The organism is Cycloclasticus sp., assembly GCA_040743155.1.
GTDB lineage: Bacteria > Pseudomonadota > Gammaproteobacteria > Methylococcales > Cycloclasticaceae > Cycloclasticus.
Genome location: JBFLJU010000001.1, coordinates 2,189,610 through 2,246,931, shown reverse-complemented (window position 1 = coordinate 2,246,931; position 57,322 = coordinate 2,189,610). Strand labels below are relative to the sequence as shown.

The window sequence follows — 57,322 nt, the reverse complement described above, 5'->3', positions numbered from 1 at the left end:
TACTAAATGCACGCGACCGGCTAGGCTTAGGTCGCGATCGGTAAAAGTGGCGATAATGGCCCCGCCATATACTTCAACGCCAATACGATTAATGCTCTGTTGTTGGTTGTCAGGCTTTGGTTTTACTCTTAGGCCAGGTGAGTCAGTGTGTGCGCCAATAAGCCGAAAGCCGTTTTCTGCTAAGTTGCAGGAACCGACAGTGAAGGCAATGATGGATGAATCATCTCGTTGAACGAAGTAGCGGCCATTAGCTTTCAATGACCACGCTTGTCCTTCTAACAGCTGCTTAAACCCGCTGCTGTTTAGAGCTTTAGCAGTTGTTTGTACGGCGTGCCATGGGCTTGGGCTAGCATCGATATAATCAAGCAGTGCCTGAGCGTGTTGTTGAGCGGGCAACACGTTATGCCTTGGGCTCAAGGCTTAAGGATGCAGAGTTTATGCAGTAACGTAAGCCGGTCGGTTGTGGGCCGTCTTCAAATACGTGACCTAAGTGACAATTGCATTTAGCGCAAACCACTTCAACCCGAGTCATACCATGACTGGTGTCCCGATTTTCTTTAATATTGCTGGGGCTGATCGCTTGCCAGAAACTTGGCCAACCACTGCCCGAGTCGTATTTGCTGTCAGATTCAAATAATGCTGATTGGCAACATTTACAGCGGTATACCCCGGCTGTCTTGCAGTCGGTATAAACGCCTGAAAAAGCGGGTTCTGTGCCTTGTTGGCGGCAAATTCTGAATTCCTCAGGCGTTAATAACGTTTGCCAGTCTTGCTCGGATTTCTCAATCATACGGCGTCGTTTACTTTGGAAGACTGTGGTAAATGATTTTAATCCAGTTTGCTTCGTTAACAAAGCCGCCGCCCCATGCAGTCCATTCACTCGGTAGGCCGCCCAATTGGATGTCTTCTAACGATTCGCCAGTTGCAGCCTTGCTTTGTACAAATGAAGTGGTGGCTTCTAGCATATTGTAGTAAGCCTTAAGCCCTTGTAAATCAGATAAGGCGCCATGGCCAGGAATGACAAGGGCATCGTCTGGCAAGGTCTCAATAATGGCTTTGACGTTGCGGGTTAAACTGAAGGCGTTGCCGCCGGTATCTAAATCAACAAAAGGGAAGATACCGTTAAAAAAGTGGTCGCCTAAATGAGCTACCTTGCTTTTAGGGAAGTAAATAACGCCATCACCGTCGGTGTGACCATTTGGGTAATGTATAAATTGGATATCTTCATCATTAAAATGGATGTTGATAGCGTCTTCAAATGTAATCAGCGGCCATGCTTCTTTGGGGCTGGCAGGCGATTTGCCGAAAAAGTTTTCTTGATCGCTCATTAAACGTTTTCTAACATTGCTGTGTGAAATGATAGTGGCATGCTTGGAAAAGTGAGCGTTGCTGCCGGTGTGATCTCCATGCCAGTGGGTGTTTAGAATAAACCGCAGTTTGCCGGGATTAATTTTTGCTAAGGCCGCGTTGATTTTCTCAGGCATGGGACTAAGCTGGTCATCAATCATCAGAACACCATCTGGACCGGCTGAAACACCGATATTGCCGCCAGAGAAACCACCCACACCTTCGAGCATATAAATATTGCCACGTACATGAGTCGTTTTTAATGAGATTTTAGAAAAGTCTTGGTCTAAAAAACCTGCAAAGCTTTGCGTGCTAAATAAGGCTGTCAAAAGAAATGCGAAAAATTTAGTGTGTAACCGCATGTTTATTCTCCATTAATAAATCCATTTTCAAAGATGTTTTTTCGGGCTGCTGCCCAAGCAGGATAGCACAGCTCAAGCGGCTGTAACCATGTATGTGAATAAAACTATGGTCAGCGGTATGGATTTAAATAAAGGCAGACTTTGTTAAAAAGTTGGCGCTGTGCCAGCTCTATTTTAGAGCTTGAGCAACTAAGCTGTTAAGACGTGACGGTAGCGTCAATTGCAGCGCAGCCTCATGCCCTTGAGGCGACATTTTTCCCCACGTTTTTTGTACGATATCGATTACTTTCTCATCGGGGTATTTGTCGGCGAACGGCTCGAAATAATAGCCTAAGAAGACGAGGCATGAAACATCTTCAAGCGTTTGTGACTCGGCGTTGGTTTTTAGTTTTTTCTTTTGAATAATGCGACTAGCCTGCTCGATTTTTTCGTCGCTATAACCAGACTCACGCATTGCATCGGCCAGTATCTTCGCGTGTAGTTTGGCTAGGTCTGTGCGCCATGTTAAATAGCCTTTTAACCCTTCAGGATAGTCTTTACGAGATAATTTCCAGCGACAAACGTGTTGTGCGTAACAGGCCAGTGTCAGGGAGTCGGAAGCGCCTTTATCAAATGATCGAAGCGTTTCAAGCATGCGTTTGGAGTATAAGGCTTCCCTGTCATCGTGTGGGTCGGCCGCATTTGCTTGGTCGATGAGTTGTATGGTTTTTTCTAATGGGCTGTTCATATTATTCAATGAGTAGTCTTAAAATTTATAGGCGTTACCAAATGAACTTTGTGTTTATACTTATGTCCACGATGTTGGGCATTATGCCTTAGCGATAAGAAAATAAAAAATTATTAATTAAAATAGGGAGAGTTTATGCGAGCGTTGGTGATGTTGTACGGGGTGGTCAGTTATTTTATATTTCTTGCTGTTTTTGTTTATTTTATGGCCTTTGTTGGCGATATATTTGTGCCCATAACCATCTCAAGCGCGGTGGCCGAATATGCGGATAATGCGTTGATGATTAATATCGGCTTGATGCTAATGTGGGGCATCCAGCATAGTGTTATGGCGCGCGGTTGGTTTAAAGAAATGATAGCGTCTGTGGTGCCGCATCAGGTTGAGCGTAGTACCTATGTGTTAGCGTCAGCGATCGTGCTAGCGGCGTTAATGTATTACTGGCAACCGATGGAAGGTATTATTTGGCAAGTGGAAAACCCAATGGCGATTAATGTGCTGTGGGCCTTGTTTGGTTTTGGTTGGGTGCTGATCTTTGCCTCTACCTTTTTAACCGACCATTTTGATCTGTTCGGTTTGCGCCAAACATGGTTGTACTTCGTTAAGAAAACGTACACAGATGTTACGTTTGCTGAAAATTTAGTTTATCGCTGGATTCGTCATCCGATGATGTTGGGCTTGTTGATTGCCTTTTGGGCTCTTCCAACGATGACAGTCGGACATTTAGTGTTCTCAATTGGCATGTCTTTGTACGTATTGATTGGTATTCACTTTGAAGAGAAAGGCTTGGCCAAAGCATTGGGTCAAACATATGTGGATTATCAAAAACGCACCGAGAAGGTTATTCCAAAGGTTTATTAAGTTAAGAACCTAACGGCAAATCAAATTGAAGCCCTTTTTTAAGGGCTTTTTTTTGCGCAAAATTACTGGCTGTTATACCAATAAGTCGAATACCTTGCTTGCCCGCTTTTGTACGTGATAAAAGCTCAGGAACGAGCGCCTGTATTTGTGATAGCTCGGTTATATTGCTTGGGCTGCTATGCGCGCGCGTGGCGGTTTGAAAATCTGAGTACTTTACCTTTAGCGTAATAGTTTTAGCGATAAGGTTGTTTGTTTGTAAATTGCTGAAAACAGTTTCCGCCAGCACGTTAAGCTGGTCAATAAGTTCGTCTATTCCTATAACATCCTGTTTAAAGGTCGTTTCTTTTCCGAGTGATTTGCGAACACGGGTGCTGTGTACAGGGCGATGGTCTACGCCGCGAGCAATGTGGTAGTAGTAATCGCCAGATTTACCAAAATGAGTAGCTAAATCAAGCAAACTTTTTTGCCGTAAGTCAGCACCTACTTTAATACCTAGCTGATGCATCTTTTTTTCAGTAACGGGGCCTACGCCATAGAATTTTCCAATGGGTAAGGAGGCAACAAAACCAGCACCTTGTTCAGGCGTAATCACATAAAGCCCATCGGGTTTGTCCATATCAGAAGCAACCTTGGCCAAAAATTTATTGTATGAAACGCCTGCCGATGCAACCAGGTTCGTTTCAGTTTGAATATCCCGTTTAATGGCTTGGGCAATACGTGTCGCAGAGCCTTCAAACTGCGTGTTTTGGCTGACATCTAAATAAGCCTCATCTAGTGATAAAGGCTCTACATCGGATGCGTAGCGCCAAAAAATCTCACGAATTTTTTTTGAGACCTCTTTATATGCCTCGAAACGCGGTTTCACAAAAATGGCTTGTGGGCAAAGTCGGTAGGCGCGTGAGCATGGCATGGCGGAGTGAATGCCAAATTGGCGAGCTTCATAACTACACGCGGCAACAACGCCTCGGCTATTGGGTTGGCCTCCTACAACGACAGGCTTGCCCTGTAGTTCTGGCTGGTCACGTTGCTCCACTGATGCAAAAAAAGCATCCATGTCGACATGAATTATTTTTCGTTGCTGAGTTGGCATTCTGTTTGTAAATTAACGTCTTGGCTCTATCGGGGGTGGGGCGTTGCAAGTACTCATATTAACACGCTTCCACAGCAGTTGATGGGGCGTTCAAGGCATAAAACTAAAGGCGGCGCTGCAGGTGTAAAAAGTAAAGGAATATTTGATTTACGGCTGTGTTCAATATATTTTATAGTAAATATATTGGTTAAAAACAAGGGGCGCGGGCAGTAGGTTTGTGTTCATAAAATTAAAGGGTAGCGGCCCATTAACATTAAATGGGCAGTAGGATGGGCTCATTTTTTTAAAACAATAGCAAAGGAACGATATGACGAGTTTTAAACCACCTAAAGTCTGGAGCTGGGATATCGACAATGGAGGAAAGTTTGCTAGCATCAATCGACCGATTGCTGGCCCGACGCATGAAAAAGAACTTCCACAGGGGATACACCCGATACAGCTGTATTCATTAGCGACACCTAATGGCATAAAAGTAACCATTCTTTTGGAAGAGTTGCTGGCGCTGGGTTATAGCGAAGCGGAATATGATGCCCACCTAATCACCATTATGGACGGTGAGCAGTTTAGCAGTGGTTTTGTGGGGCTTAACCCAAATTCGAAAATTCCTGCCCTGCTTGATCAAAGTACGTCACCAACAACCCGCGTATTTGAATCTGGTGCAATATTGTTGTATCTGGCTGAAAAGTTCAAGGTATTGGTGCCGCAAGAAGCATCGGCGCGCGCGGAATGCATGTCGTGGTTATTTTGGCAGATGGGGAGCTCGCCCTACCTAGGCGGTGGCTTTGGTCATTTTTATGCTTATGCTCCTGAAAAAATAGAATATTGCATTAATCGTTTTACGATGGAAGTGAAGCGTCAGCTCGATGTATTGGACCGTAACCTTGCTGAGCGTCGTTATTTGTGTGGCGAAGACTACAACATTGCAGATATTGCGGTTTATGCTTGGTATGGCAGTCTAGTGCTGAAGGATTTATACGAGGCAGCAGAGTTTCTTGATGTAAGCAGCTATAAGCACGTCGTTCGTTGGGCAAAAGAAATTCAGGCGCGGCCCGCGGTACAGCGCGGCGAGCGGGTTAATAAAACATGGGGGACAGAGGAAAAACAGTTGCCAGAGCGCCATGATGCTAGTGATTTCTTGTAACTCGATAACAGTTTAGTTGTAGAGGGGTGCCTAAGGGGGCCTCTTGATTTTTTTGCGGCTATGAAATAGAATTCGTCGACTTGGATAAGGAACGTTGCGGCAGGGTTTCCCTGTTAGGCTTATTCAAGATTCATGGTCACAGACCATTTGGCTGAATTGAGGTGACGAATTTATCTCAACGTAGCTAAAGTTTTAACGACGTTCATTATTAACAGGAAACTGAAGTAATGGGCGTTGAGCAAAGAGTGATATCATCACTTTTTACCGTTTTCCGGTAACTCTCTATCCCATGCTCAGTTTCTATTTTTACAAATGGAGCGAATGCCATATGAGCAATAATTTTATTTTTACATCTGAATCGGTGTCCGAGGGGCACCCAGATAAAGTTGCGGATCAAATCTCTGATGCGATGCTAGACGCGTTGTTAACGCAAGACCCCACATCTCGGGTGGCGGTAGAAACCATGGTTAAAACAGGCATGGTTATTTTGGCTGGTGAAGTTACCACCGATGCTTGGGTCGATACCGAAGAACTAGTGCGTAATGTGGTTAAAGAGATTGGCTACGACAAGCCCGAAATTGGTTTTGATTGGCAAAGTTGTGCGGTGCTAAATGCTATTGGTAAACAGTCGCATGATATTGCAATCGGTGTGGACGACAGCGACGACCACGAGCAAGGTGCGGGAGATCAAGGGCTGATGTTTGGTTATGCCTGTGATGAAACGGACGTGCTGATGCCCGCCCCTATTACCTATTCACACCGTTTAGTTGAGCGACAAGCATTGTTGCGTAAAAACGGCACTCTACCTTGGTTACGGCCCGATGCTAAAAGCCAATTAACGCTGCGCTATGAAAATGATAAGCCGGTGGCGGTTGAAGCAGTGGTTTTATCAACCCAGCATTCGCCTGATATCAGTGAAGCAAACCTGAGAGAAGCTGTGATTGAAGAAATCATAAAGCCTGTATTGCCGACCGAATGGTTTGATAGTTGTTTAGCCGAAAATATTCATATTAACCCAACCGGACAATTCATTATCGGCGGCCCTGTGGGTGATTGTGGCTTAACCGGTCGTAAAATTATTGTAGATACTTACGGTGGCATGGCGCGTCATGGTGGCGGCGCTTTTTCAGGCAAAGACCCCAGCAAAGTGGATCGATCTGCGGCGTATATGAGTCGATATGTTGCTAAAAACATCATTGCGGCGGGTTTGGCGAAACGCTGTGAAATACAAGTTTCATACGCAATTGGGGTAGCAAAGCCCACCTCTATCAGTGTTGAAACCTTTGGTACAGGCGCGATAGATAATGACTTAATCGCTAAGTTAGTCGATGAGCACTTTGACTTACGCCCTAAAGCCTTGATCGCAGAACTTGATTTAAAACGCCCCATTTATCAACAAACAGCAGCATACGGGCATTTTGGCCGTGAACTAGCTGATTTCACATGGGAAAAAACAGATAAAGCCGAGCTGCTACGTGATGCAGCCGGTATTTAATTTAAGGAGAGTAGACAGATGAGTTTTACAGATTATAAAGTGGCCGATTTATCGTTGGCCGAATGGGGTCATAAAGAAATAGCCATTGCCGAGGTGGAAATGCCTGGCCTTATGGCCTTGCAAGATGAGTTTGCAGCCAGCAAGCCATTAAAGGGCGCACGTGTGGCCGGTAGCTTACACATGACCATTCAAACGGCGGTACTCATTAAAACCCTAGTGGCTCTGGGTGCAGAAGTGCGCTGGTGTTCTTGTAATATCTACTCAACGCAAGATCATGCCGCCGCTGCGATTGCCGATTTAGGTGTTCCGGTGTTTGCTTGGAAAGGCGAAACCATTGAAGAGTACTGGTGGTGTACCGAAAAAATGATGACATGGCCAGAAGGCCAGCAAGCCAATATGATCCTTGATGATGGCGGTGATGCAACGTTATTGCTTCACAAAGGTGTTGAATTTGAAAAAGCAGGCGCAGTGCCCGATGCACAAGAAGGCGACAACGAAGAATGGGTAGCTATCCTTGAAGTATTGAGCCGTAACTTACCTATTGCGCCAACTAGATGGCAGGATATGGCGGCTAGCGTAAAAGGTGTGACAGAAGAAACAACAACAGGCGTACACCGTTTATACCAAATGCAAGAAGCGGGTGAATTACTGTTCCCAGCAATGAACGTGAATGATTCGGTTACAAAAAGCAAATTCGATAACTTATACGGTTGCCGTGAGTCTTTATTAGACGGTATTAAACGCGCAACTGATGTGATGATCGCTGGCAAGATTGCCATCGTTATTGGTTATGGCGATGTGGGCAAAGGTTGTGCGCAAGCGTTCAAAGGCATGGGTGCAACGGTTTGGGTGACAGAAATTGATCCAATTTGTGCATTGCAGGCGGCGATGGAAGGCTATCGCGTGGTGCGTATGGATGAAGTCGCAAATCAAGGCGATATCTTTGTTACAACAACCGGTAACTTAGGCGTGATTAACCACGACCATATGGCGGCGATGAAAAATGAAGCGATTGTTTGTAATATTGGGCATTTTGACTCAGAAATTGATATTGCATCATTGGAGCAATACGAATGGGAAGAAGTGAAGCCGCAAGTGGATCACATTATTTTCCCTGATGGAAAACGCATCACGTTATTGGCTAAAGGCCGCTTAGTGAACTTAGGTTGTGCAACGGGACATCCAAGTTTTGTGATGTCAGCATCTTTTACCAACCAAGTGATGGCGCAAATGGAATTCTTCAGCAATGGCGATACCTACAAAAATGAAGTGTATGTGTTACCAAAAACCTTGGACGAAAAAGTCGCGCGTTTACATTTAGAGAAAATAGGCGTTAATTTGACTGAGCTTTCACAAGAGCAGGCAGACTACATTAATGTGCCAGTTGACGGCCCTTATAAACCAAACCACTACCGTTATTAAAAGATGGCATTAGAATCACATCAACCGATAAGCTTTGAGTTCTTCCCGCCTAAAACAGAAGAAGGCAGAGAAAAACTATTAAAGGTTAGTCAGACGCTGGGACAGCTTGCCCCAGCGTACTTTTCCGTTACCTTTGGCGCTGGCGGTAGCACCCAGCAAGGCACGATAAACACTGTTTTAGATTTAAAAAAACAGGGTTTTTCAGCGGCGCCGCATTTGTCTTGCGTCGGCTCTACCAAAGAAAATATTCGTGACATATTGGCGAACTACAAGCAACAGGGCATAGGCCGTATTGTCGCCTTACGTGGAGATATTCCTTCAGGTACGTTGGATGTAGGCGAGTTCCGTTATGCCAATGAGTTAGTGCGCTTTATCCGTGAAGAAACGGGCGATCATTTTCATATAGAAGTGGCGGCGTATCCAGAAATTCATCCGCAAGCAGGCAGTGCGCAAATTGATCTGGCCAACTTTAAACAAAAAGTAGAGGCCGGTGCTAATGGCGCTATTACGCAATATTTTTTCAACTTTGAAGCATACATACGTTTTGTGGAAGATTGCGATAAAATGGGCGTAAATGTTCCAATCGTGCCGGGAATTATGCCGATAACGAACTATTCGCAGTTGGCAAGGTTCTCCGATATGTGTGGTGCGGAAATCCCGCGCTGGATTCGTAAACGTTTGGAAGGTTTTGCAGATGACCGTGAATCCATCAAAGCGTTTGGTGCGGATGTGGTGAGCGAGCTATGCCAGTCATTGCTTGATTATGGTTGTCCTGGGCTACACTTTTACAGTATGAATCAGGCTGAAGCGAGTTTGCTTATTTGTCGTAATTTAGGAATTGAAAACGCATGAGTGAGAAACAAGAAATAGCCTGCGCTATTTACAAAACTAAAAAGCGTGACGGTTTATATTTGTACGTGAAAGAGCAAGATGAGTTTTCAGATGTGCCGGATGAAGTTATGCAGCAATTCCCAGCGCCTGAGCATGTGTTCGATTTGGAGTTGTCGGCCAGCAGACCGTTGGCGCGTGAAGATGTTTTGCTGGTGATTAAAAATTTGCAAACACAAGGTTTCCATTTGCAAATGCCGCCTAAAACTGAGGATCCGATTGACACCATTACGTTACCGGATAGCCTTCACGGCTAAACATGCGCATTTCACGCCTATTTGTTGAGCAAACGTTGGCTGAACATGCATCCATTACTTTAGAGTCGGATGCGGCGCATTATTTACGCAATGTGTTGCGCTTGAAAAAAGGCTTTCAGCTAACCATATTTAATGGCGAAGGCGGCGAATATTCGGCGACAATCAATGAAGTTAGCCGAAAACTAGTGAGTTTGACGATAGGTGAGTGGGGTGAGGTGAATTTAGAATCGCCATTAGCCATTGAGCTAGGTTTAAGTGTATCGCGTGGTGAGCGTATGGATGTGGCGATTCAGAAAGCCACTGAACTTGGGGTGGCTGTTATTACCCCCGTTATAACGCAGCATTGCGTCGTTAAATTAACGGAGGAACGGCGGCTACAGCGTCATCAACATTGGCAGAATATTGTCTATAGAGCCTGTGAACAATGTGGCCGTAATGTCCCTCCAACATTGAATATAACCGCCGATTTAGCGCAATGGCTAGACAGTGACTTACCGTCCAGTCGCATTATCTTCGAGCCGGGAAAAACCGACACCTTGAAAAACTATGCAAAGCCGGATGGAAACGTCGTTGTGTTGATTGGCCCAGAAGGTGGATTTTCAGAGCAAGAAGTTGTTGAGGCGCAAGATACCGGCTTTAGTGCGCTAGGCTTTGGGCCAAGAGTGGTGCGTAATGAAACCGCTGCTATTGCCTCAATAGCGGCAATGCAAGTACTTTGGGGTGATATGGGGTAAACATTCAGTGTTAATATAAACGCTAATAGATCGTTGCCTAAGGACAGCTCTTTTGTCAAAGGCCTTAATTATATTTAACTCTGGAGTAGCAGATGCGCTTAGGCGTCGTAATGGATCCGATCGGATCGATCAATATTAAAAAAGACACTACATTTTCCATGCTGTTAGAGGCTCAAAGCCGTGGCTGGGAATTGTTTTACATGGAGCCACAAGACCTCTACCTGCTCGACGGGCAAGCAAAAGCGCTGTGTAAACCGTTGACGCTTCAGCGTAATGAGCATAGCTGGTTTGATTTGGCCGATGCTGTCGACCAGCCTTTGAGTGAGCTGGATGCGATTCTTATGCGCGTCGATCCACCGTTCGATATGGATTATATCTACACGACGTATGTGTTGGAGCGGGCCGAGACAGCGGGCGTATTGGTGGTGAACAAGCCGCAATCGTTACGAGATGCGAATGAAAAGTTGTTTACTGCATGGTTTCCTCAGTGTTGCTCGCCAACCTTGGTCACTTCGCAAACGCAGCGGATTAAGGGTTTTTTATCTGAGCACGGCGACATTATTGTTAAGCCGCTAGATGGCATGGGTGGTGCGTCTATTTTCCGTTTAAAGAAACAAGATCATAATTTGGGTGTGGTGTTAGAAACCATGACGGATCACGGTCGTAAATTAACGATGGCGCAGCGCTACTTGCCAGAAATTAAGCAGGGCGATAAACGTATTCTGATTATTAATGGTAAGCCGGTGCCTTATGGTCTGGCTCGTATTCCTGCCGAAGGTGAAACGCGTGGTAATCTCGCCGCAGGTGGAACGGGTGAGGGGCGTGAGCTAACAGAGAGGGAATATTGGCTTTGTGAGCAAATTGGTCCCACACTGGTTGAAAAAGGCTTGATGTTTGTCGGCTTAGATGTGATTGGCGACTACATAACCGAAATTAACGTGACCAGCCCAACCTGCGTACAAGAATTAGATAATTTATATGGCTTAAATATCAGTGGCTTACTAATGGATAGTATTGAGGAAAAAATAGCACAACGGTGACTTCGTCGACCATTTCTACTGGGGATCGATTGGGTTTAACGCTTTTTATGGCGGGCATTGTGCACGCCCTGATTATTTTAGGCGTCAGTTTCGATATTGATATGTCGCGCTCGGTGAGTAAGGCGCTGGAAATTGTGTTGGTAAAAACAGCCGATAAAGAGCGGCCCGATGAGGCGGATTTTTTAGCCCAAGAAGATCAAGTGGGAAGCGGGGAGGCCGAAGAAAAGGCAATCAATCAGCAGCAAGCGGCACCTCAGCCCAGAAAACGTTCGGCCATCTCGGAATCGGATAAAGAGCAAGAAGCAAAGGCCCAAGCGCAGAAGGTATTGCTGCAAGCGGAAGCGGAAGTAGCGATTGATGCGAGTAATAAAAAAGTGCCTAAGGAAAGCGAGGCGTTAACAACCGCCGATCTGTTACGGCAAAGCGAAGAAATTGCCAAGCTTCAGGCAGAAATTAATGAAGCAATCACTAGTTATTCACGGCGGCCACGGAAATTACACATTAACTCGATTAATGCGCATAAATATAAAGCGGCCAGTTATGAAGCGGCTTGGCAGCGAAAAATTGAGCGGGTGGGTAATTTGAATTACCCCGGCGAGGTGCGACGGAAAAGGTTGTCTGGTACATTGGTGATGAGCGTTGAGTTGTATGCAGATGGAAATTTAAAGAAAATCATTATTAATCGCCGTTCAGGGCATAAAATTATTGATGATGCTGCGATCAATATTGTTAAACTGTCAGCACCATTTGCCCCGCTTCCGGTTGATTTACAGAAAGATATCGATATTTTAGTGATCACGCGAACATGGCAATTTTTAAACGAAGGCTCCTTACGAACTCGATAAGAGCAAAAAGTATATGCGATGAATAAAAAAAGCTATTTAAGTAACAACTTCTTGATTGCGATGCCCGGCATGCAAGGCGATGATTTCTCGAAATCAGTCACTTACTTGTGTCAGCATGATGGAGAGGGCGCGTTAGGAATTGTGATTAACAAGCCTCATACCATGACAATGAGCGTTATTTTTAATCAGCTATCGATTACGGCGATTAGACCCGAAGTGGCTGAAATTCCTTTGTTTATGGGCGGCCCTGTACAGCCAGAGCGAGGCTTTGTTTTACATACGCCTGTTGGTAACTGGGATTCTACATTACTGGTGAATGATGAATTTGCGCTTACCAGCTCAAAAGATATTTTAGAAGCGATAGCCGAAGACAAGGGGCCTGAAAAATGGCTTGTAGCGCTGGGCTATGCAGGTTGGGGTGCAGGGCAGCTGGAGCAAGAAATTCAACACAATTCATGGCTTCACGGTCAGGCCGAGCAACATATTATTTTTGACGAGCCAGTAGCGCAACGCTGGGAACTGGCGGCGCATAGAATTGGCGTTGATATTGCTTTGATGAGTTCAGACTCTGGGCATTGTTAATGGCGGTTTGTTTAGGCTTTGATTATGGCGTAAAAAAGATAGGTGTGGCCGTTGGTGATACGGAGACAAATATAGCTAACGCCTTAACAACAGTTCGAGCGGTTAATCAAAAAACAGGCTGGAGCGAGATAACGAAAATTATTGATACGTGGCAACCAGTAAAAATGATCGTCGGTATTTCACGCCAAGAAGACGGCAGCGACAATGAGGTGACGCCCAAAATGACACGTTTTGCGCGTCAGTTAGAGGGGCGATATCGCTGTTCGGTCGAACTATTTGATGAGGCATTAACGACCTTTGAAGCCAAGCAAATATTGTTTGATGAAGTTCAAGTCAGCGCAAATAAGTTGTGGGAAGTGCAAGACCAAGTAGCCGCTCAGCTTATTTTACAAAGTTGGCTAAATACACAACAACATAGTAATTAAACATGGATAAAGAATTAACCGCGATAGATATTGATGCGGTCATCGAAACAATGGCCGACGATTTGGCTCGCTATATTAAGCGAAACAATATGGTCGACCCTCTAATGATAGGTGTTCACACCGGTGGGCTTTGGGTGGCAGAAAAGCTGCACCAACAGCTTGGGCTCGCTAAGCCGTTGGGTGAGATTGACATCTCATTCTATCGCGATGACTTCACCCGTATCGGCTTGAACCCGCAGGTGAAACCCAGTCATATTCCCGGTGACGTTGAAAGTGAGCATATTATTTTGGTTGATGATGTGCTGTTTACAGGCCGAACTATTCGCGCAGCACTGAATGAGATTTTTGATTATGGTCGGCCCGATAGCGTTACGTTGGCCGTTTTAGTAGATCGTGGTTCGCGAGAACTACCACTTCATGCCGATATAGTGGGCTTGAAACTGGATTTATCACCCGAAAAGCAGGTAAAATTGACCGGACCGGCGCCTTTAGCGCTAGAAACTAACCGGAATTGACTGATATGAGCTCTAGCAAGCAACCTGCTAGTACGTCCTTCAAAGCACCCGATAGTTCCCGTTTACAGCTTGATGAACAGGGACGGCTCCGCCATTTTTTAACGACCGAAAGCCTATCCAAAGAAATCTTAACTGAGATCATGGATGTGGCTGAATCTTTTTCGAGCGTTGGCAATCAGGCGGTTAAAAAGGTTCCTGTGTTACGTGGGAAAACGATTGTTAACTTGTTTTTCGAGAACAGTACACGGACACGAACGACCTTTGACTTAGCGGCGAAACGGCTATCGGCGGACGTTATTAATTTAAATATTGCGACATCTGCAGCATCAAAAGGCGAAAGTGTTTTAGACACGATTCGTACACTAGAGGCGATGCATGCGGATATGTTTGTGGTGCGCCATTCAGACAGTGGTGCTGCTCACTTTATTGCAGGTAATGTTGCGCCACACGTAAGTGTTATCAACGCCGGTGATGGAAGCCATGCACACCCAACTCAAGCGATGCTCGATATGTTTACTATTCGGCGAGTAAAGAAAGACTTTGCGGATTTAAAAGTGGCTATTATTGGCGATATTTTGCATTCACGAGTTGCCCGTTCCCAAATTCATGCGCTAAATACCTTGGGGACGAAAGAAGTTCGAGTGATCGCGCCAAAAACATTATTACCGAGTGATACCGATTCTCTAGGTGTTCACGTGTATGGTGATCTGCGCACAGGGCTAAAGGATGTGGATGTGATTATCATGTTGCGCTTGCAACGTGAAAGAATGGGCGGGGCTTTGTTGCCGAGTGAGCACGAATATTTTGAATGCTTTGGCTTAACTGAAGAAAAGTTGGAATACGCCAAACCGGATGTCATGGTGATGCACCCAGGCCCGATTAATCGAGGTGTGGAGATGGAGGCGGCGGTAGCGGATGGTCCACATTCGGTTATTTTGCAGCAGGTGACGAACGGGATTGCCGTTCGGATGGCGGTGATGACGCTTACTCTAGGTCAAAATAGGGCCGCTAGCTAAGATGAATATACTCATTAAGAATGGCCGAATTATTGATCCGGCAAACGCGCAGGATACTCGTCAGAACGTCTATATTGCTGACGGTAAAATTCAGCAAATTGGTGAACCACCAGAAGGCTTCTCAGCAGAGCTGACGATAGATGCGAGCAATAAACTGGTTATGCCCGGTTTCGTGGATTTAAACGCGAGTTTAAGGGAGCCCGGTTACGAACATAAAGCGACGATTGATAGTGAAACAAAAGCTGCGGCAGCAGCGGGGTATACGGCAGTTTGTTGTTTGCCTAATACCCAACCCGTTTTAGATACGCCATCGGTTGCGCAATTGATTTTAGATAAAGCAGAGTCGGCAGGTTATGCGAAGGTGTTACCGTTGGCTGCCTTAACGGTTGGTTTGGAAGGGAAAACGCTCAGTGAGCTGTATGCCCTAAAACAGGTGGGTTGTGTTGCAGCTTGCCAAGCGCCGAATAGTAATATCAGCAATCAGGTGCTGAGGCGCGCGCTGCAATATGCCAGCACCTACGACATTTTAGTCATGCTCAAGCCGGAAGATTTAGCGATAAAAGATGATGGCTGCATCCATGATGGTGCGATTAGTTCGAAATTGGGGCTGCCCGGTATACCCACATCAGCTGAAACAGTTGCGATTGCGCAGATTCTTGAATTAGCAGAAGAAACAGATGCTCGCGTTCATCTAACCGGCGTGTCGTCGGCTAGGTCTGTGACCATGATTGCTCGGGCGCAATTCAATAACAAAAGAATTAGCGCAGATGTTCACGCGCATCAGCTGTATTTAACGGAATTAGATGTTGGGACCTTTGATGCGAATTACCACACCTCTCCCCCTTTACGCGCGGCTGAAGATAGAGATGCGCTCATTGCGGGTGTAGCAAAAGGCGTTTTTAGTGTCAGCTCTGGTCACCGGCCACATGAGGATGAAGCAAAACAGGCACCTTTTCCATCAACGCAGTCGGGCATTTCAAGTTTAGAAACGGTGTTGCCTATTATGCTTAGCTTAGTTGATGATGGCTTGCTTGATTTGTCACAACTGGTTAGCCGTTTATCTTGTGCGCCGGCTAAGGCGTTGGGATTAGATACGGCTGGTTTATCCAGTCAGTCAGCAGCAAATATTTGCATAGTTGACCCGAATGAAACATGGCTTGTTAATGAAGATAATTGGCACAGCCGTGGCATGAACACGCCCTTTTTAGGGCATCAAATGAAAGGCAAAGTAACGCATACATTGGTTAATGGCCGCTTAGTTTTCGAGAAATAATGCAAGAAAATAGTAGAAACACCATCTTTATAGAAGAGGCAGAAATTTTAGCGCAGCACGCGTTTGAAGAGCGCCAATTTGTTTTAAGGTTGCGCGCGCCAAAGTGTGCGGCAACGGCGGAGCCGGGACAATTTGCGCATATTCAATGCGACCCCCAGCGATTAATGCGACGGCCGTTATCCATTATGCGAGTGTCGGCCGCGGAAGGCTGGGTAGACTTTTTATACAAAGCAGTGGGTGAAGGCACGGCGCTGTTGGCTAAACGACAAGTGGGTGAGCGCGTTAGCGTAATGGGGCCCATTGGACGTCCATTTGAGCTGGATAAAAGCCGACCAAAAGCCTTGTTATTGGGTGGCGGTGTGGGGATTCCACCGATGATTTGTTTGTCAGAATTGATTAAAAACGGGCATAAGAACATTAACCCAGTGGTCTTTATGGGTTCAGAAGTGCCGTTCCCGTTTGAGCGCGAAAAGTCTAAGTTATTGATTAATGGTATTGCCGACACGGTGAGTGATGGTCTGCCGTTACTTGAAGAGTGGAATATCCCCAGTAGGTTAGCGAGCCTGCAAAATTATAGCGGCGTGTATCAGGGTTACATTACCGATCTTGCGCGTGATTGGTTAAATGCGTTAAGTGATGCAGAGCGTTCGCAAGTAGTAATATACTCTTGCGGCCCTACGCCTATGTTGAAGGCAGTTGCAGCTTTAGCGAAAGAATTTAATCTTCCGTGTCAGGTGTCGCTTGAAGAATACATGGCGTGTGCGGTGGGCGGCTGCGCAGGCTGTGTAGTTAAAGTCACTACGGAAGCTGGCGAAGTAATGAGGCGTGTTTGCGTAGACGGCCCTGTTTTTGATGCGGAAACGGTATTTGCTTGAGGTTTGTCTGGCTCGCTCTACTGGTAGCCTATAGCGCGTTTATATTTTATTTATCAGGTCAGCCGTCATTACCTGTGCCGGCGTTATTTCCCCACCAAGATAAGTTACTGCATGCAGCAGCCTATGGCTTATTGGCTTTCTTAGCGATCAATTGTTTTAAGTGTCAACGTCTTACATTTAATGCTGCTTTAGTTTTGTCATTTTTATTTTGTGCGCTGTATGGCATGAGTGATGAATGGCACCAGTCATTTATAGATGGTCGTCAGGCAGATATTTTAGATTGGTTGGCGGACTGTATGGGGGCGCTATTGCTCTTGATAAGCCTCAAAGTGCTTCAAAAAAATGATTTTATATTGAAGGCGAAGGCTGGAAAGGTGTTTTGAATACTCTGAAAATAAAACGCCCCTACTATATGAAAACTAATAATACCTACTAGACTTAGCTTACTACGGAAATTTTTCGGGAAGGGGAGTTAGTTATGAAAGGTACGCTGGCAAGCAGGTTTAATTTATTAACGGTGGTGGCCTTTGTTGTTGTGCTGTTGGTGCTCTTTGGAGTGCGTTTAATGGGCAAGGTAACGGACTTTGCATATTACGAGCGCTTACACGTTGTGTCTGTCACCTTGCTAGTTAATGAACTGGAAAAGCCAATGGCGAGCCGTCAAGCACTTCGGCAAAATCTTAAGATGGCGGCCGAACAGCCCGTTAATGTTCGCGAGGCAATTGTTGAGATAGAGAAAGTTCTTTTTAGACTCTTAGGGCAAGGATACTTATTAGATATTGCTGAAGAAGACGGAAAAGACCTAGGGAAGGTGGCGGAATATCTAAATGGCTCTTCAGCGGAACATTTATCTGCCTCAGAGATATTGGGGATGGGGGAGTTGATGGAGCCTGTGCGCAAAAATACAGAACTTTTTGGTTCTGGACTTCGAAATGCAGCTGCTTTTGTCAAAGTAGTTGTCAATCTACTGGTGATGCTCAGTATAGGTTTTTTAATATGGATGGTCTTCAGTATTAGGCAAGCTACTTTGCCGCCGCTAGTGCAAATTTCAAGCTCATTAAAGAAAATCTCTGTAGGTGATTTAACGACTAAAATCGATGATAGCGGTATGGGTGAAATTCGAGACATGCAGCACTCGGTTGTTGATATGCTCAAAGGCTTACGTCATCTAATAGAAGGGATTTCATCGGTTGAAGTTGAGTTGACAACAGCGATTGCAGCATCGACAGATAGTGGTGAGCAAATGAAGCTGGGTGTGATTAGCCAGAAACAAGAAGCAGTTAATTTGGCGGACTCGATTAGTGACATAGATAGTACTACTGCAGAAGTTGCTGAAGCCTCATCAGCGGCCGAGTCTTCGGCGAATGACGGCGTGGCATCTGGCCACAGTGCGCAGGCTGTTGTAGAAGATGCTGGTCAGTCAATTAATGCTCTAGCCAATGATGTTCAAGAATCTGTTGATGCGATTCATAAGATAGAAAAAGACAGTGAGGATATTGTGGAGGTGACCCATATGATTCAAGGGATTACCGAGCAAACAAATTTATTGGCATTAAATGCAGCTATAGAAGCGGCTCGTGCTGGCGAGCATGGGCGCGGTTTTGCGGTGGTAGCGGATGAGGTAAGAACATTAGCGCAAAGGACTCAGACGTCTACTCAAGATATACAAAGCATGATCGAAAAACTACAAAAGAACACTAAGCTAGCTGTTACTGTTATGGAGCGAAGCCATCACCGGGCAGAGGACAGTGTGGACAAGGCGAGTCAAGTAGGCGTTGAAATATCGAAAATAGTGACTTCAGTTGGTAGCGTTAAAAACTTAAATCAGAAAATATCCGAGGCAGCAGCGAAGCAGGTGCTAGCGATTAGTAACATTAGTAGCAATGGTGAAAGAATAAGCCATGTAGCTCAAAATTCTGACCTTGGGAGTAAGCGAATAGCTGAATCAAATGGGACGGTACGGCTTTTATCGCAGAAACTAGAAAAGATGGTGAGAGCCTTTAAATTGTAATGACCTATACAGGTACATTATTTGTCCGCCTTTTGCCCCCAGACGCTTTTTTGTGTAGCAATATATAACGCTTCAACTTTTTTCCGTGCCCAAGGAGTTTTTCGTAAAAATTTCAGACTAGATTTAACAGAAGGCTCGCTGGTAAAACAACGAATATTAATTTGTTGGCCTAAGCGTTCCCAGCCGTAATGTTCGACAAGGTTTAACACTATTTTTTCCAAGGTAATGCCGTGTAAAGGGTCTTTGTTCGTATTTTTGTTCATTTTGATGTTAATGGCTTTCAAACTGGGGGGTTAATACGCGCTTTATATATAGCGAGAATCATTATTTAATGTTGCTCGCTGTATAAAAGTTATGCAGAAAGAAGAGAATAAATCATAATTGCATTTAACGCACATCAAAATAGGAATAATCGGTGACTTTCGAAAACTCAAGGATGAATAATATAGTCGTTTTAGGCACGTTGGCCGCGATTTTTATTTTAGGTTTATTTTTACGTTTCGGTGTTTTAGCCGGAACAGTTGTTGATACGCCGGTGCGAGCGGATGCTAGGAAGTATGTTACCTACGCTTATAATTTGAGCCACTTTGATGTCTATTCGGGGCAAAGACTAGGAACCTCTAGTTTGGATTCTAAGCCTAAGCCGGACGCGGTTATTACACCTGGGTACCCGGTTTATTTAAGTTTGTTTTTTGATAAAGAAGGTCCGATTATGTGGGATCAATTGAAAAGTTCACTACAGGTACAAACTTTTTTAAGTGGCTTGTGCGTTATATTTATTTTCTATATTTTTTCCCCGATTTTAGGTCATTGGCCGAGTCTAGGTGTTGCACTACTAACTGCGATGAGTCCACATTTAATAGTGGCCAATGTGTATTTGTTAACAGAAACCTTATTCCTTTTCCTGATGGTTTTATGGTTGTTTTTATTGCGAGTCATAAAAAATGGAAATTCTTCCATGGCATTAGTTGTTTTATGTGGCGTATTTTTGGCAATGGCATCTCTGACTCGTTCGTGGATCCAATACTTCATCATCTTTTTGGGGCCATTTATTTTTTACGTGGTGAGAAAAGAAGACAGAGTGAAAGTCGTAGGCGGTCTAGTGGCTGGGTTTGTTGCGGTTTTCTTGATTTGGGCGATTAGGAATTCAATCAGCACAGGGGGTGGAGATGACTCCTTGATGCTTGCAACGTTACATCACGGAATGTACCCCGGTATGATGTACGAGATGGAATTAAAATCTTTTGGCTTTCCGTATCGTTTTGACCCTGAGGCAGCATTCATAACGCAATCGATGGTTAATTTCTTTGATGTTTTATGGAGAAGGGCTTCTGAAGAGCCATGGCGATACTTTAGCTGGTATTTATGGGGTAAAGCATCGATGGTAATGTCGTGGGACATAATAGCTGGGTTTGGCGACGTTTTTATTTACCCTATAACAAAGACGCCTTATCAAGAGGCGGGGGTTTTTCGTTGGACTCACTCTGTAATGTATTACTTGCATGCACCGTTAACGTGGATGGCTGTATTCGGCGCGTTAATGGCTTGGTTTCCATCTAAGTTGAAGGTTGTGGGAAATAACGTTTGGTTGATTAGAGCGATTTCACTTTTATTTATCTATTTCATAGCCATTCATATGGTGGCAGCGCCATTCCCTAGGTACTCCATTCCAATGAGGCCTGTTATGTATGGTTTAGCGATATACTTTGTTGCAGATATTTGGCAAAGGAGCAAATATGTCAGATGTCGCGTAAAAAGATTAACTAATCGCTAAGGTCAAATTCCTGTAAAGGTGTTTTTGGTATATTGCCAGTGTCGAAATTTATTGAATCTAACAGCATCTGAAAGCCAAGAATTATGGGGAGTACGGCGAGCATGACTGTGCCAGTTGAGGCTTCCCTCATTTGTTGAAGAGATTCTAACCAATGGACCCCGCCCCAAAGTGTACCAAATAGGATTAGAATAAATGCGAGTACAAGTTCTAGCGACGCACGGTTAAAGTCCCGCAAAAAGTAATTGTAAAAAACGCGTTTTATAAAGGCTTGGCAATACAGTTTTGGAAAGCTCTTAAGCGTAGCCTTAACATTTAAATTACTTTCCTCTTGGCCGTATTTTGCTTGCATCGGTATATCCATAACAACGGCCCTTATTGTACCTAAGCGGAAAAGCATATCGCTTTCAAAGAAGTAGCCAGAGTTGATCTTATTTAGTGGTAGAAGTGATAGGGCATTTTTATGAATGGCAGTAAAACCGTTGGTTGGGTCCATAATGTTCCAATAACCACTGGATGCCTTATTTATAAACGACAATGTGGCATTGCCAAGTTTACGAATAGTGGGCATTGAGGTTAATGACTCAAGAGTAAAGAAGCGATTTCCTTTGGTGTAATCTGCGCGCTTCTCGATAATGGGTTGGATTAACCTTGAAATAAGGGAAGGGTCCATCTGGCCATCACCGTCTAGTTTAACAATGATGTCACAGCCCTCAGCTAATGCTCTTTTGTACCCCGAGATAACTGCCCCACCAACGCCTTTGTTTGTTTTATGCGTAATAACAGATATACGTGTATCAGAAACAACCGATGTTACATGCGAACCGGATGATTGGGGGCAAGCATCATCAATTACGTAAACTTTATTTACGATCTCAGGAATCGCTTCAATGACGCCTTCAATATGATTCTTAACCTTATAACAAGGGATGACGACAGCAATCTTATAAATAGTCATGAGTTCAGTTTACTGCAATGGCTAAACCAGCAACAATAATACATCCGCCAATTAAACTAGAAATAGAAAGCGGTTCGTCTAAGGCAAAGTATGAAAGTATGGGGACAATAATAAAGGCAAGGGCCATGAAGGGGTAAGCAAGCGAAAGAGGCATTTTGCTCAGTGCCCATACCCACAGAAAGGTGGCGAAGCCATAGATAACTAAGGCGCTAAGCAAGTATTTGTTAACGGCGAAAGAAAGCAAAGAGCCAGGTGAGATAACTGAAGGAAAAGAGTCGGATGCTAATTTAAAAAGTAGTTGCCCAAGTGATAACAAAGTGACGCAGGCAAGTAATAAAAGGAAATTGAAAGAATTCATTTTAACGCCACTCTAAGGGATACATGCTTTTTAAGAACCCAGTCTAGCAAGCCTAGCGTAAGAAAACTATATTGATGCTTCAATTGCTTCTTGCGCAAAAAGCCAAGTTTCTTCGGCAATTTCTAGTTCTTTATCGACCTGCCTTTTTTGTTCTAATAAGGTATTTAATTTAGTACTTTGGTCTGCGGAGTACAAGGCATTATCGGCTAATAACTCTTCTAATTGCTGTTGTTTGGCGCAGATCTTATCAAGCTGCTTTTCCGCTTTCTTTAATGCATCACGGAGTGGTTTTTGTTGCTGTCTTTTTTTGGCTGCTTGTTGTTTACGTTCTTTGCCTGAAGCAAGCTTGCTGCTGTCTTTGGAGTTACTCTCAGTGCTTTTTGACTCATTTTTAACCCAGTCGGCATAGTCATCTAAGTCGCCGTCGAAGAGCGTTACTTTTTTGTTTGATACCAGTAAGAATTGGTCAGTGATGGTGCGTAATAAGTGACGATCGTGGGAGACGATAATCATCGCGCCAGTAAAGTCTTGCAGTGCCGAGCTTAAGGCATGACGCATTTCTATATCGAGATGATTAGTCGGCTCATCGAGTAGTAATAAGTTGGGTTTCTGATAGACGAGTATGGCGAGTACTAATCGAGCCTTTTCCCCACCCGAAAAAGGGGCGACGGCTTCTAGGGTTTTGTCACCATGAAAGCCGAAACCGCCGAGGAAGTTTCTTAAATCGCGCTCGGTAGCCTTTTTGTCTAGCCGTTGCAGGTGCAGCAGGGGTGATGCGGTTGGATCAAGCTGTTCTAGTTGGTGTTGTGCGAAATAGCCGATGTTGAGGCTTTCAGCAGCGCTTACGGTGCCGTTACTGGGGCTGCTCTGGCCTGCCAATAGTTTGATAAGCGTTGACTTGCCTGCACCATTGGGGCCCAACAAGGCGAGCCGGTCGCCTGGTTTGATGGATAACGACACGCTATCTAATATGAGCTTGTCATCGTAGGCAAGCGTTGCCTTTTCAACTTTAATTAGCGGGTTTGAGACGCGGCTGGGTTTAAAAAATTCAAAGTGGAACGGCGAATCAATATGCGCGGCAGAAATGAGTTCCATTCGTTGAAGTGCTTTTAAACGGCTTTGTGCCTGCTTAGCCTTGGTGGCTTTTGCTTTGAAACGGTCAACGAAACTTTGCATGTGAGCGCGTTCTTTTTGTTGTCGCTCATAATTTGATTGTTGCTGCGCTAAGCGTTCAGCTCTGGCTCGTTCAAATTGTGAATAATTGCCGGTGTATAGCAGAGCATTTTGCTGTTCAATGTGTAGCACATGACCGACCACAGCATCTAAGAAATCTCGGTCATGCGAGATCAGTAATAAGGTGCCAGCGTAATTTTGTAGCCACTCTTGCAGCCAAATGACGGCGTCTAAATCTAAGTGATTGGTCGGTTCGTCTAGTAGTAGTAAATCAGAGCGGCACATGAGTGCTTTGGCCAAGTTTAATCGAACCCGCCAACCGCCAGAAAAAGTCGATACTGGATTGGTTAATTCTGCCGCTTTAAAGCCCAAGCCGCTTAACAAAATAGCGGCGCGGGAATTTGCCGTATAGCCGTGAATTGTTTCTAATTCTGCATACAGTTCTGCGCTACGGTGGCCGTCGTTTTGTTGCTCAGCTTGCGCGAGTTTTGCTTGAATATCTCGTAATTCGGCGTCGCCATCAATAACAAATTCAAGAGCGGCTTGCTCAGTTGCTGCTAGCTCTTGCGCGACGTGTGCAATGATAAAACCCGATTGAATCGAAAAGTCACCGGTATCTGCATGTAGCTCATCACGTACCATGGCAAACAAGCTGGATTTTCCGCAACCATTCGCGCCGCTGATGCCTACGCGCTGCCCGGAATAGACGGTAAAGGACAGGTTTTCAAATAAAAGCTTGGCTCCTCGTCGAAGCGATACATTAGTTAACGTCAGCATGTGGTGTTCGTTGGGTGGGTAGACGAGAGATTATACCCAAAGGGCATCAGCTTGGTTTGAGTGAATTAGACGCTAGTTGTTTAATTTAACGTCAGAGGCCGAGTTTGTCGGTCTTTCGTTTATGCGATAATTGATCTTTTAACATCAACTGTTTGGATCCATGAGTCGCGCACAATCAATTCTACAATCTACCTTTGGCTATGACACTTTTCGTGAACCGCAAGGTGAGATTATCAATGAGCTAGAAAATGGCCGTGACGCATTTGTTTTGATGCCAACGGGTGGCGGTAAGTCGTTGTGTTATCAAATTCCAGCCTTATTACGAGACGGTACGGCGATTGTTGTTTCGCCATTGATTGCGTTGATGCAAGACCAAGTGAGCGCTCTAAATGAATTAGGCATAAAGGCGGCGTATTTAAATTCAACGCTTAAAGTGGGTGAAGCAAGACGGGTTGAGCAACAATTGTTGGCGGGCGAGCTAGAGCTATTGTACGTGGCGCCAGAGCGATTATTGAACGAAGCTATGTTGTCGTTGCTGGAACGCTGCCAACTCGCGTTGTTTGCCATCGATGAGGCACACTGTGTGTCGCAATGGGGGCACGACTTTAGGCCGGAATATCAAAAACTACGCATTCTTCACGAACGTTTTCCTAATGTTCCACGCATCGCTTTAACAGCAACGGCGGATCAGCGAACACGCGATGAAATTATTGCGCAATTACAGTTAGAAAAAGCGCGAGTTTTTATTAATAGCTTTGACCGGCCGAATATCCACTACGCGATTTCAGAAGGCAATAATCCAAAATCAAGAATGTGGCGCTTCTTACAAGAAAAGCACGCCAGTGATGCAGGCATCGTGTATTGCTTATCACGTAAAAAAGTGGAAGCAACGGCTGAGTGGTTGTGTGAGCAGGGTCGTGTTGCCTTGCCTTATCATGCGGGCTTGCCACAAGAAGTTAGACAAACAAATCAGCAGCGCTTCTTGCGTGAAGACGGCGTTATCATCGTTGCAACCATTGCCTTTGGTATGGGTATTGATAAGCCGGATGTGCGTTTCGTGGCGCACCTGAGTTTGCCTAAAAGCATTGAGGCGTATTACCAAGAAACGGGGCGAGCAGGCCGTGATGGTGAACCGGCAAATGCGTGGATGGCGTATGGCTTGCAGGATGTTCTAACCCTGCGCCAGTTTCTACAAAACTCCAATGCCGATGCGGCGCATAAGCGAGTTGAACACCATAAATTAGAATCAATGCTTGGACTTTGTGAGTTAATCGCGTGTCGGCGGCAAGCCTTGCTGGGTTATTTTGATGAGCGTTTGGATGAAGCCTGCGGTGAGTGTGATAACTGTGTTTCACCGCCTGAGAAATGGGATGGTAGCGAAGCGGCGCAAAAGGTGTTATCGACCGTTTACCGAACGGGTCAGCGCTTTGGGGTGAATTACATCATTGATGTGCTAAATGGCAAAGTGGATGAACGAATTCAGCATAATAGCCATGATCAGTTAAGCACGTTTGGGATAGGTAAAGAGTTCTCGGTGATGGAATGGCGTACGATCTTTAGGCAACTGATTGCGTTGGGCTATATCAATGTGGACGCCGAACGTCATGGTGCCTTAATGCTAACAGAAAAATGCCGACCTGTTTTGCGCGGCGAGCAAACACTAGAGCTCAGAAAGCAAAGCAAAGAAGAAGCACTGAGCAACGAGAAAAAGAAGAAAAGTCCAGTACGCCCTCAAGACGAGCCGTTGTGGGAGGCACTGCGTGGTTTACGGATGCGTTTAGCAGAGGAAGCAGGTGTGCCACCCTATGTCATTTTTCATGATGCGACGTTGCAAGAAATGGTTAAAAAACGGCCTATTTCATCATCAGACTTGCGGTATATTTCAGGTGTGGGCGATCAAAAAATCAAGCGCTACGGTAAAGTGTTCTTAGCAGAAATTGTAAAATACCCGTTGGCAGAACTATTAAATAATCGTCTAAGCGCAACCGTTAACGAAACCTTATTGTTGTACCAAGAGGGATTGAGTGTTGAGGCGATTGCCAAGCAGCGAGACATTAAGGACAGCAGTGTTTATAGCCATTTAGCCGATGCGATTGAAGCGGGGCTGCTGGATGTTCGTGAGGTGCTGGAGCTTGATGACAGTGAATATCAAGAAGTCGTGATGATGATTGAATCACTGGAAGACGAAAGCAAAGGGCGCATCAAGCCCATTTATGAAGCCTTAGATGAAGAGTATGACTACGGGGTAATTAAATGTGTGATGGGCTCTATATAGCTTGAGCTCATTAACTTTTTCATCGTATTGCAAAGATGCAGGCCACAAGCTTAAGCCGAAAAATGAAGCCCAGCGTGGCAATTAAATAATGTCTAATTGCTGTGAGGGCTTATTTTTTTGTATGGTGTTGCTATCAGCAAAAAAGCGGTTATGAGTCTAACGCATCGTCCGCAATGGCGTACTTAGGGTCTTCAATAACATTCACTTCAATGAGTTTTCTCGCTTTGTGTAACAGCTTAATACACTCAGGACTTAGGTGGCGTAAATGTAAGGTTTTACCTTGTTTCATGTACCGTTCGGCGAGCGCGTCAATCGCTTCAATGCCGGAATGGTCAGACACACGGGAGCGGGCAAAATCAATAATCACTTCTTGCGGATCGTTAACTGGGTCAAAGTGATTGCGGAAATTATGGATAGACGCAAAAAATAAGGGCCCGGTTGGTTTGTAAATCTTTACGCCGTCTTTTTCTTCAATGTCAAAGTGCATGTTTTTGGCGTGTTTCCAGGCGAAAACAAGCGTAGACATAATCACCCCAACGATCACCGCAATAGCCAAATCGGTTAAAACGGTCACAACAGCAACGGTAATGCCGACCAAGGTATCGGATAGCGGGATGCGGCCTAATAAGCGGAAGCTGGCCCACTCGAAAGTGCCTAAAACGACCATGAACATAACACCGACCAAGGCGGCAACGGGGATCATTTCGATCAGTGAAGAGCCGACTAGAATGAAGGCTAATAAGAACAACGCAGCGGTAATACCCGATGCCCTGCCGCGCCCGCCGGAGTTAATATTGATCATACTTTGACCAATCATTGCGCAACCGCCCATGCCACCAAAAAAGCCGGTGGCGATATTGGCAACGCCCTGACCAACACACTCTTTATTACCGCGACCACGTGTTTGAGTTATTTCATCAATCAGGGTAAGTGTTAATAACGATTCAATAAGGCCAATAGCGGCAAGAATAAGTGCGTATGGGAAAATGATTTTTAGCGTTTCTAAACTCAGTGGAACACTTGGGATATGAAATTGAGGTAGGCCGCCGGCAATGGTCGCCATTGGGTCACCGGTCATGTCTTTTAGAACGTCTTGAACGATACGTAGGTCCATGTCTAGGCCGACGGATAGCGCCACGATGGTCATAATGGCAGCAAGTGAAGAGGGAATTGCCTTAGTCAGCTTCGGTAAAAAATGGATGATGGCCATGGTGAGCGCAACCATGCCGAGCATCATGGTCATTTGATTACCTTGTAGCCAAGTCAATTCACCTGTCGTAGGGTCCAAGAATTGGAACTGCTGCAGCTGAGCCATAAAAATAACAATCGCTAAACCATTTACAAAGCCCAGCATCACAGGATGAGGCACTAGCCGTATAAATTTACCCAGCCGAAATACACCGGCGAGTATTTGTAGAAGCCCCATTAAAACAACGGTAGCAAATAAATATTCAACACCGTGGGTGGCAACTAAGCTGACCATCACAACGGCTAAAGCCCCGGTGGCACCTGAAATCATTCCGGGACGACCGCCAATCGCAGCGGTGATTAAGCCAACCATAAAGGCGGCGTATAAGCCGACCAGAGGTTCAACACCAGCCACAAAAGCAAAGGCAACGGCTTCTGGAACAAGTGCAAGGGCAACAGTTAGGCCAGAAAGCAGGTCGCTTTTTAAGCTTTGCGTACGAGAAATAATTAGCTGAAACATGAGGGTCTGCAGAATTGTCTTAAAATTGTGGGCGTGATTATAGCAGAAAGTTGTGCAGTCGCAGCATTCATAAAAGCTTCACTCAACGGTAACCCATCTGTCACAAAGACTCTTTAAGATGTGTGCCAGTTAAATCAACTAAAGGAAAAGTGATGATAAGCAATATGGAAGAATTAATGGGCCCAGCTAAGAAACTGACCGAGTTAAACAGAGCGCGAGTTGAAAAGGCGGTGGAAGCACAGCAGTTAGCGGCTCAAGAATATATGGTGTTGGCTGAGGCTCAGTTTAAGGCAGCGGTTGATATAAAAGACATGCCGAGTTTGAAAACCTTTATGGCTGGTCAATTGGAGTGCGTCCAAAGTAGTGTTGAGAAAATAGTGGCCGACAGTAAAGCCTTACTTGAAGCGGCCAAATCATATAACGAAGAAGTGATCAGGTTATTACAAGAGGGTAATAAAATGATGGTTCTGGAAACGACGGAAACAGTTAATAAAACGGCTAAAAAAGCTGCCTAAGACGCAAGGATTAGCAGGAGTTTGACCGTACAAGGATGTACACCTGTTTTTTAATGGCTAACTTGGTTAACAGCGAGGCTCTTTATTTAACCTTGCGTGCCTTAGAGGGGCGGCCTTTTACCTTGCCGTTGGCTAGGTAGTTCAGCGCTTGACGCACGACCTCGTGCTCAAGAGCTACATAGCTTGAGCGATCAAAAATATCAATTTTGCCAATTTGCGAGCCATTTAATCCGGCGTCGCCGGTTAGTGCACCCAATATGTCGCCGGGGCGAATTTTGTCTTTGCGTCCACCATCAATCTGAATTGTTACCATGGGTGGGTACAGTTTAAACGTGGTGTCACGGTCTAACGATTTTGGGCTATCAATTAAGCAGGGTTTTTGTTGGTATTGCTCGATGGCATTGACTCGGATTTGTTCGTGTTCTGCAAACAGGCTCATGGCCAGTCCCGTTTCACCCGCGCGTCCAGTCCTGCCAATACGGTGGACGTAAATTTCAGGATCACGTGGTAATTCGTAATTAATGACCATGCCAATAGACTTAATGTCTAAACCACGTGCAGCAACGTCGGTAGCAACGAGTACAGAACAGCTATTGTTGGCAAAACGAATCAAGACTTGATCACGTTCGCGTTGATCGAGGTCACCATGAATGGCTAGCGACTCTATGTTGTGTTCACGTAGGAACTCCGCCATTTCGCCACATTGTGCCTTCGTGTGACAAAAGACAATCGCCGTTTTTGGCTGGTAGTGCTCAAACAACGCTAACAGTGTGTTGTTGCGTTCATGTTTTTTAACTTGGTAAAATAGTTGTTCAATGACGTCTTGCTGATGGTCAGACTCAACTGTTACGGTCACAGGGTCTCGCTGAATAGAGCGACACATCTGTTTAATAGCGTCTGGGTAGGTGGCTGAGAATAATAAGGTTTGTCGAGCACTGGGTGTGTGCTTAATGATATCGGTCATCACATCGGCAAAGCCCATGTCAAGCATCCTATCGGCTTCGTCCAACACCAAGGTTTTTAATTGACCGATATTTAACGTGCGTTTTTTTAGGTGATCTTGGATCCGACCAGGTGTACCCACCACAATGTGAGCACCGTGTTCTAATGACCCAACTTGCGGACCAAACGGTTTGCCACCGCACAGTAACACCAGTTTGATATTGGGAACGCTACGTGCCAATTTTCGAATCTCTTTGCCTACTTGATCCGCTAGTTCTCGCGTGGGGCACAGTATCATGGCTTGTGTGCCAAAAAAACGTGGATTAATTTTATCCAGCAAGCCAATACCAAAGGCAACGGTTTTGCCACTGCCGGTTTTGGCTTGGGCAATAATGTCTTTGCCGTTTAAAACGTGGGGCAAGCTTTGCGCTTGTACCGGCGTCATGTTTTTATAACCTAATGAGCCCAAATTTTTAATTTGAACCGGTGAAATTGACAGAGATGAGAAGCTTGAACTGGACATAGACGTGTTAACTCGATTATTTCTTTTCGACTAAAGGCGAAGCATCAAAGGTAATGCCTGCCCAGCCTGTTTGCATAAAGTTGCGAATATTCTGGTGGTCGTCGCCATCGGGTGTGGCTAAAACGTCGCGGAAAAATTCACCAAAACAAGCCAGTGTTTGTGGCTCGCTAAAGTCATTCATTTTGGCAAAAGCAAATAATTTGCATGAGCCATTATTTTCACCAGCCTCATTATGCACCTTGCCGTTGCTGAAACCAGTGGGTGTGAATTCGTATAAGGCATCGATTATATCCATGCTGTCATTAAATTGTAGTGTCGTCATGGCTTGACGTAATTGTTCAATAGATTTGTTCATCATTAAGCTCGTGACATAAACTTGCCAGTTGAAGTGTTAATTTTAACGACCTCGCCATTATCAATATACTCAGGCACTTGAACTTCTAACCCAGTGGACAAAATGGCCGGTTTAGTGCGCGAAGTGGCTGAGGCACTTTTTAAACCAGGCGCTGTATCGGTGATTGCTATGCTGATAGTCGTTGGTAACTCAATCGCCACTAACGCGCCGTCCAATAAAATGCCAACAATACTCTCCAGTCCTTCGCTTAGGTACTTAATTTGATCTTCAATATCATCGCTATCTAGGGTGTACTGTTCATAACTCTCTAAATCCATAAAGGTATAACTATCGCCATCTTGGTATGAATACTGGAGCTTGATGCGGTCGCAATCCACGTCTTTTAAGAAGTCACCGCCTTTGAACGTTTCATCGCGTTTTTGCTTGGTTTTTAAATGATTGAAACGGACCTTGTATAAGGTGGATGCACCGCGTGAAGATGGGTTGCGTACATCAATGCTTTTAACGGCGTATGGTTCGTCATTGACTTCTACGACCATGCTGCATTTTAATTCACTGGCTTTTGGCATGAGGGCTTCCTCAGTTTTTGATAGCGGCGATTATACAGTCAACGCCCAGCCTTCGTTAGCAGCTTATCTAATTGATTGGCGAAGGTTTGCCGATCAGTGTTATTCAGAGGGGGTGGGCCGCCACCTATTTCAAGCCCACTTGAGCGCATGGTTTCCATAAAGTCGCGCATGTTGAGGCGATCTTTAATGTTCTCTGTGGTGTACAGTTCGCCGCGCGGGTTAAGTGCTGTGCCACCTTTTTCGATGACCTCAGCCGCTAAAGGAATATCACCGGTGATGACCAAATCGCCAGCGCTCATTCGTTTGACAATCTCGTTATCGGCCTCATCAAACCCAGCGCTGACACGCAAGAATGAAATATACGCCGACGGCGGTACTCGAACGACTTGATTAGCCACCAATGTGGTTTGGGTTTTGGTGCGCTCAGCGGCACGAAATAGAATCTCCTTAATCACCACCGGACAAGCGTCGGCATCGACCCAGATAGTGTTAAGCATAAAATATAACCGTCTTTATAGCCAAAGCGTTAATGATCATGAGCGGCGGCTGCAGAATTCGGTAAACGGATTCTCTCAACCATATCTTGTACGCTTTGAGGCGGCGGTGGTGTCATGCTCGACACGATAAAGGCAACAAGGAAGTTTAAGCACATGCCGATGGCACCAATACCTTCTGGCGATATGCCAAACAACCAGTTTTCAGCCGTGTTAGCGGCCATTGGTTCAATGAAGATACCTTTAAAGTAAATGATGTAGCCCATGGTGAAAATCAGCCCTGTGAGCATGCCGCAGATAGCGCCGTATTTATTCATTCGTTTGCTGAAAATACCCATAATCAGCACGGGGAACAACGAAGACGCCGCTAAGCCGAAAGCGAAGGCGACCACCTGCGCCACGAAGGCGGGTGGGTGTAAACCTAAATAACCAGCCACCATAATGGCAAAAGCAGAGGTTATTCGGCTTGCGCGTAGTTCTGCCTTATCGCTGATCTTTGGCATAAACGTGCTTTTTAGTAAGTCGTGCGAAATACTCGCAGAAATAACTAAGAGTAAGCCGGCAGCTGTTGATAAGGCGGCGGCAACACCACCCGCGGCAATCAGCGCGATTACCCAATTCGGCAGTTGCGCAATTTCTGGGTTAGCCAGCACCATAATATCGCGATCAATATAAATCTCGTTAGCGAAGGGAGCGCCATTAACGATCTCGCCGTTAGATGGGTTGGTCACAACTCGCTCGCCCAATTCCCCGCGCTGTTCGCCGTTAAAAAGGGGCTTTCCCTTACCGGCGAAGGCGTTACCCGCTGCGTACTGTAATTTGCCGTCAGCATTGTGGTCAAACCACGCCAGCAGACCCGATTTCTCCCATGTTTGGAACCAACTGGGCATGTCCGTGTATAATGTGCCTGTGTTGTCGGGGCCGTTGATGCTGTTAATAATATTCAAGCGGCTGAGTGAGCCAACAACCGGTGCAGTGGTATAGAGTAGGGCAATAAAAATCAATGCCCAACCGGCAGACTTTCGGGCATCCGATACCTTAGGTACGGTAAAAAAGCGCACGATCACATGTGGCAACCCTGCAGTGCCGACCATTAAGGCAAGCGTGATAGCGATAACGTCAATCATAGACTTATCGTTAAACGGTTCCGTGTAAGAGCTAAAGCCTAAATCAATTAAGGTATTGTCTAGGGCGTCCAACAAGAAGCCTGAGCCATCCGACATTTGACTGCCAAAGGCGATTTGTGGAATAGGGTTGCCGGTAAACTGCATAGCCATAAAAATAGCCGGTACAGAGTAAGCAAACATCAGCACAACGTACTGCGCAACTTGTGTGTAGGTAATGCCTTTCATACCGCCGATAACGGAGTATATAAATACAATACCCATGCCAAGGTAAAGGCCTTGATCAATCGGCAATTCTAAAAAGCGTGAGAAAACGATGCCAACACCGCGCATTTGCCCGGCGACGTAAGTGAAGGAAATAAAGATCAAACACATGACCGCAATAACGCGCGCGGCACGGGAATAATAGCGCTCGCTGATAAACTCGGGCACGGTGAATTTGCCAAATTTACGTAAATAAGGTGCTAGCAACATGGCGAGCAATACGTAGCCGCCGGTCCAGCCCATTAAATACATGCCAGCTTCATAGCCTAGGTAAGATATTAACCCCGCGAGTGAAATAAACGATGCGGCCGACATCCAATCTGCCCCGGTCGCCATGCCGTTAACGATTGGGTGAATACCTTTGCCGGCAATATAAAAATCACCTGTTGTTTTTGCTTTGGCCCAAATGGCAATGCCGATATAGAGTGCAAACGTAGCGCCAACGACCAAGTAAGTTAATGTTTGTAGTTCCATGATTTAATCGTTTACGTTGTGTTTAGCGTCAATTTCACCCATCTTCTTTATGTAATAAAAAATCAATAGAACGAATGAAATAATGGAGCCTTGCTGGGAAAACCAAAAGCCGAGTTTAAAACCGGCAAATTCAAAAGCATTGAGTTGCTCAACGAGGATAATGCCAAATACAAAGGAGACAAGAAACCAGATACATAATAACTTTAAAATAAGACGAATATTATCCGCCCAGTACGGGTCAGTATTAGCCGACATGGAACCCTCCGGTTGTGGTCGTTCACGTTCTTTGCGTGAAGTTATCGGGGCTTACGCCTTGGAGCGTAAACTGTATTATTGAGCTGTATTATTGTGGATAAAAGTTTGTGATGCAATGCGTGATCGTTGACGAAGTAAGCGGTCGTTTTCCCCAGGTGCTGCCAAACTAATAACTAACGCGCTTTTGCTTAAGGTGAAAGCGGGAAGCTTGCTGCTGATAAGCACAAAAAACCTCAACAATGAGCAGGTCTTACGTTAGTTGAATCTCTTTTTTGTCATAAAAGACGTAACAATTTTTACCGCTAGTTTTAGCTTGATACATAGCGGTATCAGCCTGTTGCAGAAGCTCGTCGGCCGTTATATCGTAATCCTTGATAAAGATAGAAACACCGATACTGGCTGACACCTTGGCTTGCATATCGTTTATTTCAATGGATGTAGTTGCCGCCGCCAGTAACCTGTAGAGGATTAACAAGCAACTGTCATTGTCCGTCAGCTCAGTTAATAAGACGACAAACTCATCTCCGCCAATACGGGCAACGGTATCCGTTTCACGTACTAATTGGTTCATGTGCTTGGCTAAGGAGACGAGCAGCTTGTCGCCTTCTTCGTGACCAAAAGTATCATTGACCATTTTGAAACCATCGAGGTCGATATAAACGAGGGCTAGGGCTTTTCCATCTCGACGAACGTGAGCCATCGCTTGTTGTGTGCGGTCTTTAAGCAAGGTTCGATTCGCTAAATCTGTTAGTGGGTCGTGAGTGGCTGCATAATTCAGCGCTTCTTGGTGGCGAGCTCGTTCGGTGATGTCAGAAAAAAGCCCAATATAACTGGTGACCAGTCCATTGGTGTTTTTTACAGCTACAACGGTAACTTGTATGACGAGCGTGCTGCCATTTTTATGTCCGTTTGAGACTTCGCCAGACCACCGTCCTGTATCGAGAACCTCTTGCCAAGCTGCGCTATGCGCCTTAGGGACCAGAAAACGAGAGTTTCTACCAATGGCTTCTTCTTTTGCATACCCTGTGATGCTGGTAAAAGCATTATTCACGCGAATAATCATACCGTCGGTATCGGTAATGACAATTCCTTCAAAGGTATGAGTGAAAACGGAGGCGGCTAATTGCGCGTCTGCAAGTGCTTGTATATGTTCGTATTGTAGTTTCAACATGCGTTTTGCTACGTTTATTCGTGCTTGAAGCTCAACGTTTTTAAACGGCTTTGCAATAAAATCATTTGCTCCTGCGGCAAGCCCTTCGGCAATATCTTCAGCTTCGCTGCGAGCGGTGAGCAATAAGATATAGGGTGGATCTTCAGTTGCTTGCTGTCGGATGCGTTGGCTTAATTGCAACCCATCCAGTTTTGGCATTTCCCAATCCAGCAGTAGAATACGTGGCGGATCATCTTGCTGTAGTACGGCCCACGCGGCTTCGCCATCCTCAACTATTATGGGTTGAAGTCCCCAGCGAGTTGTCATCGCCTCAAGTATGGAACGGATGGTTAGGTCATCATCGGCGATTAGAATTTTCATGCGGAGTCGTTTTCGAGAGTTTCTTGTAATAGCCTAAAGCTACTGGCTAATGTCTTTAAACCATCAGCAACGGGCTGCAGGTCTCCCTCCTTGGCAGATATTTCCATGTTTTTAGCCAGCTGCGCTAGCGCATTAGCGCCAGTGCTGGCGGCAGAGCCTTTAATTTTATGTGTAATGGCACCAGCACTGCTGGCATCGGCGTCGGCTAGCGCAAGCTCTAATTGATCTAGTTGCGAAGGTATCTCGCTGATAAAAGCGGTGATGACTGACTGAATTGTCTCTTCATCACCGAGTAAGTTTTGTAGCACGCTGTGATCAAAAATCAGCTCCTTTGATGGCGGTAACTGAAGTTTTTTTGATGCTTCAAATGCTAACGCGTCTTCACTTAAACAATCCCTTGTCTCTTCGTCGACAGGGCGATCTTTGTTCTGCTTTGGCAACCATTTATTTAAAGCGCTGAGCAATAGGCTTGGGTTAACTGGCTTTGCGACGAAGTCATTCATCCCGACGGCGAGACAGTGCTCCTTATCTTCAGCCATGGCATTAGCGGTCATCGCGATGATGGGAATGTCGTGTTGCAGAACCCCTGAACTAGTGTCACGAATTATGGTACTCGCTTGGAATCCATCCATAATAGGCATTTGACTGTCCATAAAGACGAGGTCATAACGCTGGCTTGATAGTGCTTCAATGGCTTCTTTGCCGTTATTCACGATAGACACGTTAAGCCCCAAATTCTCTAGCATACCGCGTGCAACCAGTTGGTTAGTGACATTATCTTCTACTACTAAGACCTGCGCGCTGAACAAGTTTAATTTGCGGGAGGGGTGTCGAGTAAGTAAGCGGGCATCGTCAGCTAAGCCATAGACTTGCAAGAGCAGATTATATAAGTCAGATTGGTTCACGGGTTTTGATAGGAAACCGTTGAAGCCAATATCGCGCATTTTTTGGGCATCACCACGGCGTGCTTGAGAGGTGAGCAGAACCAATTGGGTGCTGGCAATATTATCTTGTTGGCGGATTGACTGTACGAGTTGAAGATCATCGGTTTCGGACATTTGCATGTCAACAATGGCCATAGAATATGGTTTGCCTTGTTCAGCCGCATTGCCTAACATTTGTATCGCTTCTTTAGCCGTTTCTACTTGTTGATTAGGGATGCCCCAGAGCGTCAATAGTTCTTTTAACAGCTTTCGGTTGGTGTAGTTATTATCGACAATTAAAATGGATTCGTTGCTTAAGGCGTTGGAGCTGTTGGCTTCAGCACTGTGTTCGCTATCGTATAACGTTACTGCAATAGTAAATGTAGAGCCTTCGTTAAGGGTGCTTTCAACGGCGATTTCCCCGCCCATCAGTTCGACCAGCTGTTTGGAAATAGTTAAGCCTAGTCCTGTTCCGCCGTATTGGCGAGTGGTCGAGCTATCCGCTTGGGTAAAGCGTTCAAAAAGGCCTTGTTGCTGTTTGTACGATAGGCCTATGCCGGTATCAGTAACTTCAACAAGCAGGTGGTGTTGCCCGTTCCTGTTATCAACAACGTGAACGTTAACGGATACTTCGCCTGTGGGGGTGAATTTGATGGCGTTACCGATCAGGTTAATTAATACTTGCCGAATACGGTTAGGGTCGCCTTTATACCAGTTAGATTGAAGTGGATTCGCTGGGCAGATGAGCTCGATATGTTTTTCTTCGGCTCGGAAAGCCATCGAAGCGGCAACATCGCTGATCAGCGCTGCGAGGTCGAAGTCGATGATTTCTAATTCAAGTTTTCCGGCCTCTATTTTTGAAAAATCCAGAATATCATTAATAATAGTCAGCAAGCCGTTAGCACTGTTAGCAACTATTTTGGTGCGCGCATGTTGTTCGTTGGTTAAACCACTATCGAGTAATAAGCTTGTCATGCCGATAACCCCATTAAGCGGGGTACGAATCTCATGACTCATATTGGCTAAGAATTCACTTTTAGCGGTGTTTGCAGCTTTGGCGTTGTTGGCGGTTTCCATTAACTCAATTTCTACCTGCTTCATATGGCTGATGTCCGTACGAATAGCAATGTAACTGTTTAGCTCCCCATCGGCATCTTTAATGGGAACAATGGTGGTGTCGACCCAATATAGAACGCCGCTTTTAGCTAGGTTGCAAACCTCACCATGCCAGACATTGCCAGCAGTTAATGTGTAGAACATCTGCTCAAAGAACTCGCGGGGGTGGTGGCCCGAGTTTAACAGTCGATGGTTACTGCCAATGAGCTCATCGCGTTCATAGCCGCTAATATTGCAAAACCGGTCATTTGCATAGCTGATGGTGCCGGCTAAATCGGTAATAGCAACAATAGCGTGCTGGTCAAAGGCAAATTTCTGTTCAGATAGTTCGTTGAGCGCTTGTTGAATATCGTGGTTATTATCGCTAATGGTTTTTATATATTTCTCACGCACACGAATCATATAGTTAAAGGTCGCTGCTAATTCACCCACCTCATCCGCACGTTCAATCACCACTTGTTGCTGGGATTTTCCTTTTGCGACCGCTTGGGTGACTTCAGACAGTTTAATGATGGGCCGAACGATACGCTTGGCTTGAAACAGAGCGATGGCCGCGGATAACAAAGCAAGAAGAGCTAAGAAGCTGAGTGCAGTTTCTTGTATGTCATTGATAACGAATAGGGCGTCTGCTTGGTTTATTTCACTGAGTAGTAGCCAATGAATATTGCCGATGTTGATACTTGTTTTGTAGCCGAATACAGTCAAGCCATCGGGCCCAAGATAAGGTTCTAAAAGAGTCGCATCTAATGGTTTTTTTTGCTGCCAGTCTTGCACGGCTTGAGAGTCAACTTTCCGCAACAATACTTGCTTGTGGTCATTGATAGGGCTGAGTAAAAGCCCCGTATTATCGACTAGGTAATGGCGGTGAGTAGAATGAAACTCTTGGGATTCTTGGGATGAGTAAAATGTTGAGACTTGTTGGTACAGCTGGTCGAGCTTAATTTGAATGGCTAAGACGCCGACCTTGTCTCCATTGTCATCCAATAGTGGCGCGGTTAAGAAACCGGCGAGCATGTTATTGCTCGGCGCATAACGTTCAATGCCAGAAAAGAGCGAGCGACCGCTATCGAGGGTTTGTCGGACCGATTGAGCAAAAAGGGTGCTGGAGTGGTCGCCGATGAATAAATTGCTACCGAGATCTTCTTTTTGGGCGATGGAGAATAGGATGTTGCCAGAGAGGTCAATTAGAAAAATGTCGTATATATAACTGTATTTACGCGTCAAATTCAGCAAGGCTTCTTCATTTGGCGTTTTTTTACGCACCCAGTCATAGCTTTGAGTATATTCTTTAGCGCTGGACTTGCTGTTATCTAAACCGCTAACTAGGGCTTGTAAAAACTCGCTGTTACGCTGGTTTTGAGCTTGGTAATCTAGGTCTTTAAAACGATAGTCAAACCAATTAACAATAAAGGCGGCTTTGGCCTCAGCGGTTTGTGTTAAGAGTATAGCGGCGTCTTGTTTGAGTGCTTGAGTTGCCTGCGATAGGCCTATAGCGACCATCAGTGCCATGGGGATGAGCGAGAGCCCTAAAAACCAGAAGCAGAGGCTCTTTTGTAATGAGTGTTTGGTTTTTGTCATTACTTATTCGCCATTAAAACGGGTGTCGGCAAAGGCGTCGATATCAATCGCTTCAGCGATGATCTTACCTTCTACCGCCAAGTCCATGATTTGCTTCAAGCCGGCTTTATCAATATTTAAGTGCTGGTAATTAATTACCTTCAGTTCAGGGTTTAAGCTGGCGATGATCGCTTCGCGATTGTGTTCGGGAATATGTTTACGCACGATGAGTACGATGTCGTCTAAGGCTTGGCCACCTTTAAGCCGAGCTTGCTCAATATCCTCGCCTGCTTGGCGAATATAGTGCATCACCTCCTTACTGGCGGCAAATTTATTGGCAATGGCTTGGTCACTAGCCAGCGCGATGCACTCAACATGGCCGTTTGGCCAAGGCATCACGTCTTTCGAATACCAAGCAATGTGGCCGAAGTGCTGGGTTTCAACGACATCGGCCCAGGGTAAAGATTGTTCGAAGGCCGATAATTCCGCACGGTTACTCCTTGATTTTATAAAAGCCGGTGCCTTCGGCGGTGCGACGGTAATGGCGAGTACTTCGGCGGGCCGATTGGTGCTGGTCGACATGCTGACGCCGTATTCCTTTAAGTAGCGGTAAAGCACCACACTGTGGGTGGATAACACGTGGGGCATGCCAATTTGCACTGCTTGGCCGGTGGTTTCGTAGTGCTGATGCAACACCGCGGCGATGGCGGCTGTTGGTAGGCGGTCTTTGCGTAAGCGCGGAACGTTGACTTGCTGATTAAATAGGTCGTTAATGGCCAAGGCATTGCCATCACGATGCATCAAGCCGATCCAGCGGAAGTTCGGTTGTTCCCGATACATGTCCATAGCTAAGGGGCTCATGACGAAGGCCATATCAGGCTCGCCGGTTTGGAAATAGGCACGGAGTAGATCCCAATTGCCCATTTTCTCAATGCTAAAATCGGCATGAATCATTTTATCGCGGTAGCGCTCATAGGCGACTAAGGCAGCGTAATGATCCGCTAATGGAATGTACAACGCATGAATGCTTTGTTTCACGTTATTTGCACTGACGCATAAAGAACTTGAGGCCAGCAATATGAGCGCTATAAAGCCTCTAGTAAGGGTAAAAATTTTATGATCTTTAGACACCGTTTTATCCTTAAAACAATCGTTAGCAGATTAAATATAGCAGAAGAAACCGTTTTTTCTACGGAGTTAATAAAAACCAACAAATAAGCGTAACGATAATTGCGCCGATGAGGTTTAACACAAATTCTTCTCTTGCCATTTGCTGACTATGTGGCTTTTCACTACGGGAGCAATATTAAGTGGAAGATACGTAAAAGGTTTTACGATTCGGAGCGTGGTTAGTTTCTGCGTAAACAAAATACCATTGAGTTAGTGCTGAGTGATTTTCCTAAAAGAGTTGTTAATATTTTATGACATATTTAACGCAACCGAATTGACGCAAGTCATTATATGAATATTCCTTTTGGCTATATAATGGCATTTATTACTTAAAATTCACATTATTAGAAAAGGGGCTAAAGAGGTGAGCACAGCAATCTATCAAACGGCGAATAGATCACTAGTAAATTTTTCTATAGAGAGGCCAACGTTTATTAGTCGTTTAATGTGGGCATCAACATTAATCATTGTGATGCTGGCCGTTTTGCCATCTGTGTGGCCAAAAACGTTCAGTCTTCTAGAGCCTTTGGTCGTTGATACTGACCCTGAAAACATGCTTTCTGCCGATGAGCCCGTTCGGCTTTTTCATAATCAAATGAAAAAAGAATTTTCACTTAATGACATTGTGGTTGTTGGCGTTGTAAACGATAAAACGGAAAGCGGTGTTTTTACACCAGAGGCACTCCAGCACATTTTTGAATTGACGCAGTTTGCTAAAACATTGAGTTGGCCTGATAAGGAGAACCCAGCACAGCAAGCGGGTGTTATCGAAGTAGACATCATTGCACCATCTACGGTTGAAAATATTGAACAAGGTGGTTTAGGTTCGGTAAATTTTAGCTGGCTTATGCCAACCCCACCAACAAATAATGAAGAGGCATTAGCCGTTCGAGACCGCGCAATGAATATTCCTTTTTTGAAAGGAACACTTGTTAGTGAAGATGGCAAAGCAATCGCACTTTATTTGCCGTTAACTGACAAGCATCTTAGTTATCAGGTGCGTGAGGCCTTGTTAAATAAAATTGATGAGTGGGGTGAAACTGAGGAGTCTTATTACATCACTGGGTTGCCCGTTGCAGAAGATACCTTCGGTGTTGAAATGTTTTACCAAATGGCTATCTCTGCCCCGTTCGCAATGTTAGTTATTTTTCTATTGTTATGGTGGTTTTTTAAGAAGATTATTTTTGTTATTTCGCCAATGATCATAGCGATGGTCTGTGCTTTATCGACGATGGGGTTGTTAATTATTACCGGTAATACCATCCATATTATGAGCTCGATGATTCCAATCTTCATCATGCCAATAGCCGTTCTTGATGCTATTCATATCTTGTCGGATTTTTTTGACCGCTACCCAACAATAAAGGATCGACGGAAAACCTTAATTGAGGTTATGAATACACTGTTTTCACCGATGCTCTATACCACGTTAACTACCATTGCTGGTTTTGCATCGCTTGCGTTGACACCGATTCCGCCCGTGCAGGTTTTTGGTGTTTTTGTGTCCATTGGTGTTTTCTTTGCTTGGTTCTGGACGATTACGTTTGTTCCAGCATTTATTATGTTTATCCCCGAAGAAAAGCTAGCTGCTTTCGCAAACCATGGAAATTCTAGTGAAGATCAAGAACATACAGCCATGGGGCGCTTTTTAAAGCTAGCGGGGAAAGGCATTTATAAACGCTATCGTTTTATTTTAATTTTGACCCTGCTTGCTGCAGGAACTGCTGCCTATGGTATTAGCAAAATTAACATTAATGACAACCCTATTAAATGGTTTGGCCCAGAGCACTCAATCCGCATTGCTGACAGAGTGATGAACGAGCATTTTGCAGGAACTTACATGGCTTACCTTGAATTGGAGCAACCAAGTGAATATAGAGCGAGTCAAAATGAAAATGCGGCGCAACTGTCTCGTATGGAGAGTGAATTATCAAGATTAACTAAGGAGGGGGTCGTTAATGTTGATACGGTATTTAGTCAGCTGACAAAAAAGATACAGCAAATTAAACAGAGTACTCCTGCTTCGGCTGATGAGCAGAGTAAGTTACTTGATGCTTATCTAGATGAGCAGCTCGATAATACGTCTGACGAAGAATTTGATGCTTGGGATCAGGCGCAGCTTTTTGTTGATAGTGAACGACAACGTGCTGAGCTTTTTAAACAGCCTGAATTATTGGAATATATCGCTAAACTTCAAGCATATTTAACCAGCTTAGATGTGGTTGGTAAGGCTAATTCACTTGCGGATATAGTTAAAACAGTGCATCGTGAATTACTACTGGGTAATGGAAAAGAGTTTCGCATTCCGGATACCTCAAATGCCGTAGCCCAGACGTTAATTACCTATCAGAATAGCCATCGTCCTCAAGATCTCTGGCATTTTGTCACGCCCGACTATCGCAAAACAAACCTATGGTTACAACTGAAAAGTGGTGACAACCAAGATATGTCAGCTGTTGAAGGTGCGTTGGCAGAGTGGATGGAAGACAACCCACCTCCAATGGGACTTCAGGCTAACTGGTTTGGTCTGACACATATAAATGTTGTTTGGCAAGATAAAATGGTTAATGGCATGGTCAGTTCTTTTAGTGGCAGTTTTATAGTTGTCTTCATTATGATGGCTATTCTCTTTCGTTCAGTGCTTTGGGGTGCTCTTGCGATGGTGCCGCTTACGGTCACCGTTGGTTTGATCTATGGTGTTATTGGTCTAGTCGGAAAAGATTATGATATGCCCGTTGCGATTTTAAGTGCGCTTAGTTTAGGGCTTGCGGTGGATTATGCGATCCATTTTCTGGCGCGGGCTCGAGAGACGGTGAAAGAAGTTGGTTCATGGCAGGCCGCTGTTGGCCCAGTATTTGGAGAGCCGGCACGTGCTATTAGCCGTAATGTCATTGTGGTCGGCTTTGGTTTTTTGCCATTGCTGGCAGCTCCCTTGGTTCCTTATCAAACGGTGGGTATTTTTATAGCTGCGATTCTTTTCTTAGCGGGCGTTGCTTCGTTGATGATTCTGCCAGCAATGATTACGCCGTTTGAGCGATCTCTTTTCCCCAGTCTAAAGACTAAAGAAATAACAGAGGATAAATAATGAAAAAATTCATTAAAAACGCAATAAGCACGCTTTTTATAAGTGTTGGAATACTCGGAAGTAGCGTGGCATTGGCAACGCCCAGCATTGATGAAATTGTTAACCGAACCAACTATGTTGCCTATTATCAAGGGCTTGATGGTAAGGCTAAGGTCAAAATGACCATTACCGATGCGCAGGGGCGAGAACGCACACGCCAGTTTGTTATTCTAAGGAGTGATGAACCGCAGACTGATTCATTAGCAGGCGGTGAATATAGAGGTAATCAAAAAATGTATGTCTATTTCAGTCGCCCTGCGGATGTAAATAAGATGGTTTTTTTAGTATGGAAGAATGTAGGTGGCCTGGATGATCGTTGGCTTTATCTTCCGGCGTTAGACCTTGTTAAACGAATAGCATCCTCGGATAAACGTACCAGTTTTGTTGGTTCAGATTTCTATTATGAAGATGTTTCAGGGCGTAATCTTGAGGACGATACGCACGAACTGGTCAGTACAGATAATAACTATTATGTCATCAAAAACACACCCGTAAACCCTGATTCTGTTGAGTTCTCTTATTACACCATGTATATCCATAAAGAGACTTTTTTGCCTATCCAGACGGAATACTATGACAAAAAAGGTGTCTTATACCGAATCAATAAAACACTCAAAGTCGATACTATTGAGGGATTTCCAACGGTTACAAAATCGAGCATGGAAAATTTGAAAACAAAAAGTAAAACGCTAATGGAGTATAGCAAAGTGAGTTATAACTTAGACTTGCCCAAAGAGATTTATACAGAGCGTTTTTTACGCAAAGCACCGCGAAAACTGCTGCGCTAGCTACAGCCGGTGTTTAGGGTGAGTAAACGACAAGGTATGGTTTTTTTGATGGCCGCATTATTTATGCCATTAATTCAGGCCGCTCCCCCTGAGTTGCCCTCGGGTCTATCTGGAGGTGCGCCTGCAATGCCTAGTGGGCTTAATCCTACACCTGCTCTCCCGATTGGTTTAGGCACGGAAGGCTCTGCTGGCACTTCATTGTTAGATTCTAATGATGAAGTAGAACTATTCAATATCAGTGGCTTTTGGGAGGCGCGAGGTGGCTTCCGCACACAGTCGGACTCCCACCAGCGGGGTACATCCATTGGAGAAAGTAGACTTCAGCTTGAATTACAAAAAGAGTTTGAGTCATTTTCGATTAATCTCACGACCGATCTTCTATACGACACAGTTGATCGCCAGCGCCATATTGAGCTGGAACAGGGTAAGGGCTGGATTGACCTTCGCGAAGCAAATATTGAGTTTAGCCCAACCGACTTTGTAGATGTGAAGCTGGGGCGACAGGTTCTAACGTGGGGAACAGGTGACTTGCTGTTTATTAATGATATGTTCTCCAAAGATTGGAACTCTTTTTTTATTGGGCGTGATGAGGAGTATCTAAAAGCTCCCTCTGATGCGATAAAAACCTCATTTTTTAGCTCAGTTGCCAATATTGACCTAATTGTTAACCCCCATTTTGATGCGGACCGTTATATTGATGGACGTAGGGTTTCATTTTTTGACCCAACCTTGGGTGCGATTACTGGACAAAATGCCATCGTTAAGACCGACCAACCACAGGGTTCGGAGGTATCTCTTCGTGTTTATCAAACAGTTGGCACCTATGAGTTAGCGTTCTATGGCTACGATGGCTTTTGGAAAAGCCCCGCAGGGTTTGATGCCTTAGCTGGTGTTGCAATCTTTCCTGAACTTCGTGTTTATGGCGCAAGCGTGCGAGGCCCGTTGTCATCAGGGATTGGTAACGTTGAAGTGGGTTATTATGATTCCAAAGACGATAGCAACGGGAAAGATTCATTAATTAATAACAGTGAATTTCGATTTCTTGTGGGCTATGAACAAGAGCTGGCTAAAGATCTAACATTGGGTGTCCAATATTACCTAGAGTGGTTGCTGGACTATGATGGATATCGTGATGGCTTGCTAGTTGGCAGCCCCCAACGTGATGAGTATCGCCACCTAATCACAACACGACTAACCTGGCTAACCTATAACCAAAACCTACAATGGTCATTATTTGTTTACTATTCTCCATCGGATGCTGATGGCTATCTGAGGCCAAAACTACACTATAAAATTGATGATAATTGGTCAGCAGAAGTAGGTGGGAATTTCTTTGTCGGTGAACGGAAGCATACTTTTTTTGGCCAATTACGCCACAATAATAATTTGTTCGCGGCGGTCCGTTATGGTTTTTAAGCGGAGTTTCATTTTTTATAAATAATAGGGGAAATAAATAATAGTACACATAAAATGCCGGTCTTTAGCATACGAGGAGTAGGTGTTTATCAAGTAAAGGTAAACCAACAAATAAGCGTAACGATAATTGCGCCGATGAGGTTTAACACAAAACCTTCTCTTGCCATTTGCTTACTGTGTACGTGTCCGCTACTAAATACGATGGTGTTGGGCGCGGTAGCAACGGGCAGCATAAAGGCACAGCTGGCGCTGAAGGTGGCGGGAATCATCATAAGCAGCGGATCAATATCTGCATTGATGGCGGTGGCGGCTAATACGGGCATTAGCATCGCGGTGGTCGCGGTATTGCTAGTCGCTTCGGTCATAAAGGTGACGCTGAGGGCAATCACAGCCATCATGCCGATAATACTAAAGGCAGTAACTGTGGAGAGTTGTTCACCAAGCTGTGCGCTTAAACCAGAAATAACAAAGGCTTTGGCGAGACAAATGCCGCCACTGAATAGTAATAAAATCCCCCAAGGAACCTGTTGTGCAGTTTTCCAGTCCAATAGTTTCTGCTTGTTGCCGTTAGGGATAACAAACAGTGCAATCACCGCAAGGAAAGCCACGGATGCATCGTTGGCATGAGGTAAATTTAGCCAACCGCTCCAGCCGCCAAATGGCTCGCGGCGTGTTACCCATAAAAAGGCGGTTAACGCAAAAACAACCATCACGCGGCGTTCGTGGGTCGTCCACGCACCTACTGTTGGCAGCTGTAAGCCGCCTGTGTGCTCTAGCCCGCGCGTTAACCAAAGCCAGATAATGGGTATAAAGAGAATAACTAAGGGTAAGGCCCACGACATCCACTGGGTAAAACTGATTTGTAGTCCGGTGTTTTCTTCGTACACCTGCATGAAGATGAGGTTGGGTGGGGTTCCTATGGGTGTGCCAAGGCCGCCGATACTGGCAGAGTAGGCAAGGCCAAGTAATAAGGCCAGCGAAAGTTTTTTATTATTAGCGCTATCGACAACGGCGAGTGCAACCGGTAATAGCATCAGTGTTGCGGCGGTGTTTGATATCCACATACTGAGTGTGGCGGCGGCAACCATAAAGCCTAAGACTAAGCGTCTGGGGTTGTTGCTGCCAAACCAGTGCACCATGGTGAGTGCAAGCCGGCGGTGTGCGCCGCAGTGTGAAATAGCGGTGGATAATAAGAAACCGCCGAGTAGTAATAGCACCAATTTATTGCCGTAAGCGGCGGCTACTTGCTCTCCGGTCAATACCCCGGTTAATGGGAAAAGTGCGAGCGGTAGTAGGGATGTAACAGGAATGGGTACGGGTTCAAAAATCCACCAGCTGACACACCAGACGGCAACGGCAGCGGTGATGGCAATGTCTGTGGTATCACCGCTGTGTAACCAATAAAAAACGAGCAGAGCAAGTACAGGCCCTAAAAAAAGGCTGCCTTGCTTTAACGCGGCTTGGCTATTCACTCTGTTAGCGCGAGGACTTTTTATTTTTAAAGGGTTTGTAGCCTTGCGAGGTATGTTTGGTTAGAAACTTTTTGGTACCGGCTTTCGCTTTGTATTTCCCCGCGTTTGGCTTGCTAGGAATTAAGCAATTGGGTCCATCACCGATCAGGTTCTTTTTACCCATTTTGAGTAATAGGTCTTTAATAACTGTCCAGTTATTCGCGTCGTGATAGCGCAACAGTGCCTTATGAAGGCGGCGCTGTTCTATCTTTTTAACCGTGTTTATTTTTTCGCTTTTGTAGCTTAGGCCTTTAAGTGGGTTTCTGCCGGTGTGGTACATCGTGGTAGCAGTCGCCATCGGAGAAGGGTAAAAGGTTTGCACTTGGTCGGCCTGAAATTTATTTTTCTTGAGCCATAGCGCAAGGTTCACCATGTCTTCATCTTCTGTACCCGGATGAGCGGCAATAAAGTAAGGAATAAGGTACTGTTTTTTGCCAGCCTTTTTGGTGTATTTCTCGAACATCGTTTTGAACCGATCATAGGTGCCAATGCCCGGCTTCATCATTTTGGATAAAGGCGCTTGCTCGGTATGCTCTGGGGCAATTTTTAGGTAGCCGCCGACGTGATGAGTCACTAATTCTTCAACGTATTCAGGCGACTCAACCGCTAAATCGTAACGCAGGCCGGATGCAATTAGGACGCGTTTAACACCTTTAATGTTGCGGGCCTTTTTATAGAGTTTAATCAGTGGGTCGTGATTGGTGTTCAGGTTTTCGCAAATACCGGGGTAAACGCAGGACGGGCGACGGCAAGCGGACTCTATGTCTGGATCCTTGCAGGCAAGGCGATACATATTAGCTGTTGGGCCGCCAAGATCGGATATTGTGCCGGTAAAACCTGGTGTTTTGTCACGAATGTCTTCGATCTCGTTCAAAATAGATTGTTCTGAACGATTTTGAATAATCCGCCCCTCGTGTTCGGTGATGGAACAAAAGGTGCAACCGCCAAAGCAACCGCGCATGATATTAATGGAAAAACGAATCATTTCGTACGCCGGAATTCGTTTGCCTTCATACTTTGGATGCGGTACACGTTGATACGGCAGGGCGAATACCTCGTCCATTTCTTCGGTTGATAATGGAATGGGCGGCGGGTTTAGCCAAACGTCTTTGCCGTCGTTATTTTGCACTAGTGCGCGAGCGTTGCCGGGGTTGGTTTCTAAGTGTAAAACGCGTGAGGCGTGTGCGTATAACACCGGGTCGCTTTTTACTTTTTTATAGGCTGGTAAGCGAATAACGGTTTTCGCGCGATCTGTTTTGCTGTGTTTGGGTAAAAAGCTTAGTGTTACTAGCTGGCTGCCATCACCTGCTTCGGGGCCGCTGCTGATTTGACACTTGCCACCGGTTGCTGCGGCGCGCTCTTCATCTGACTGATAGGGGTTGTGGTGTGGATCAATTTTGCCAGGCCGGTCAACGCGGGTGGAATCAATCAGGGTCCAACCGTCGGGTAAGTTTTGGCGAACAAAAGAGGTGCCGCGAATGTCGGTAATCTTCTCGATGGGCTCATTCTGTGAAAGACGATACGCTAACTCAGCAATGGCGCGTTCGGCATTGCCGTATAACAAAATATCGGCTTGCGAATCGATTAAAATGGAGCGCCTTACTTCGTCGTCCCAGTAGTCGTAGTGGGCGATTCTGCGCAGGCTAGCTTCTATACTCCCCAGAACGGTAGGTACCTCGGGAAAGGCTTCCTTACAACGCTGGGTGTATGCGATGACGGCGCGATCGGGTCGGCGACCCGCTTTGTCATCGGGGGTGTATGCATCGTCAGATCGGGCGCGTTTATCCGCCGTGTAACGGTTAATCATCGAGTCCATATTGCCGGCTGCAATCCCGAAAAACAGGTTGGGTTTGCCTAAGCTTGAAAAGTCATCGGCGCTTTGCCAATTAGGTTGGTCGATAATGCCAACTCGAAACCCTTGTTTCTCCAATAAGCGACCGATAACGGCCATACCAAAACTGGGGTGGTCTACATAAGCATCGCCAGTAACGATAATAATATCGCAGCTATCCCAACCGAGGGTGTCCATCTCTGCGCGAGTGGTGGGTAAAAATGGCGAAATGCCATAACATTCAGCCCAATATTTTGGCTGTGAAGATAGCGGCTTGGCAGTTGGCATCATTGGATGATTCCCTCGTCTTTTAGTAGTGCGCGTAGTCGTTCAACGCGTCGTTTATTAACGCCAAAGTCGTAATACCCGGTTCGAGAAGCCGAACGCACGTGAAGAAGGCCTTGTTCTGTATCGATGATTAAGTCTAAGTCATCGACAAAGCCAAAAACACGGCTGCTTATTTCTGCGCTTAGCTGCTGTGCGTCGTGGCTAACACTGATATTTGCCTCGAGTTTTTTTAGCGTCGCGTTGAGTTGTTGCACATTAATTTTAGTGCCTTTTTTTAACTGGAACGGCGTAATTGCGTGCTCATCAGTGGCCAGACTAGAGACACAGTTTGGCTTATTGGGGCAAGGTTTTAGTGCGTTGGGAGCGGCTGAGGTTTGTGAGTACATGATGATAGTGAGTAATATAAATAGATATTTCATGAGACAGTTTTTGCGGTTGCCTGAGGGACGAATTTTTTAGACATCAATAAGCCAATTTCAAATAATAGCCACATCGGCAAGGCTAATAAGGTTTGTGATATAACGTCTGGTGGCGTTAATAGCATGCCGACTACAAAGGCACCGACGACAATATAAGGCCTTTTTTCAGCTAAACTTTGCGGTGTTGAAACGCCTGTTTTTACTAATAAGAAGGTGGCAATAGGTACTTGAAACGCCATCCCAAAGGCAAAAAACAGGGTTAAAATAAAATCTAAGTATTTGCTGATATCGGTCATCACTGCGACACCGTCAGGCGCTGTTGCGGTTAAGAACTCGAAGATGAGTGGCATGACGACAAAATAGGCAAACAACATGCCGGTATAAAACAGGAAAGTGGCGGCACTTATTAATGGTAATGCGATGCGTTGTTCATGTTTATAAAGACCTGGGGAAACAAATAGCCAAATTTGGTAAAAAATCCAAGGGATGCTGATAAATAGGGAGAGCATGAGGGTTAATTTTAAAGGTGTTAGGAACGGTGAGATGACCTCAATGGCCACCATGCTAGTGCCTTCAGGCATGTGGGTGAGTAGGGGCTGCGCCAATAATGAATAAATGTCGTTAGCAAAAGGTGCGAGCGGTAAAAAGACGGCGAGCATACCAATAAGCGCGTGGATGAGACGCGTGCGTAGTTCAATTAGGTGAGAAACGAAGCTGGTTTCTTGGTCGTTAGAATTGTTGTCAGACATAAGGCAAAAACGTTATCAATCATAATGACTGATGAGTATTTTAGTTATTTGCTGGAGTCGTCTTTATCGGAGTCATCGTTAGCAACGGACTTTTGATCGTCAGCGCTCTTTTTTTCTTCGCCTTCTTTCATAGCACCTTTAAAGCCTTTAATGGCACCGCCCAAATCACCACCAAGGTTACGTAAGCGTTTTGTGCCAAACAATAAAAGAACAATAACGAGAATAATAATTAATTGCCAAATACCAATGCCACCCATAAGAGTTCCTAGCTACTTTGTTTTAAGTAGAGCCATTCTACTTGTTTCTATTGGCTTTTTCATCTAATCCGGATAGACCGAAGCGACGCTCTAGTTCTTTGAGTACATCATCAGAGCTCAAGTCTTGCTGTGCTAATAAAACGAGCGAGTGAAACCATAAGTCGGCGGTTTCATAAATAATTTGTTCTTTATCGCCTGATTTTGCGGCGATCACGGTTTCGGTCGCTTCTTCGCCGATTTTTTTGAGAATGCTATCGAGCCCTTTGTGGTACAGGCTTGCAACATAAGAAGAATCTGGTTCCTCTTGCTTGCGCTGCTGCAAAACATTATCCAGTTTTTTCAGTGTTTCATTCATGTTGAATAGATGGTTTTTGGGTCTTTTAAAACAGGGTCAGTTTCTTGCCATTGTTCATCGACAAGTTTTCGGTAAAAGCAACGTTCGCGTCCAGTATGACAAGCAATACCACCTTTTTGTTCAACCGATAGTAAAATAACGTCTTCGTCGCAATCTATACGTATATCGATGATTTTCTGCTGGTGGCCGGATTCTTCACCTTTATGCCACAGTTTATTGCGTGACCGTGACCAATAAACGGCGTGACCTTGTTCTGCCGTGAGTTGCAGTGCTTGCTTGTTCATCCAAGCGACCATGAGAATTTTACCCGTTGCGTGGTCCTGAGCAATGGCTGGCGCTAGTCCTTTCTCGTCCCACCTAACTGCTTCTAGCCAAGCGCTCACAAGCGAACCTCAATGCCGTTGTCTTGCATGTGCTGTTTAGCTTCACCAATGCTGTATTCTGCAAAGTGAAAGATGCTGGCAGCGAGCACCGCATCGGCTTTACCTTTGCTAATGCCATCGACTAAGTGATCTAAAGTGCCGACACCGCCAGATGCAATAACAGGCACTTCGACCGCTTCGCTAATGGCGCGAGTCAGTTCAAGATCAAACCCAATCTTAGTGCCATCACGGTCCATACTAGTGAGTAAGATCTCACCGGCACCAAAATTGACCATTTTTTTAGCCCACTCAATGGCATCAATACCAGTTTCTTTACGGCCACCGTGGGTGAATATTTCCCAGCGCTTTGCTTCGCCTTCGGCGGTGACACATTTGGCATCAATCGCCACAACAATGCATTGTGAGCCAAATCGTTCGGCGGCTTCCCTAACAAAATCAGGGTTGGAGATGGCGGCGCTGTTTATGCCAACTTTGTCGGCACCTGCTTTTAACATGCGGCTAATGTCGGCTAATTCCCGAATGCCGCCGCCAACCGTCAGAGGTATAAAAACTTCATCGGCAACTTGTTCGATAACATGCACCATGGTCTCGCGGTTATCGGAGGTCGCAGTAATATCAAGAAAAGTGATTTCGTCCGCGCCTTCTCGGTCATAGCGCCTAGCGACTTCGACCGGGTCGCCCGCATCGCGAATATCAACAAATTTAACGCCTTTGACAACGCGCCCATTATCAACGTCTAGACAGGGAATAATGCGTTTAGCGAGCGCCATATTAAGCGAATGAACCGGCTAGTTTTTCACCTTCGGCGAAGTCCAAGGTTCCCTCGTAGATGGCGCGTCCAGTGATGGCGCCCATAATACCGTCATCGGCCACTTTTCCTAGGGCATGAATATCATCCATATTGGTGATGCCGCCAGAGGCGATAACGGGGATGCGAATAGAACGAGCGAGTTTGGCCGTTGCTTCAACATTAACTCCCTGCATCATACCGTCGCGTCCAATATCGGTATAAATAATGGATTCTACGCCGTCATTTTCGAACTGCTGAGCTAAATCAATCACGTCATGGTTCGATAATTTGGACCAGCCATCAATAGCCACTTTGCCCTCTTTTGCGTCTAAGCCAACGATGATGTGGCCGGGAAATTCCGCACAAACATCACCGACAAAGTGCGGTGTGTTAACCGCTTTAGTTCCGATAATGACGTATTGTACGCCAGCGTTAAGGTAGGCTTGGATAGTGTCTTCATCGCGAATGCCGCCGCCGACTTGAATGATTAAATCAGGGTGCGCTTCGGCAATATCATGCACGACACCGGCATTCACTGGCTTGCCGGCAAATGCGCCGTCAAGGTCAACAAGGTGTAGGCGTTTAGCGCCTTCGTTTACCCAGCGAGTGGCTACTTCAACGGGGTTGTCAGAGAAGATGGTTTCATCGTCCATGCGGCCTTGGCGTAAACGGACGCATTTTCCATCTTTAAGATCAATAGCGGGAATAAGAATCATATCGATTGTTCCTGGTGGTGTTAGGACTTTCCGTCCCAGTTTAAAAAATTTTGTAGTAATTGTAATCCGGCGTGCTGGCTTTTTTCAGGGTGAAACTGAACAGCGACTATATTTTTCCACTTTATTGAACAAGGGAATGGTTCAGGGTAATCAGTCGTCGCGGTAGTGATTTCATTCGCCACTTTGCTGGCATGATAGCTATGCACGAAATAAAACCGCTCATCTTGAGCTGTGTTATCAAAAAGTGGAGTTTTTCTAGTGTAATTAACTTTATTCCAACCCATGTGTGGGATTTTAAGCTTTTCACCCTGAGAGTCTCTGGTGCCAGACTGGAATTTTATGACGTTTCCAGGAATGATGCCTAAGCAGTCTACGCCACCATTTTCTTCGCTATGCTCTAGTAGCGCTTGCATGCCAATACAAATACCGAGCAATGGCTTGCTTTTTGCGGCTTCTTTAATGGTTTCATCTAAGCCGCTGTCGTGTATGGCGGCCATGCAGTCACGAATGGCGCCAACGCCGGGAAAAACAATGCGATCAGCCGATAAGATGGTCTCTTTGTCCGAGCTCACAATGACGCGTGTGTTTGGCGAAGCGGTTGATAGTGCTTTTTCAATGGAATGGAGGTTCCCCATTCCATAATCGATAACGGCAACGGTGGCCATAATTTAGGTCTCGTTTTAGTGTTACAAGCAGCCTTTAGTGGAAGGAATAATGCCTTCCATACGAGAATCTCTTTCTAATGAGAATCGTAGCGCGCGGCCGAATGCCTTGAAAATGGTTTCTGCAACATGGTGTGCATTAACGCCTTTCAGGCTATCAATGTGTAGCGTTATATTGGCGTGGTTTACAAATCCTTGGAAAAATTCACGGAATAGGTCGACGTCGAAACTACCGATTCTAGCGCGTGGGAAATCCACATCATAAACCAGCCCTGGGCGACCAGAAAAGTCGATAACGACACGTGATAAGGCCTCGTCCAATGGAACGTATGCGTGACCATAGCGATAAATACCCTTACGGTCGCCAAGTGCTTCTGTCACCGCCTTGCCTAGGGTGATGCCAAGGTCTTCAACGGTGTGGTGTGCATCAATGTGTAAATCGCCTTTCGCGACAATGTTCAAATCAATCAGGCCGTGACGGGCTATTTGGTCGAGCATGTGTTCTAGAAAGGGGATACCGGTAGAAAAATCTGTTTTACCGCTGCCATCTAAGTTGATAGTGACAGAGATTTGAGTTTCTAAGGTGTCGCGATTAACAGTTGCTGTTCTGTTATTCATTTTATGGTATGTGTTTTATTGCAAGTAGACGTGCATTTTCCCAATAACGAGGAGGGATAGCAAGCGTGAAGTTATCGTTTGCGGATTATTTGTTAACCGCCTACAACGGGTGGCCAAAAACTGAGGGTGTCGCCGTCACAAAGCTGGGTCACAGCACGTTTGTCTTTATCCACGTAGATGCCGTTTAAAATGACTAGATGGAGATTCTTGTGAGATAAATTGGCGCGCTCGGCAATGCTCAAAATAGTATCGCCTGTTTGTAAGGGAAGTTTCTTTATTTCACCGCCAATATTTTCGGGCGCGACTTTTGCTAAAGAAGCAAAAAGTTTAAGTGTGATTTCTGACATATTGGTTAAGTCTTTGCGTAGCGGCCAATGTGACCGCCACGCAAGAGAGTATTGGTTAAAGTCCTAATCGTTGTTTTGTTTCATCTTTTAGCGTGCCGTCTTGGTTCCATCCACGAATCTCATAGTATTCAGGTAGCATTTTATCCAATTCGCAGACGTGGCCTTTTGCAGGGCCGGCTTTAATCGGTTCGCTAAGTAGGCGCGGAGGCAGCGTATCATCAGCAGCGGTAAAGCCTGCGTTGTTGTTGAACTCGCGCTCTAGGTTCCATACGCGTTCGCCTAATTGGCCGAGCCTTTCTGCTGTCCACTCGCCTTCGCAGGCGGCGTCAATTTGCTCAGCGACTTCTTCAAGACCTTGTGCGAACGATGAGAAGGTGCAGATTCCGGCCGAGTCAAAGACACTGGTTGTATCTTGAAACGCCATTAGTAATTCTGCTTTTCCTTCGGTGGCTAAAGGGTCTGTTTTGAATGGCACGCCTGCTGTTTCCGAGCCATTGGTGTAGCCACGAACGTGACAAGCACCGCGGTTAGACGTTGCGTAACCAAGGCCCATGCCTTTAACTGCGCGGGCGTCATAGGCTGGAAACTCTTGTCCCTTAACCACAATGGCGAGGTCTGGGCGGCCATACTTTTCACAAAAGCGCAACGAGCTTTGGGCAAGTTGTTGGCCAAAGCCTTCGTGTTTTGCAATAAGTTCAATGCATTCAACCATGGCTTCAGCATTGCCAAACCTAAGGTCAATGCCGCCGGTATCTTCTTTCGTTAGAATACCGAGTTCAAATAGCTCCATTGCTGCGGCAATGGTGGCGCCAGCAGAAATGGGGTCTAGCGCTTGTTCGTTGCAGACAAAGTTAGCGTAGGTAACGGCGTCTAAATCATCAACACCGGTGTCACAGCCTAATGCCCATGCGGCTTCGTATTCGTTGCCGCCTGAGTTTCCTTTGAAGTATTTGTGAATGTCTTCGCGGTTTTTGATACTGAAATGTTCAGGGTCAATGGTGGAGATGCGTCCGCAAGAAATAGTGCAAGCAAAGCAGCCAGCATTTCTGGTTAAGTTAGGTTTTCCGTCACTTGCCCTAGGAACTGCCATCGCTTCGCTAGAGAGTTTTGGTGCATTTTCGAAAATACTGTCTTGCCAGTTTCTGGCCGGCAGGGCGCCTACTTCGTTCATGTGGTTCATCATGACGTTTGTGCCTAATGCGCTGAGGCCGCCAACCATTTCATTTTCAGCAATAATTTTTTTGGCTTTGTTGGTGGCCTCAAAGAAGCGTTTAGGGTCTTTGATGTTGCCAACGCCTTTGCTACCACGGAGTGTCACAGCCTTAACGTTTTTAGAGCCCATGACAGTGCCAACGCCTGAGCGACCGGCAGCACGATGAAGATCATTAACGATGGCAGAATAAAGGTTGCCCTTTTCACCCGGTAAGCCGATAGCGGCGATTCTTAGTTGTGGGTCTTGGTGCTTAGTATGGAGCCACTCGTCGGCTTCCCAAACTGATTTTCCCCAAATGTCATCGGCCGGTAAAATTTCACATTTTTCATTTACGATGCTGATATAGACAGGTGAGCTTGCTTTGCCTTCTAAAATAATCATATCCCAGCCGGCACATTTCATTTCATTTCCAAAAAAGCCACCTGAATTGGAACAAGCCAAGGCATTAGTTAAAGGGCTTTTGGTGACGCAAGAATAACGACCGCCGGTGCTTGCCATGGTGCCAGTTAACGGACCTGTGACCATATAAAGCTTATTGTCAGGAGACAAGGGGTCGACTTTTGGGTCAACTTCGTCTGTTAAGTATCGGGTGGCGAGCCCTCTTTGACCGAGGTACTGTTCGGCCCACTCCATATTGAGTGGTTCTTCAGCAGATGTTCTGTCTGTTAAATTAATGCGTAGTACTTTTTTAGTCCAGCTCATGATCTCAACCCCATGTATTAGAATTCACTGAATATAGTAATTCTCATGGTGAGCAAAGACAATATGTTTTGCTAAATAAGTGCAACACAGGTGATTGTAAGCATATGCTTACGTTGATTGAGGCTGTAGATGATTCTTTGTGGAAGAGGATGGCCCTATACTTCCACCGTTGCTAAAGAAATTTATGAGAAGGATCTCACCAAACAAGGATTGTTTGCTACGGAAGTGTGAAGGATCACACAATCAGCAAGGATGCTGGAAAGGACGAATTTTTTGCCAACCAAGCAATGCGACCATATAACCGACGGAGTTTACTCCGTCGGTTTTTTTTGGTCTAAGACTTAGGCCCGCGCGAGGCGCGCTTACGCTCGTTCTCTGTTAATAGTTTCTTTCTTAAGCGAATGTGTTGAGGTGTTACTTCTACTAATTCGTCGTCTTCAATAAATTCAAGCGCTTGCTCTAATGTCATGGTGACAGGCGGTACCAAGGTCAGTGCTTCATCTGTACCCGATGCGCGAACATTGGTCAGTTGTTTGCCCTTAGTTGGGTTTACCACAAGGTCGTTGCCGCGTGAGTGAAGGCCGACAATCTGTCCTTCGTATACTTCCTCAGCGTGGCCTAAGAAGAGTTTGCCGCGTTCTTGAAGGTTGAAAAGACCGAAAGCAAGTGTTTTACCTTTAACCATAGACACGAGCACGCCATTTTGGCGAGAGGTGATTTCACCTGATTTAACTTGGCCATAGTGATCAAACACGCTGGTCATAATGCCGGAGCCGGATGTTAGTGTCAGAAAATGCCCACGGAAACCGATGAGTCCACGAGAAGGGCTCATAAATTCTAGGCGCATACGGCCCTTGCCGTCGGGCTCCATATTAGTAAGCTCGGCTTTGCGCAGTCCCATTTCTTCCATAATGGGGCCTTGATGCTGTTCTTCGATATCAATAACGACCACCTCGAACGGCTCTTGCATTTTTCCATCAATTTCTTTTTGGATAACTTCGGGGCGGGCGACACCTAGTTCAAAGCCTTCACGGCGCATGGTTTCGATCAGTACGGACAAATGTAGTTCACCGCGACCGGAGACAATAAATTTATCAGGTGAGTCGCCAGGGGCAACGCGTAAAGCAACGTTGTGAATCAGTTCTTGGTTTAGTCTGTCTTTGATGTTCCTTGAGGTGACAAATTTACCGTCTTGCCCAGCAAATGGTGAATTGTTGACAGAAAAAGTCATGCTAACGGTTGGTTCGTCTACGGACAGAGGGGTCATCGCTTCAACGTGATCTGGGTCGCATAGAGTGTCAGAAATGCCAAGGCCGTCGATGCCGTTGATGCAAATAATGTCGCCAGCAAAGGCTTCTTCAACATCAATGCGCTCAAGGCCTAAGTGACCTTTGACGTTCAGTACTTTACCCTTGCGC

57 protein-coding genes (2 of these 57 only partly in view) are annotated in these 57,322 nt (G+C 45.5%); 23 read left to right on the top strand and 34 right to left on the bottom strand.

The window, feature by feature from the left end; all coding sequences use genetic code 11:
• From AB1Y31_10790 to AB1Y31_10775, 4 genes are all read right to left on the bottom strand, one after another.
• On the bottom strand, positions 1-399 hold the 5' portion of the coding sequence (locus AB1Y31_10790) for a M18 family aminopeptidase (protein MEW4983662.1). It extends 900 nt beyond the left edge of the window; the window shows 399 of its 1,299 coding nt (coding positions 1-399); its start codon is at positions 397-399; the stop codon falls past the left edge of the window.
• 1 nt (position 400) lies between these two features.
• Complete coding sequence (gene msrB / locus AB1Y31_10785) at positions 401-790, bottom strand: peptide-methionine (R)-S-oxide reductase MsrB (protein MEW4983661.1); 390 nt, start codon at positions 788-790, stop codon at positions 401-403.
• Between the two features lie 10 nt (positions 791-800).
• On the bottom strand, positions 801-1,709 hold the full coding sequence (locus AB1Y31_10780) for an MBL fold metallo-hydrolase (protein MEW4983660.1): 909 nt from the start codon (positions 1,707-1,709) through the stop codon (positions 801-803).
• Positions 1,710-1,878: 169 nt separating this feature from the next.
• A complete protein-coding gene (locus AB1Y31_10775) occupies positions 1,879-2,436 on the bottom strand; it encodes a DUF4202 domain-containing protein (GenBank protein MEW4983659.1) in 558 nt (185 codons plus the stop codon).
• Positions 2,437-2,571: 135 nt separating this feature from the next.
• On the opposite strand from AB1Y31_10775, the gene mddA reads away from it, so the two are divergent.
• Entirely contained in the window at positions 2,572-3,294 is a 723-nt protein-coding gene (gene mddA, locus AB1Y31_10770) for a methanethiol S-methyltransferase (GenBank protein ID MEW4983658.1), read from the top strand.
• Between the two features lies 1 nt (position 3,295).
• On the opposite strand, the gene dinB is transcribed toward mddA, so the two are convergent.
• Positions 3,296-4,384, bottom strand: a complete 1,089-nt coding sequence (dinB, locus tag AB1Y31_10765) for a DNA polymerase IV (GenBank protein MEW4983657.1) — start codon at positions 4,382-4,384, stop codon at positions 3,296-3,298.
• Positions 4,385-4,691: 307 nt separating this feature from the next.
• On the opposite strand from dinB, the gene yghU reads away from it, so the two are divergent.
• The 7 genes from yghU (at position 4,692) to gshB (ending at position 11,361) form a co-directional block, all read left to right on the top strand.
• Positions 4,692-5,525, top strand: coding sequence for a glutathione-dependent disulfide-bond oxidoreductase (gene yghU / locus AB1Y31_10760; GenBank protein ID MEW4983656.1), 834 nt, complete (start codon positions 4,692-4,694; stop codon positions 5,523-5,525).
• Positions 5,526-5,853: 328 nt separating this feature from the next.
• Positions 5,854-7,020, top strand: coding sequence for a methionine adenosyltransferase (metK, locus tag AB1Y31_10755; protein ID MEW4983655.1), 1,167 nt, complete (start codon positions 5,854-5,856; stop codon positions 7,018-7,020).
• A gap of 18 nt (positions 7,021-7,038) precedes the next feature.
• A complete protein-coding gene (ahcY, locus tag AB1Y31_10750; protein ID MEW4983654.1) occupies positions 7,039-8,442 on the top strand; it encodes an adenosylhomocysteinase in 1,404 nt (467 codons plus the stop codon).
• A gap of 3 nt (positions 8,443-8,445) precedes the next feature.
• Positions 8,446-9,294: a methylenetetrahydrofolate reductase [NAD(P)H] gene (gene metF, locus AB1Y31_10745; protein ID MEW4983653.1), complete on the top strand. Its 849-nt coding sequence runs from the start codon at positions 8,446-8,448 to the stop codon at positions 9,292-9,294.
• Positions 9,291-9,587: a YcgL domain-containing protein gene (locus tag AB1Y31_10740; protein ID MEW4983652.1), complete on the top strand. Its 297-nt coding sequence runs from the start codon at positions 9,291-9,293 to the stop codon at positions 9,585-9,587. Before metF ends, AB1Y31_10740 begins: the two co-directional genes overlap by 4 nt.
• Before the next feature lie 2 nt (positions 9,588-9,589).
• On the top strand, positions 9,590-10,321 hold the full coding sequence (locus AB1Y31_10735; protein ID MEW4983651.1) for a 16S rRNA (uracil(1498)-N(3))-methyltransferase: 732 nt from the start codon (positions 9,590-9,592) through the stop codon (positions 10,319-10,321).
• A gap of 92 nt (positions 10,322-10,413) precedes the next feature.
• Positions 10,414-11,361: a glutathione synthase gene (gshB, locus tag AB1Y31_10730; GenBank protein ID MEW4983650.1), complete on the top strand. Its 948-nt coding sequence runs from the start codon at positions 10,414-10,416 to the stop codon at positions 11,359-11,361.
• A gap of 253 nt (positions 11,362-11,614) precedes the next feature.
• On the opposite strand, the gene AB1Y31_10725 is transcribed toward gshB, so the two are convergent.
• Complete coding sequence (locus AB1Y31_10725; GenBank protein ID MEW4983649.1) at positions 11,615-11,800, bottom strand: Vmc-like lipoprotein signal peptide domain-containing protein; 186 nt, start codon at positions 11,798-11,800, stop codon at positions 11,615-11,617.
• Between AB1Y31_10725 and AB1Y31_10720 the strand changes: the two genes are divergently transcribed.
• The 9 genes from AB1Y31_10720 (at position 11,736) to AB1Y31_10680 (ending at position 18,903) form a co-directional block, all read left to right on the top strand.
• Positions 11,736-12,206 (top strand): TonB family protein, encoded by a 471-nt coding sequence (locus AB1Y31_10720; protein MEW4983648.1) that lies wholly within the window; start codon positions 11,736-11,738, stop codon positions 12,204-12,206. The genes AB1Y31_10725 and AB1Y31_10720 overlap by 65 nt on opposite strands.
• Positions 12,207-12,224: 18 nt before the next feature.
• Positions 12,225-12,788 carry a YqgE/AlgH family protein gene (locus AB1Y31_10715; GenBank protein ID MEW4983647.1) on the top strand — a complete coding sequence of 188 codons (564 nt, stop codon included), beginning with the start codon at positions 12,225-12,227 and terminating at the stop codon, positions 12,786-12,788.
• Complete coding sequence (ruvX, locus tag AB1Y31_10710) at positions 12,788-13,213, top strand: Holliday junction resolvase RuvX (GenBank protein MEW4983646.1); 426 nt, start codon at positions 12,788-12,790, stop codon at positions 13,211-13,213. The genes AB1Y31_10715 and ruvX overlap by 1 nt, the downstream gene beginning before the upstream one ends.
• A 2-nt stretch (positions 13,214-13,215) precedes the next feature.
• The gene (gene pyrR / locus AB1Y31_10705) at positions 13,216-13,728 is read left to right on the top strand and encodes a bifunctional pyr operon transcriptional regulator/uracil phosphoribosyltransferase PyrR (protein MEW4983645.1); all 513 of its coding nucleotides are present in this window, start codon (positions 13,216-13,218) and stop codon (positions 13,726-13,728) included.
• 5 nt (positions 13,729-13,733) lie between these two features.
• Positions 13,734-14,744, top strand: coding sequence for an aspartate carbamoyltransferase catalytic subunit (locus AB1Y31_10700; GenBank protein ID MEW4983644.1), 1,011 nt, complete (start codon positions 13,734-13,736; stop codon positions 14,742-14,744).
• Between the two features lies 1 nt (position 14,745).
• The gene (locus AB1Y31_10695) at positions 14,746-16,017 is read left to right on the top strand and encodes a dihydroorotase (GenBank protein ID MEW4983643.1); all 1,272 of its coding nucleotides are present in this window, start codon (positions 14,746-14,748) and stop codon (positions 16,015-16,017) included.
• Positions 16,017-16,892, top strand: coding sequence for a dihydroorotate dehydrogenase electron transfer subunit (locus AB1Y31_10690; protein ID MEW4983642.1), 876 nt, complete (start codon positions 16,017-16,019; stop codon positions 16,890-16,892). Before AB1Y31_10695 ends, AB1Y31_10690 begins: the two co-directional genes overlap by 1 nt.
• Positions 16,889-17,275, top strand: coding sequence for a VanZ family protein (locus AB1Y31_10685; GenBank protein MEW4983641.1), 387 nt, complete (start codon positions 16,889-16,891; stop codon positions 17,273-17,275). The genes AB1Y31_10690 and AB1Y31_10685 overlap by 4 nt, the downstream gene beginning before the upstream one ends.
• A 95-nt stretch (positions 17,276-17,370) precedes the next feature.
• Positions 17,371-18,903, top strand: coding sequence for a methyl-accepting chemotaxis protein (locus AB1Y31_10680; GenBank protein ID MEW4983640.1), 1,533 nt, complete (start codon positions 17,371-17,373; stop codon positions 18,901-18,903).
• A gap of 17 nt (positions 18,904-18,920) precedes the next feature.
• On the opposite strand, the gene AB1Y31_10675 is transcribed toward AB1Y31_10680, so the two are convergent.
• On the bottom strand, positions 18,921-19,166 hold the full coding sequence (locus AB1Y31_10675) for a VF530 family protein (protein ID MEW4983639.1): 246 nt from the start codon (positions 19,164-19,166) through the stop codon (positions 18,921-18,923).
• A 152-nt stretch (positions 19,167-19,318) separates the two neighbouring features.
• Between AB1Y31_10675 and AB1Y31_10670 the strand changes: the two genes are divergently transcribed.
• On the top strand, positions 19,319-20,677 hold the full coding sequence (locus AB1Y31_10670) for a hypothetical protein (protein MEW4983638.1): 1,359 nt from the start codon (positions 19,319-19,321) through the stop codon (positions 20,675-20,677).
• Here the strand turns inward: AB1Y31_10670 and AB1Y31_10665 are convergent.
• The 3 genes from AB1Y31_10665 to AB1Y31_10655 all read right to left on the bottom strand — a co-directional run bounded on the left by AB1Y31_10665 (position 20,667) and on the right by AB1Y31_10655 (position 23,940).
• Positions 20,667-21,632: a glycosyltransferase family 2 protein gene (locus tag AB1Y31_10665; protein ID MEW4983637.1), complete on the bottom strand. Its 966-nt coding sequence runs from the start codon at positions 21,630-21,632 to the stop codon at positions 20,667-20,669. The two genes, AB1Y31_10670 and AB1Y31_10665, sit on opposite strands and share 11 nt — an antisense overlap.
• A 4-nt stretch (positions 21,633-21,636) precedes the next feature.
• Positions 21,637-21,990 carry an EamA family transporter gene (locus AB1Y31_10660; GenBank protein MEW4983636.1) on the bottom strand — a complete coding sequence of 118 codons (354 nt, stop codon included), beginning with the start codon at positions 21,988-21,990 and terminating at the stop codon, positions 21,637-21,639.
• Positions 21,991-22,056: 66 nt separating this feature from the next.
• Positions 22,057-23,940 (bottom strand): ATP-binding cassette domain-containing protein, encoded by a 1,884-nt coding sequence (locus AB1Y31_10655; protein ID MEW4983635.1) that lies wholly within the window; start codon positions 23,938-23,940, stop codon positions 22,057-22,059.
• Between the two features lie 160 nt (positions 23,941-24,100).
• Here AB1Y31_10655 and recQ point away from each other — a divergent pair, with 160 nt between their 5' ends.
• Entirely contained in the window at positions 24,101-26,215 is a 2,115-nt protein-coding gene (gene recQ, locus AB1Y31_10650) for a DNA helicase RecQ (GenBank protein MEW4983634.1), read from the top strand.
• A gap of 148 nt (positions 26,216-26,363) precedes the next feature.
• On the opposite strand, the gene AB1Y31_10645 is transcribed toward recQ, so the two are convergent.
• Positions 26,364-27,923: a SulP family inorganic anion transporter gene (locus tag AB1Y31_10645; GenBank protein MEW4983633.1), complete on the bottom strand. Its 1,560-nt coding sequence runs from the start codon at positions 27,921-27,923 to the stop codon at positions 26,364-26,366.
• Positions 27,924-28,075: 152 nt separating this feature from the next.
• Here AB1Y31_10645 and AB1Y31_10640 point away from each other — a divergent pair, with 152 nt between their 5' ends.
• Positions 28,076-28,438, top strand: coding sequence for a phasin family protein (locus AB1Y31_10640; protein MEW4983632.1), 363 nt, complete (start codon positions 28,076-28,078; stop codon positions 28,436-28,438).
• An 82-nt stretch (positions 28,439-28,520) separates the two neighbouring features.
• On the opposite strand, the gene dbpA is transcribed toward AB1Y31_10640, so the two are convergent.
• The 9 genes from dbpA to AB1Y31_10595 form a co-directional block, all read right to left on the bottom strand.
• Positions 28,521-29,903 (bottom strand): ATP-dependent RNA helicase DbpA, encoded by a 1,383-nt coding sequence (gene dbpA / locus AB1Y31_10635; GenBank protein MEW4983631.1) that lies wholly within the window; start codon positions 29,901-29,903, stop codon positions 28,521-28,523.
• Positions 29,904-29,919: 16 nt separating this feature from the next.
• Positions 29,920-30,261 carry a HopJ type III effector protein gene (locus AB1Y31_10630; GenBank protein MEW4983630.1) on the bottom strand — a complete coding sequence of 114 codons (342 nt, stop codon included), beginning with the start codon at positions 30,259-30,261 and terminating at the stop codon, positions 29,920-29,922.
• Entirely contained in the window at positions 30,261-30,827 is a 567-nt protein-coding gene (gene yeiP, locus AB1Y31_10625) for an elongation factor P-like protein YeiP (protein MEW4983629.1), read from the bottom strand. The genes AB1Y31_10630 and yeiP overlap by 1 nt, the downstream gene beginning before the upstream one ends.
• A 38-nt stretch (positions 30,828-30,865) precedes the next feature.
• The gene (locus AB1Y31_10620; GenBank protein ID MEW4983628.1) at positions 30,866-31,324 is read right to left on the bottom strand and encodes a YaiI/YqxD family protein; all 459 of its coding nucleotides are present in this window, start codon (positions 31,322-31,324) and stop codon (positions 30,866-30,868) included.
• A 29-nt stretch (positions 31,325-31,353) separates the two neighbouring features.
• On the bottom strand, positions 31,354-33,183 hold the full coding sequence (locus AB1Y31_10615) for a sodium:solute symporter family protein (GenBank protein MEW4983627.1): 1,830 nt from the start codon (positions 33,181-33,183) through the stop codon (positions 31,354-31,356).
• A 3-nt stretch (positions 33,184-33,186) separates the two neighbouring features.
• Entirely contained in the window at positions 33,187-33,438 is a 252-nt protein-coding gene (locus AB1Y31_10610; GenBank protein ID MEW4983626.1) for a DUF4212 domain-containing protein, read from the bottom strand.
• Between the two features lie 250 nt (positions 33,439-33,688).
• Positions 33,689-34,969: a diguanylate cyclase gene (locus AB1Y31_10605; protein MEW4983625.1), complete on the bottom strand. Its 1,281-nt coding sequence runs from the start codon at positions 34,967-34,969 to the stop codon at positions 33,689-33,691.
• Positions 34,966-38,586 (bottom strand): response regulator, encoded by a 3,621-nt coding sequence (locus tag AB1Y31_10600; GenBank protein MEW4983624.1) that lies wholly within the window; start codon positions 38,584-38,586, stop codon positions 34,966-34,968. Before AB1Y31_10600 ends, AB1Y31_10605 begins: the two co-directional genes overlap by 4 nt.
• Before the next feature lie 3 nt (positions 38,587-38,589).
• A complete protein-coding gene (locus AB1Y31_10595; GenBank protein ID MEW4983623.1) occupies positions 38,590-39,696 on the bottom strand; it encodes an ABC transporter substrate-binding protein in 1,107 nt (368 codons plus the stop codon).
• 403 nt (positions 39,697-40,099) lie between these two features.
• Here AB1Y31_10595 and AB1Y31_10590 point away from each other — a divergent pair, with 403 nt between their 5' ends.
• Genes AB1Y31_10590 through AB1Y31_10580 form a run of 3 tightly spaced genes read left to right on the top strand, consistent with a single transcriptional unit; the run spans position 40,100 to position 45,063 of the window.
• Positions 40,100-42,820 (top strand): MMPL family transporter, encoded by a 2,721-nt coding sequence (locus AB1Y31_10590; GenBank protein ID MEW4983622.1) that lies wholly within the window; start codon positions 40,100-40,102, stop codon positions 42,818-42,820.
• The gene (locus tag AB1Y31_10585) at positions 42,820-43,647 is read left to right on the top strand and encodes an outer membrane lipoprotein-sorting protein (GenBank protein MEW4983621.1); all 828 of its coding nucleotides are present in this window, start codon (positions 42,820-42,822) and stop codon (positions 43,645-43,647) included. The genes AB1Y31_10590 and AB1Y31_10585 overlap by 1 nt, the downstream gene beginning before the upstream one ends.
• Positions 43,648-43,665: 18 nt before the next feature.
• Positions 43,666-45,063: a hypothetical protein gene (locus tag AB1Y31_10580; GenBank protein ID MEW4983620.1), complete on the top strand. Its 1,398-nt coding sequence runs from the start codon at positions 43,666-43,668 to the stop codon at positions 45,061-45,063.
• A gap of 89 nt (positions 45,064-45,152) precedes the next feature.
• Here the strand turns inward: AB1Y31_10580 and AB1Y31_10575 are convergent, their stop codons facing one another.
• From AB1Y31_10575 to typA, 14 genes are all read right to left on the bottom strand, one after another.
• Positions 45,153-46,535 (bottom strand): SLC13 family permease, encoded by a 1,383-nt coding sequence (locus AB1Y31_10575; protein ID MEW4983619.1) that lies wholly within the window; start codon positions 46,533-46,535, stop codon positions 45,153-45,155.
• Positions 46,536-46,539: 4 nt separating this feature from the next.
• Positions 46,540-48,696, bottom strand: a complete 2,157-nt coding sequence (locus AB1Y31_10570; GenBank protein MEW4983618.1) for a YgiQ family radical SAM protein — start codon at positions 48,694-48,696, stop codon at positions 46,540-46,542.
• The gene (locus tag AB1Y31_10565) at positions 48,693-49,112 is read right to left on the bottom strand and encodes a DUF1499 domain-containing protein (GenBank protein ID MEW4983617.1); all 420 of its coding nucleotides are present in this window, start codon (positions 49,110-49,112) and stop codon (positions 48,693-48,695) included. Before AB1Y31_10565 ends, AB1Y31_10570 begins: the two co-directional genes overlap by 4 nt.
• Complete coding sequence (tatC, locus tag AB1Y31_10560; GenBank protein ID MEW4983616.1) at positions 49,109-49,861, bottom strand: twin-arginine translocase subunit TatC; 753 nt, start codon at positions 49,859-49,861, stop codon at positions 49,109-49,111. Before tatC ends, AB1Y31_10565 begins: the two co-directional genes overlap by 4 nt.
• Positions 49,862-49,905: 44 nt before the next feature.
• Entirely contained in the window at positions 49,906-50,118 is a 213-nt protein-coding gene (gene tatA / locus AB1Y31_10555) for a Sec-independent protein translocase subunit TatA (protein MEW4983615.1), read from the bottom strand.
• 37 nt (positions 50,119-50,155) lie between these two features.
• On the bottom strand, positions 50,156-50,473 hold the full coding sequence (locus tag AB1Y31_10550; protein ID MEW4983614.1) for a phosphoribosyl-ATP diphosphatase: 318 nt from the start codon (positions 50,471-50,473) through the stop codon (positions 50,156-50,158).
• A complete protein-coding gene (hisI, locus tag AB1Y31_10545) occupies positions 50,470-50,856 on the bottom strand; it encodes a phosphoribosyl-AMP cyclohydrolase (protein MEW4983613.1) in 387 nt (128 codons plus the stop codon). Before hisI ends, AB1Y31_10550 begins: the two co-directional genes overlap by 4 nt.
• Positions 50,853-51,626, bottom strand: a complete 774-nt coding sequence (hisF, locus tag AB1Y31_10540) for an imidazole glycerol phosphate synthase subunit HisF (GenBank protein ID MEW4983612.1) — start codon at positions 51,624-51,626, stop codon at positions 50,853-50,855. The genes hisI and hisF overlap by 4 nt, the downstream gene beginning before the upstream one ends.
• 1 nt (position 51,627) lies before the next feature.
• The gene (gene hisA / locus AB1Y31_10535; protein ID MEW4983611.1) at positions 51,628-52,362 is read right to left on the bottom strand and encodes a 1-(5-phosphoribosyl)-5-[(5-phosphoribosylamino)methylideneamino]imidazole-4-carboxamide isomerase; all 735 of its coding nucleotides are present in this window, start codon (positions 52,360-52,362) and stop codon (positions 51,628-51,630) included.
• 20 nt (positions 52,363-52,382) lie between these two features.
• Positions 52,383-53,027, bottom strand: a complete 645-nt coding sequence (gene hisH, locus AB1Y31_10530) for an imidazole glycerol phosphate synthase subunit HisH (GenBank protein ID MEW4983610.1) — start codon at positions 53,025-53,027, stop codon at positions 52,383-52,385.
• A 21-nt stretch (positions 53,028-53,048) separates the two neighbouring features.
• Positions 53,049-53,642 carry an imidazoleglycerol-phosphate dehydratase HisB gene (gene hisB, locus AB1Y31_10525; GenBank protein ID MEW4983609.1) on the bottom strand — a complete coding sequence of 198 codons (594 nt, stop codon included), beginning with the start codon at positions 53,640-53,642 and terminating at the stop codon, positions 53,049-53,051.
• Positions 53,643-53,734: 92 nt separating this feature from the next.
• Positions 53,735-53,989, bottom strand: a complete 255-nt coding sequence (locus AB1Y31_10520; GenBank protein ID MEW4983608.1) for a MoaD/ThiS family protein — start codon at positions 53,987-53,989, stop codon at positions 53,735-53,737.
• A 55-nt stretch (positions 53,990-54,044) separates the two neighbouring features.
• The gene (locus AB1Y31_10515; protein ID MEW4983607.1) at positions 54,045-55,904 is read right to left on the bottom strand and encodes an aldehyde ferredoxin oxidoreductase family protein; all 1,860 of its coding nucleotides are present in this window, start codon (positions 55,902-55,904) and stop codon (positions 54,045-54,047) included.
• Between the two features lie 334 nt (positions 55,905-56,238).
• Positions 56,239-57,322, bottom strand: partial view of a translational GTPase TypA gene (typA, locus tag AB1Y31_10510; protein MEW4983606.1) — the 3' portion only. Its footprint extends 737 nt past the window's final position; the window shows 1,084 of its 1,821 coding nt (coding positions 738-1,821); the start codon falls outside the window, past its right edge; it ends in the stop codon at positions 56,239-56,241.

What these genes read in the sequence shown, in the direction of transcription:
- dinB (MEW4983657.1), bottom strand. Translation starts at nt 4,384, where the DNA reads ATGCCAACTCAGCAACGAAAAATAATTCATGTCGACATGGATGCTTTT.
- AB1Y31_10700 (MEW4983644.1), top strand. Translation starts at nt 13,734, where the DNA reads ATGAGCTCTAGCAAGCAACCTGCTAGTACGTCCTTCAAAGCACCCGAT.
- AB1Y31_10600 (MEW4983624.1), bottom strand. Translation starts at nt 38,586, where the DNA reads ATGACAAAAACCAAACACTCATTACAAAAGAGCCTCTGCTTCTGGTTT.
- AB1Y31_10695 (MEW4983643.1), top strand. Translation starts at nt 14,746, where the DNA reads ATGAATATACTCATTAAGAATGGCCGAATTATTGATCCGGCAAACGCG.
- AB1Y31_10675 (MEW4983639.1), bottom strand. Translation starts at nt 19,166, where the DNA reads ATGAACAAAAATACGAACAAAGACCCTTTACACGGCATTACCTTGGAA.
- AB1Y31_10515 (MEW4983607.1), bottom strand. Translation starts at nt 55,904, where the DNA reads ATGAGCTGGACTAAAAAAGTACTACGCATTAATTTAACAGACAGAACA.
- AB1Y31_10520 (MEW4983608.1), bottom strand. Translation starts at nt 53,989, where the DNA reads ATGTCAGAAATCACACTTAAACTTTTTGCTTCTTTAGCAAAAGTCGCG.
- AB1Y31_10735 (MEW4983651.1), top strand. Translation starts at nt 9,590, where the DNA reads ATGCGCATTTCACGCCTATTTGTTGAGCAAACGTTGGCTGAACATGCA.
- AB1Y31_10775 (MEW4983659.1), bottom strand. Translation starts at nt 2,436, where the DNA reads ATGAACAGCCCATTAGAAAAAACCATACAACTCATCGACCAAGCAAAT.
- AB1Y31_10550 (MEW4983614.1), bottom strand. Translation starts at nt 50,473, where the DNA reads ATGAATGAAACACTGAAAAAACTGGATAATGTTTTGCAGCAGCGCAAG.
- tatA (MEW4983615.1), bottom strand. Translation starts at nt 50,118, where the DNA reads ATGGGTGGCATTGGTATTTGGCAATTAATTATTATTCTCGTTATTGTT.
- msrB (MEW4983661.1), bottom strand. Translation starts at nt 790, where the DNA reads ATGATTGAGAAATCCGAGCAAGACTGGCAAACGTTATTAACGCCTGAG.
- AB1Y31_10570 (MEW4983618.1), bottom strand. Translation starts at nt 48,696, where the DNA reads ATGATGCCAACTGCCAAGCCGCTATCTTCACAGCCAAAATATTGGGCT.
- metF (MEW4983653.1), top strand. Translation starts at nt 8,446, where the DNA reads ATGGCATTAGAATCACATCAACCGATAAGCTTTGAGTTCTTCCCGCCT.
- AB1Y31_10565 (MEW4983617.1), bottom strand. Translation starts at nt 49,112, where the DNA reads ATGAAATATCTATTTATATTACTCACTATCATCATGTACTCACAAACC.
- AB1Y31_10620 (MEW4983628.1), bottom strand. Translation starts at nt 31,324, where the DNA reads ATGCTTAACACTATCTGGGTCGATGCCGACGCTTGTCCGGTGGTGATT.
- recQ (MEW4983634.1), top strand. Translation starts at nt 24,101, where the DNA reads ATGAGTCGCGCACAATCAATTCTACAATCTACCTTTGGCTATGACACT.
- yghU (MEW4983656.1), top strand. Translation starts at nt 4,692, where the DNA reads ATGACGAGTTTTAAACCACCTAAAGTCTGGAGCTGGGATATCGACAAT.
- AB1Y31_10660 (MEW4983636.1), bottom strand. Translation starts at nt 21,990, where the DNA reads ATGAATTCTTTCAATTTCCTTTTATTACTTGCCTGCGTCACTTTGTTA.
- mddA (MEW4983658.1), top strand. Translation starts at nt 2,572, where the DNA reads ATGCGAGCGTTGGTGATGTTGTACGGGGTGGTCAGTTATTTTATATTT.
- AB1Y31_10630 (MEW4983630.1), bottom strand. Translation starts at nt 30,261, where the DNA reads ATGATGAACAAATCTATTGAACAATTACGTCAAGCCATGACGACACTA.
- metK (MEW4983655.1), top strand. Translation starts at nt 5,854, where the DNA reads ATGAGCAATAATTTTATTTTTACATCTGAATCGGTGTCCGAGGGGCAC.
- AB1Y31_10615 (MEW4983627.1), bottom strand. Translation starts at nt 33,183, where the DNA reads ATGGAACTACAAACATTAACTTACTTGGTCGTTGGCGCTACGTTTGCA.
- AB1Y31_10585 (MEW4983621.1), top strand. Translation starts at nt 42,820, where the DNA reads ATGAAAAAATTCATTAAAAACGCAATAAGCACGCTTTTTATAAGTGTT.
- AB1Y31_10680 (MEW4983640.1), top strand. Translation starts at nt 17,371, where the DNA reads ATGAAAGGTACGCTGGCAAGCAGGTTTAATTTATTAACGGTGGTGGCC.
- hisF (MEW4983612.1), bottom strand. Translation starts at nt 51,626, where the DNA reads ATGGCGCTCGCTAAACGCATTATTCCCTGTCTAGACGTTGATAATGGG.
- hisA (MEW4983611.1), bottom strand. Translation starts at nt 52,362, where the DNA reads ATGATTCTTATTCCCGCTATTGATCTTAAAGATGGAAAATGCGTCCGT.
- AB1Y31_10640 (MEW4983632.1), top strand. Translation starts at nt 28,076, where the DNA reads ATGATAAGCAATATGGAAGAATTAATGGGCCCAGCTAAGAAACTGACC.
- hisH (MEW4983610.1), bottom strand. Translation starts at nt 53,027, where the DNA reads ATGGCCACCGTTGCCGTTATCGATTATGGAATGGGGAACCTCCATTCC.
- AB1Y31_10665 (MEW4983637.1), bottom strand. Translation starts at nt 21,632, where the DNA reads ATGACTATTTATAAGATTGCTGTCGTCATCCCTTGTTATAAGGTTAAG.
- gshB (MEW4983650.1), top strand. Translation starts at nt 10,414, where the DNA reads ATGCGCTTAGGCGTCGTAATGGATCCGATCGGATCGATCAATATTAAA.
- ruvX (MEW4983646.1), top strand. Translation starts at nt 12,788, where the DNA reads ATGGCGGTTTGTTTAGGCTTTGATTATGGCGTAAAAAAGATAGGTGTG.
- AB1Y31_10715 (MEW4983647.1), top strand. Translation starts at nt 12,225, where the DNA reads ATGAATAAAAAAAGCTATTTAAGTAACAACTTCTTGATTGCGATGCCC.
- AB1Y31_10690 (MEW4983642.1), top strand. Translation starts at nt 16,017, where the DNA reads ATGCAAGAAAATAGTAGAAACACCATCTTTATAGAAGAGGCAGAAATT.
- AB1Y31_10610 (MEW4983626.1), bottom strand. Translation starts at nt 33,438, where the DNA reads ATGTCGGCTAATACTGACCCGTACTGGGCGGATAATATTCGTCTTATT.
- AB1Y31_10740 (MEW4983652.1), top strand. Translation starts at nt 9,291, where the DNA reads ATGAGTGAGAAACAAGAAATAGCCTGCGCTATTTACAAAACTAAAAAG.
- hisB (MEW4983609.1), bottom strand. Translation starts at nt 53,642, where the DNA reads ATGAATAACAGAACAGCAACTGTTAATCGCGACACCTTAGAAACTCAA.
- AB1Y31_10605 (MEW4983625.1), bottom strand. Translation starts at nt 34,969, where the DNA reads ATGAAAATTCTAATCGCCGATGATGACCTAACCATCCGTTCCATACTT.
- AB1Y31_10655 (MEW4983635.1), bottom strand. Translation starts at nt 23,940, where the DNA reads ATGCTGACGTTAACTAATGTATCGCTTCGACGAGGAGCCAAGCTTTTA.
- tatC (MEW4983616.1), bottom strand. Translation starts at nt 49,861, where the DNA reads ATGTCTGACAACAATTCTAACGACCAAGAAACCAGCTTCGTTTCTCAC.
- dbpA (MEW4983631.1), bottom strand. Translation starts at nt 29,903, where the DNA reads ATGTCCAGTTCAAGCTTCTCATCTCTGTCAATTTCACCGGTTCAAATT.
- AB1Y31_10780 (MEW4983660.1), bottom strand. Translation starts at nt 1,709, where the DNA reads ATGCGGTTACACACTAAATTTTTCGCATTTCTTTTGACAGCCTTATTT.
- AB1Y31_10645 (MEW4983633.1), bottom strand. Translation starts at nt 27,923, where the DNA reads ATGTTTCAGCTAATTATTTCTCGTACGCAAAGCTTAAAAAGCGACCTG.
- ahcY (MEW4983654.1), top strand. Translation starts at nt 7,039, where the DNA reads ATGAGTTTTACAGATTATAAAGTGGCCGATTTATCGTTGGCCGAATGG.
- pyrR (MEW4983645.1), top strand. Translation starts at nt 13,216, where the DNA reads ATGGATAAAGAATTAACCGCGATAGATATTGATGCGGTCATCGAAACA.
- yeiP (MEW4983629.1), bottom strand. Translation starts at nt 30,827, where the DNA reads ATGCCAAAAGCCAGTGAATTAAAATGCAGCATGGTCGTAGAAGTCAAT.